At 46.0% G+C, this 57,671-nt stretch carries 47 protein-coding genes (2 of these 47 cut by a window edge); 26 read left to right on the top strand and 21 right to left on the bottom strand.

The window, feature by feature from the left end; all coding sequences use genetic code 11:
• From nirD to VF685_RS00575, 3 genes are all read right to left on the bottom strand, one after another.
• Positions 1-1,176 carry the 5' portion of a nitrite reductase small subunit NirD gene (gene nirD, locus VF685_RS00585; RefSeq protein ID WP_034597559.1) on the bottom strand. Its footprint begins 435 nt before the window's first position, so the window shows 1,176 of its 1,611 coding nt (coding positions 1-1,176); its start codon is at positions 1,174-1,176; the stop codon falls past the left edge of the window.
• A gap of 93 nt (positions 1,177-1,269) precedes the next feature.
• Entirely contained in the window at positions 1,270-3,816 is a 2,547-nt protein-coding gene (gene nirB, locus VF685_RS00580) for a nitrite reductase large subunit NirB (RefSeq protein ID WP_286384876.1), read from the bottom strand.
• Between the two features lie 31 nt (positions 3,817-3,847).
• A complete protein-coding gene (locus VF685_RS00575; RefSeq protein WP_407061112.1) occupies positions 3,848-5,188 on the bottom strand; it encodes an MFS transporter in 1,341 nt (446 codons plus the stop codon).
• Positions 5,189-5,632: 444 nt separating this feature from the next.
• Between VF685_RS00575 and VF685_RS00570 the strand changes: the two genes are divergently transcribed.
• Positions 5,633-6,220: an ANTAR domain-containing response regulator gene (locus tag VF685_RS00570; protein WP_286384878.1), complete on the top strand. Its 588-nt coding sequence runs from the start codon at positions 5,633-5,635 to the stop codon at positions 6,218-6,220.
• Between the two features lie 2 nt (positions 6,221-6,222).
• Positions 6,223-7,227, top strand: a complete 1,005-nt coding sequence (locus VF685_RS00565) for an ABC transporter substrate-binding protein (protein ID WP_286384879.1) — start codon at positions 6,223-6,225, stop codon at positions 7,225-7,227.
• A 55-nt stretch (positions 7,228-7,282) separates the two neighbouring features.
• On the opposite strand, the gene cysK is transcribed toward VF685_RS00565, so the two are convergent.
• Positions 7,283-8,281: a cysteine synthase A gene (gene cysK / locus VF685_RS00560; protein WP_016658093.1), complete on the bottom strand. Its 999-nt coding sequence runs from the start codon at positions 8,279-8,281 to the stop codon at positions 7,283-7,285.
• A gap of 298 nt (positions 8,282-8,579) precedes the next feature.
• On the opposite strand from cysK, the gene plsB reads away from it, so the two are divergent.
• From plsB to VF685_RS00495, 13 genes are all read left to right on the top strand, one after another.
• Positions 8,580-11,075: a glycerol-3-phosphate 1-O-acyltransferase PlsB gene (gene plsB, locus VF685_RS00555; protein WP_286384880.1), complete on the top strand. Its 2,496-nt coding sequence runs from the start codon at positions 8,580-8,582 to the stop codon at positions 11,073-11,075.
• 161 nt (positions 11,076-11,236) lie between these two features.
• Positions 11,237-11,554: an ArsR/SmtB family transcription factor gene (locus VF685_RS00550; RefSeq protein WP_005178157.1), complete on the top strand. Its 318-nt coding sequence runs from the start codon at positions 11,237-11,239 to the stop codon at positions 11,552-11,554.
• A 73-nt stretch (positions 11,555-11,627) separates the two neighbouring features.
• Positions 11,628-13,352 (top strand): SulP family inorganic anion transporter, encoded by a 1,725-nt coding sequence (locus VF685_RS00545; RefSeq protein WP_104471368.1) that lies wholly within the window; start codon positions 11,628-11,630, stop codon positions 13,350-13,352.
• A gap of 230 nt (positions 13,353-13,582) precedes the next feature.
• Positions 13,583-14,776 carry a serine/threonine transporter SstT gene (gene sstT, locus VF685_RS00540; protein ID WP_104470169.1) on the top strand — a complete coding sequence of 398 codons (1,194 nt, stop codon included), beginning with the start codon at positions 13,583-13,585 and terminating at the stop codon, positions 14,774-14,776.
• Positions 14,777-14,811: 35 nt separating this feature from the next.
• Complete coding sequence (locus tag VF685_RS00535; protein ID WP_440203514.1) at positions 14,812-15,486, top strand: YoaK family protein; 675 nt, start codon at positions 14,812-14,814, stop codon at positions 15,484-15,486.
• A gap of 15 nt (positions 15,487-15,501) precedes the next feature.
• Complete coding sequence (locus VF685_RS00530) at positions 15,502-16,035, top strand: DUF2058 domain-containing protein (RefSeq protein ID WP_016658090.1); 534 nt, start codon at positions 15,502-15,504, stop codon at positions 16,033-16,035.
• Between the two features lie 177 nt (positions 16,036-16,212).
• Positions 16,213-17,451 (top strand): mechanosensitive ion channel family protein, encoded by a 1,239-nt coding sequence (locus tag VF685_RS00525; RefSeq protein ID WP_286384881.1) that lies wholly within the window; start codon positions 16,213-16,215, stop codon positions 17,449-17,451.
• Between the two features lie 204 nt (positions 17,452-17,655).
• The gene (locus tag VF685_RS00520) at positions 17,656-18,018 is read left to right on the top strand and encodes a NirD/YgiW/YdeI family stress tolerance protein (protein ID WP_016658088.1); all 363 of its coding nucleotides are present in this window, start codon (positions 17,656-17,658) and stop codon (positions 18,016-18,018) included.
• A 289-nt stretch (positions 18,019-18,307) separates the two neighbouring features.
• On the top strand, positions 18,308-20,161 hold the full coding sequence (locus tag VF685_RS00515) for an ABC transporter ATP-binding protein (RefSeq protein ID WP_286384882.1): 1,854 nt from the start codon (positions 18,308-18,310) through the stop codon (positions 20,159-20,161).
• A gap of 1 nt (position 20,162) precedes the next feature.
• Positions 20,163-20,612, top strand: coding sequence for a MaoC family dehydratase (locus VF685_RS00510; RefSeq protein WP_016658087.1), 450 nt, complete (start codon positions 20,163-20,165; stop codon positions 20,610-20,612).
• A gap of 103 nt (positions 20,613-20,715) precedes the next feature.
• Positions 20,716-21,744 (top strand): helix-turn-helix transcriptional regulator, encoded by a 1,029-nt coding sequence (locus tag VF685_RS00505; protein WP_005178175.1) that lies wholly within the window; start codon positions 20,716-20,718, stop codon positions 21,742-21,744.
• A 68-nt stretch (positions 21,745-21,812) separates the two neighbouring features.
• A complete protein-coding gene (gene gcvH / locus VF685_RS00500; protein ID WP_440203513.1) occupies positions 21,813-22,187 on the top strand; it encodes a glycine cleavage system protein GcvH in 375 nt (124 codons plus the stop codon).
• A 255-nt stretch (positions 22,188-22,442) separates the two neighbouring features.
• Positions 22,443-23,624 carry an MFS transporter gene (locus VF685_RS00495; RefSeq protein WP_286384883.1) on the top strand — a complete coding sequence of 394 codons (1,182 nt, stop codon included), beginning with the start codon at positions 22,443-22,445 and terminating at the stop codon, positions 23,622-23,624.
• 59 nt (positions 23,625-23,683) lie between these two features.
• On the opposite strand, the gene VF685_RS00490 is transcribed toward VF685_RS00495, so the two are convergent.
• Both VF685_RS00490 and VF685_RS00485 read right to left on the bottom strand, forming a co-directional pair.
• On the bottom strand, positions 23,684-24,673 hold the full coding sequence (locus VF685_RS00490) for an ATPase, T2SS/T4P/T4SS family (protein ID WP_440203536.1): 990 nt from the start codon (positions 24,671-24,673) through the stop codon (positions 23,684-23,686).
• 273 nt (positions 24,674-24,946) lie between these two features.
• Positions 24,947-25,981, bottom strand: a complete 1,035-nt coding sequence (locus VF685_RS00485) for a 3-deoxy-7-phosphoheptulonate synthase (RefSeq protein ID WP_286384884.1) — start codon at positions 25,979-25,981, stop codon at positions 24,947-24,949.
• Positions 25,982-26,855: 874 nt separating this feature from the next.
• Here VF685_RS00485 and hppD point away from each other — a divergent pair.
• From hppD to VF685_RS00470, 3 genes are all read left to right on the top strand, one after another.
• On the top strand, positions 26,856-27,914 hold the full coding sequence (gene hppD, locus VF685_RS00480; protein ID WP_163170125.1) for a 4-hydroxyphenylpyruvate dioxygenase: 1,059 nt from the start codon (positions 26,856-26,858) through the stop codon (positions 27,912-27,914).
• Between the two features lie 151 nt (positions 27,915-28,065).
• On the top strand, positions 28,066-29,448 hold the full coding sequence (locus VF685_RS00475; RefSeq protein ID WP_005178192.1) for an amino acid permease: 1,383 nt from the start codon (positions 28,066-28,068) through the stop codon (positions 29,446-29,448).
• A gap of 14 nt (positions 29,449-29,462) precedes the next feature.
• Positions 29,463-30,683 carry an amino acid aminotransferase gene (locus tag VF685_RS00470; RefSeq protein WP_152342397.1) on the top strand — a complete coding sequence of 407 codons (1,221 nt, stop codon included), beginning with the start codon at positions 29,463-29,465 and terminating at the stop codon, positions 30,681-30,683.
• A gap of 65 nt (positions 30,684-30,748) precedes the next feature.
• Here the strand turns inward: VF685_RS00470 and VF685_RS00465 are convergent, their stop codons facing one another.
• Positions 30,749-32,857 carry a sensor domain-containing protein gene (locus tag VF685_RS00465; protein WP_152342398.1) on the bottom strand — a complete coding sequence of 703 codons (2,109 nt, stop codon included), beginning with the start codon at positions 32,855-32,857 and terminating at the stop codon, positions 30,749-30,751.
• A gap of 313 nt (positions 32,858-33,170) precedes the next feature.
• Positions 33,171-34,286 carry an S-(hydroxymethyl)glutathione dehydrogenase/class III alcohol dehydrogenase gene (locus VF685_RS00460; protein WP_016658079.1) on the bottom strand — a complete coding sequence of 372 codons (1,116 nt, stop codon included), beginning with the start codon at positions 34,284-34,286 and terminating at the stop codon, positions 33,171-33,173.
• Between the two features lie 123 nt (positions 34,287-34,409).
• Here VF685_RS00460 and VF685_RS00455 point away from each other — a divergent pair, with 123 nt between their 5' ends.
• The 3 genes from VF685_RS00455 to VF685_RS00445 all read left to right on the top strand — a co-directional run bounded on the left by VF685_RS00455 (position 34,410) and on the right by VF685_RS00445 (position 37,317).
• On the top strand, positions 34,410-35,978 hold the full coding sequence (locus VF685_RS00455; protein WP_163170128.1) for a phospholipase D family protein: 1,569 nt from the start codon (positions 34,410-34,412) through the stop codon (positions 35,976-35,978).
• Between the two features lie 195 nt (positions 35,979-36,173).
• Positions 36,174-36,611, top strand: coding sequence for a hypothetical protein (locus VF685_RS00450; protein WP_152342400.1), 438 nt, complete (start codon positions 36,174-36,176; stop codon positions 36,609-36,611).
• Positions 36,612-36,807: 196 nt separating this feature from the next.
• On the top strand, positions 36,808-37,317 hold the full coding sequence (locus VF685_RS00445) for a pyridoxamine 5'-phosphate oxidase family protein (protein WP_152342401.1): 510 nt from the start codon (positions 36,808-36,810) through the stop codon (positions 37,315-37,317).
• On the opposite strand, the gene VF685_RS00440 is transcribed toward VF685_RS00445, so the two are convergent.
• The 6 genes from VF685_RS00440 to VF685_RS00415 all read right to left on the bottom strand — a co-directional run bounded on the left by VF685_RS00440 (position 37,314) and on the right by VF685_RS00415 (position 42,724).
• Complete coding sequence (locus tag VF685_RS00440) at positions 37,314-37,904, bottom strand: uracil-DNA glycosylase family protein (RefSeq protein ID WP_171065083.1); 591 nt, start codon at positions 37,902-37,904, stop codon at positions 37,314-37,316. The genes VF685_RS00445 and VF685_RS00440 overlap by 4 nt on opposite strands.
• Before the next feature lie 15 nt (positions 37,905-37,919).
• Positions 37,920-38,648, bottom strand: a complete 729-nt coding sequence (locus VF685_RS00435) for an SGNH/GDSL hydrolase family protein (protein WP_440203512.1) — start codon at positions 38,646-38,648, stop codon at positions 37,920-37,922.
• 167 nt (positions 38,649-38,815) lie between these two features.
• Positions 38,816-39,559: an SDR family oxidoreductase gene (locus VF685_RS00430; RefSeq protein ID WP_016658074.1), complete on the bottom strand. Its 744-nt coding sequence runs from the start codon at positions 39,557-39,559 to the stop codon at positions 38,816-38,818.
• Between the two features lie 15 nt (positions 39,560-39,574).
• Positions 39,575-40,273 carry a histidine phosphatase family protein gene (locus VF685_RS00425; protein WP_016658073.1) on the bottom strand — a complete coding sequence of 233 codons (699 nt, stop codon included), beginning with the start codon at positions 40,271-40,273 and terminating at the stop codon, positions 39,575-39,577.
• Positions 40,270-41,391, bottom strand: coding sequence for a phosphotransferase family protein (locus tag VF685_RS00420; protein WP_005178215.1), 1,122 nt, complete (start codon positions 41,389-41,391; stop codon positions 40,270-40,272). Before VF685_RS00420 ends, VF685_RS00425 begins: the two co-directional genes overlap by 4 nt.
• A gap of 91 nt (positions 41,392-41,482) precedes the next feature.
• A complete protein-coding gene (locus VF685_RS00415) occupies positions 41,483-42,724 on the bottom strand; it encodes an acyl-CoA dehydrogenase family protein (protein ID WP_152342404.1) in 1,242 nt (413 codons plus the stop codon).
• A 94-nt stretch (positions 42,725-42,818) separates the two neighbouring features.
• Here VF685_RS00415 and VF685_RS00410 point away from each other — a divergent pair, with 94 nt between their 5' ends.
• Positions 42,819-43,736, top strand: a complete 918-nt coding sequence (locus VF685_RS00410) for a LysR family transcriptional regulator (protein ID WP_286384886.1) — start codon at positions 42,819-42,821, stop codon at positions 43,734-43,736.
• Positions 43,737-44,023: 287 nt separating this feature from the next.
• Positions 44,024-44,581: a thermonuclease family protein gene (locus tag VF685_RS00405; RefSeq protein WP_005178218.1), complete on the top strand. Its 558-nt coding sequence runs from the start codon at positions 44,024-44,026 to the stop codon at positions 44,579-44,581.
• Between the two features lie 40 nt (positions 44,582-44,621).
• Here the strand turns inward: VF685_RS00405 and VF685_RS00400 are convergent, their stop codons facing one another.
• The 3 genes from VF685_RS00400 to VF685_RS00390 form a co-directional block, all read right to left on the bottom strand.
• Positions 44,622-44,729 (bottom strand): hypothetical protein, encoded by a 108-nt coding sequence (locus tag VF685_RS00400; protein ID WP_005178219.1) that lies wholly within the window; start codon positions 44,727-44,729, stop codon positions 44,622-44,624.
• 63 nt (positions 44,730-44,792) lie between these two features.
• Positions 44,793-45,797 (bottom strand): cytochrome d ubiquinol oxidase subunit II, encoded by a 1,005-nt coding sequence (cydB, locus tag VF685_RS00395; RefSeq protein ID WP_127800237.1) that lies wholly within the window; start codon positions 45,795-45,797, stop codon positions 44,793-44,795.
• Complete coding sequence (locus VF685_RS00390) at positions 45,794-47,239, bottom strand: cytochrome ubiquinol oxidase subunit I (RefSeq protein ID WP_127800239.1); 1,446 nt, start codon at positions 47,237-47,239, stop codon at positions 45,794-45,796. The genes cydB and VF685_RS00390 overlap by 4 nt, the downstream gene beginning before the upstream one ends.
• Before the next feature lie 418 nt (positions 47,240-47,657).
• On the opposite strand from VF685_RS00390, the gene VF685_RS00385 reads away from it, so the two are divergent.
• Both VF685_RS00385 and VF685_RS00380 read left to right on the top strand, forming a co-directional pair.
• On the top strand, positions 47,658-48,101 hold the full coding sequence (locus VF685_RS00385) for a MarR family winged helix-turn-helix transcriptional regulator (RefSeq protein ID WP_163145774.1): 444 nt from the start codon (positions 47,658-47,660) through the stop codon (positions 48,099-48,101).
• On the top strand, positions 48,098-49,306 hold the full coding sequence (locus VF685_RS00380; RefSeq protein ID WP_016658065.1) for an MFS transporter: 1,209 nt from the start codon (positions 48,098-48,100) through the stop codon (positions 49,304-49,306). Before VF685_RS00385 ends, VF685_RS00380 begins: the two co-directional genes overlap by 4 nt.
• A 14-nt stretch (positions 49,307-49,320) precedes the next feature.
• Here VF685_RS00380 and VF685_RS00375 read toward each other — a convergent pair whose 3' ends face one another.
• Positions 49,321-50,301: a GlxA family transcriptional regulator gene (locus tag VF685_RS00375; protein WP_163145773.1), complete on the bottom strand. Its 981-nt coding sequence runs from the start codon at positions 50,299-50,301 to the stop codon at positions 49,321-49,323.
• Between the two features lie 114 nt (positions 50,302-50,415).
• On the opposite strand from VF685_RS00375, the gene VF685_RS00370 reads away from it, so the two are divergent.
• On the top strand, positions 50,416-52,203 hold the full coding sequence (locus tag VF685_RS00370; RefSeq protein WP_286384887.1) for an acyl-CoA dehydrogenase: 1,788 nt from the start codon (positions 50,416-50,418) through the stop codon (positions 52,201-52,203).
• A gap of 106 nt (positions 52,204-52,309) precedes the next feature.
• On the opposite strand, the gene VF685_RS00365 is transcribed toward VF685_RS00370, so the two are convergent.
• The 3 genes from VF685_RS00365 to VF685_RS00355 all read right to left on the bottom strand — a co-directional run.
• Positions 52,310-52,801: a hypothetical protein gene (locus tag VF685_RS00365; RefSeq protein WP_104471392.1), complete on the bottom strand. Its 492-nt coding sequence runs from the start codon at positions 52,799-52,801 to the stop codon at positions 52,310-52,312.
• A gap of 2,143 nt (positions 52,802-54,944) precedes the next feature.
• On the bottom strand, positions 54,945-57,305 hold the full coding sequence (locus VF685_RS00360) for a TonB-dependent receptor (RefSeq protein ID WP_286384888.1): 2,361 nt from the start codon (positions 57,303-57,305) through the stop codon (positions 54,945-54,947).
• Positions 57,306-57,527: 222 nt separating this feature from the next.
• Positions 57,528-57,671: the end of a DUF2147 domain-containing protein gene (locus VF685_RS00355; protein WP_168405644.1), read on the bottom strand. It continues 309 nt past the right edge of the window; 144 of the gene's 453 nt are visible here — the last part of the coding sequence; the start codon falls outside the window, past its right edge — the gene reads right to left on this strand; it ends in the stop codon at positions 57,528-57,530.

Here is a 57,671-nt window from a genome sequence, read left to right as displayed (position 1 = left end):
ATTGACCAGCACCCCACGCTGACAGCGCAGGCCGGCACTTTGCGCCAGTGCAATATTCGGACGGATTCCTACCGCAAACACCACCAGATCGGCATCGAGCAGCGTGCCATCTTTTAGCCGGACTTGTGTGACATGGCCATTTTCACCAAGCAGCATTTCGGTATTGGCTTCGGTCAGGATACGAATACCTTTTTCTTCAATACTGTTTTTCAACATTAAGCTGGCTTTGCTATCCAGCTGACGATCCATAATACGGTCCATTAGATGCAGTACGGTAACGTTCATGCCACGCTGTTTCAAACCATAGGCCGCTTCAAGTCCAAGTAAACCACCACCAATAACCACAGCATTTCGTTTCTGTTCGCAATATTCCAGCATCCGGTTCACATCATAGATATCGCGGAAGCTAAGCACACCGTCCAGCTCTGTGCCCGGAATTGGTGGAATAAAGGGCTGCGAGCCAGTGGCTAAAATCAGCCGGTCATAATTTACCACCTGCCCCGACTGGGTGAAGACTTGCTTGCGTGGACGATCAATTTTCACCGCAGCATCACCGGCAATCAGCTGAATACCTTTTTCGGCATACCAGGCATGCGGATGCAGCATGATATCGTCCACCGTTTTATCACCGGCCAAGACCGGGGACAGCATAATCCGGTTGTAGTTGCCCCACGGTTCTTCGCCAATCACGGTAATCTCGTAACGATCAGGTGCCATATCCAGCAAATCTTCCAGACAGCGCATGCCCGCCAGACCATTACCCACCAGCACCAGCTTCATTTTTTCCTGTTGCACGCCATTATTGGTGATATAGGTTTTTTGTGCGGTCGGACTGACAAAAACCCGGCCCTGTTCAATTTTGCTTGGAAACACCAGTAATTTCTGGTCTTTATCTTCCAGACAGCGGCCGGTGGCCAGACTGAAATGCTGTTTATAGATTGGTGATGCCACCACACGCTCACCTTGCAAATCACCCAGAATACCGCGCGACATCACATTGGCGCCGCTAAACGGGTCCTGATTACTCAGGGCATAAACACGCTGTTCCTGCCCCACACGGAAAATTGCAATCTGCTGGCCTTCCACCAAGGCTGCCACGCCGGTATGTGGGGTAATCTCCTCCAGATGACAGACCTCTACCCAATCCAATTCATTCATATCTTTTAAAATTGTCATCATCGTTATCCTATGCTTTGGCATCTTCTGCTGCATATCCCATTTGGTTTTTCTGGCGGATTTGCTTTAGAAGATGCGTCTTGATCTTGAAGGTTATGCCTGCATCACCGGAATCCGGCTTTCATCACGCTCGGCTGCCGTTTTCGGGCGAATCTGCCCACGCTCGGTGGCAAACTGGATGTGCGGATCGTGCTGCTGCTCGGCTTTGGCATTGATAAAGGTTTTAAAGCGTTTGCGTACTTCCGGATCTTCAATCGCGGTGCGCCATTCATCCTGATAAGTACCCACCACATGCTGCATGCGGCGTTCTAGTTCTTCGGCCAGACCTAAGGAATCGTGCACAATCACGTCTTTCAGATAATCCAGCCCGCCCTCCAGGTTGTCGCGCCAAACCGAAGTACGTTGTAAACGGTCTGCAGTTTGAATGTAGAACATAAAGAAGCGGTCGATGTATTTGATTAAGGTGCTGGTATCCAGATCGGAAGCCAGCAGCTCGGCATGACGCGGTTTCATGCCACCGTTACCGCAAACATACAGGTTCCAGCCTTTTTCAGTGGCAATCACGCCCACATCTTTACTTTGTGCTTCGGCACATTCACGGGTACAGCCCGATACGGCCATTTTCAGTTTGTGTGGAGAGCGCAGGCCTTTGTAACGGTTTTCCAGGAAAATCGCCAAGCCAACTGAATCATCCACGCCATAACGGCACCAGGTGCTACCCACGCAAGATTTTACGGTACGCAGTGACTTGCCGTAGGCATGACCCGATTCAAAACCGGCATCAATCAGTTTTTGCCAGATTTCCGGTAACTGATGTACCTGCGCCCCAAACATATCCACGCGCTGACCACCGGTCAGTTTGGTGTACAGGCCGTATTCCTTGGCAATCTGGCCAATGGCAATCAGGCCATCTGGAGTCACTTCACCACCGGCCATTCGTGGGACCACCGAATAAGAACCATCTTTCTGGATATTGCCCAGATAGTAGTCATTGCTATCTTGCAGGCCGGCATGACTTGGTTTTAGCACAAAGTCATTCCAGCAGGAGGCCAGAATATTGGCCACAGTTGGTTTACAGATATCACAGCCCAGACCGTGACCATGTTGCTGGATTAAATCTTCAAAAGTCTTGATCTCGTTCACACGCACCAGGTGATACAGTTCCTGACGCGAATAGGCAAAGTGTTCACAAAGATGGTTATTGACCGTCACCCCTTGACGCTGCAATTCGGCTTTTAATACCTGAGTCACTAAAGGTGCACAGCCCCCACAAGCAGTTGCGGCCTGGGTACATTTCTTCAGTGCACCGAGTGAAGTTGAACCGGCTTCAATCGCCTGGCAGATATCGGCTTTAGACACGTTATTATAGGAACAGATGGTGGCGCTGTCTGGCAGCAAATCGACACCGCTGCCACCGGCTTTGGCACCTGACTCGGCAAAGCCCGGCATGATCAGGCTTTCTGGCTGTTCTGGAACTGCCAGACCATTCAGCATCATTTGCAGTAGATCGTTATATTCTTTGGCACAGCCAACCAGCACCGCACCCAGCAATCGGTTTTTTTCCGCATTAACCACAATTTTCTTGTAGATCAGCGCATCTTCATCGGCATAAAAATAGCTGAGTGAATTTGGAGTCATGGCATGTGCATCACCAATAGATGCCACATCCACACCCATCAGCTTTAATTTAGTGCTCATGTCGGCGCCAGCAAAGCAGTTCGGGTTTTGCTGCATCACATGCTTGGCGGCAATTCGAGCCATGTCATAGCCCGGTGCGACCAGACCGTAAATCTTGTTTTGCCACAGCGCACATTCCCCAATCGCATAAATATCCGGATTGGAAGTCTGGCAGTAATCGTTAATCACAATCCCGCCGCGCTCGCCAATGCTGAGTCCGCTTTGGCGCGCCAGTTCATCACGTGGACGAATCCCGGCAGAAAACAGGATGATATCGGTTTCCAGTTCAGCGCCATCACCAAACTTCATCACATGCTTGGCCGACGCGCCATCTTCAATTGAGGAGGTGGCTTTCTGGGTATGGACTTTCACGCCCAGATCTTCAATTTTGCTGCGCAGCACCTTACCGCCCAGGTCATCAACCTGCACCGCCATCAGACGCGGCGCAAACTCGACTACATGGGTTTCCAGATTTAGGTCTTTTAAGGCTTTGGCTGCTTCCAGACCAAGTAAACCGCCACCAATCACGACACCAGATTTGGCATTCAGACTAGCGGCTTTAATTGCATCCAGATCTTCAATAGTGCGGTAAACAAAGCAGTTTTCACGGTCATTGCCCGGAATGGGTGGCACAAAGGCATAAGAGCCCGTCGCCAGTACCAGTTTGTCATAGGCAATCACATCACCCTGATTGGTGGTGACCAGTTTATGTACCGGGTCAATATCCGTGGCTTTGGTATTGAGGCGCAGATCAATGCCATAGGCATCGGCGAAGTCACTGCGGCATAGACTTAGGTCTTTGGCAGACTTGCCGGTGAAGTATTCGGTTAAATGTACGCGGTCATAAGCCAAACGCGGTTCTTCTGCCAAAATGGTGATTTCAACTTCATCGCCCGCAGTTTCCAAAACCGATTCGATAAATTTGTGGCCGACCATACCGTGGCCAATCATGACAAGTTTCATACAGTTCTCCTCAATAATATTCTGTGTTGGCTTAGGCTGCGTTATTGCGTTCAACAATGGCCTGTTCGAACAGGCGTTGTTCTTTTTCTTTATGCTCCACCGAGAAGCGAATCATCAGGACAAAACTTGCGGCAATCACCACCAGTCCGCCCAGAACCATCAGGTAGGTCTGAATATCCAGTACGCCTTTTAACAGGAAGCCTGCAGCGACTGCACCGACGTTCCCACCAGCCCCAATAATGCCGGCCACGCCGCCCAGTGCATCGCGGTCAATAAATGGCACCAGTGCATAGGTCGCGCCGCAGGCCATGTGGGTAAACAGGGCAAAAATGGTCATCACTAAAATGGCCAGCATGGCGCTGTTCATTTGCGAGAACAGAATCAGGAACAAGCCTTCCATTAAAATCATGGCAAACAGCACTTTGGTACGCCCATCCAGACCGCTTTTTAGTGCGACCTTGTCAGAGACAATGCCGCCCAGTGCACGGGCAAACAGGGCCAGCAAACCGAAAATGCCCGCCGCCATGCCAGCTTCTTTCAGGCCAAAGCTGAAGTGTTCGACGTAATACATCGCCACAATGTTGTGAATAAAGATTTCAATCCCGAAACAGGCAGCATAGGCACCAAATAAAATCCAGACGCGGTAGTTACGTGCAGCATGCAGTAGAATCGCCATACCGCCTTTTTTGTCGCTGCCGACCTGAATGCCCTGTTCGCGTAATTCTTTAAAGTTGCCTTGGGTACAGTCCTGGGTCAGTTTCCAGTACAGGATGCCGACAATAATCATCATGATGCCCGGTACCAGCAAGGCAATACGCCAGCCCATAGCCTGCTCGACCCCAAACATCACCAAGGCAGATAACAGCAAAGGCATCAGTGCCTGGGTAGCACCACCGCCGGCATTGCCCCAGCCTGCCGTAGTGGCATTGGCTGTTCCCACCACATTCGGTGCAAACATGATGCTGGTGTGATATTGGGTAATCACGAAGCTGGCACCAATGGCGCCAATCAGCAAACGGAAAAACAGGAAGGATTCATAACTGTTGGAAGCTGCCACCCCAAACACCGGAATACTGCCGATAATTAGCAAGGCGGTATAGGTTTTGCGCGGGCCGTATTTATCACACAGCGGCCCGACAATTAAGCGGACCAGAATGGTGATGGCCACCGCGGCAATATTGATATTGGCGATCTGATCTTTGGTTAGGTTGAACTCGCCGGCAATGACTGGCATTAACGGTGCGCAGGCAAACCAGGCAAAGAAACAGACAAAAAATGCGAGCCAACTCATATGGAAGGCTCTCATCGCTGAAGTTTTAAAGTTAAATAGACTTATTTTTGTCGCTTTATTCGCTTGCAAATTTGAAGACATGACCATCTCCTACCTGAACTGAACGTGTGGGTTAACCTGCTATACGGATAGCTGCATAACAGATTCGAACAGAGCGGACGTCGTTGGCCGTCTTTCAAATTTTGGGAGTCTTCTTTGACTCAGTTGAAATAATGCAGATAGCGTGCCAACTTTTTAGAAAAGCTCAGCAGCTTGCTGTTTTTTATTGGGTTTTGAGGGTTATTTATTCTGAGTGAAGGTATTCAGATGCTGTCTACCTCCCGATTTCACGGTTCTGGCAGCCTCCTGTTTTATTTTTTAAAGCTCGCTGCCTTATCTTGGTGCGTTTTGTTTCATGCAAGTGCATCTTCCCATCAAGTTCAGATTTAATTTTCGATTTTAAATGTTTTATTTTAATAAATTCAGTTTTGGCACCATCTTTGCATTATTAAAATAACTCGTTGTACAGACTCTATTGAGAGTTGCATGCCAAAACTGAAAATCGCGTTAATTGATGATGACCTCGAGCGCGCAGAGTTCATCAAAACCTCCTTGATTCAGCATGAATTTGAGGTGGTTGCCTGTTTGATTATTAATCATTCCAATATGTTCCATTTACAGCAACTGCATGCCGATGTGATTCTGCTGGATATGGACCATCCGCATCGGGACATTATTGAAAGCTGCGTCAGCCAGTTTGATTTACCGACCGTGCTGTTCACCAAAAACAGCCACAAAGACACCATCAAAAATGCCATTGATGCCGGTGTTACTGCTTATATTGTCGATGGGATTGATCCGGCCCAGCTGGACAGCATTCTGGAAATTTCTATCGAGCAGTTTAAAAAGCACAAAAAGCTGCTGCACGACTTGGAAGAAACCAAAGGCAAACTGGCCGACCGTAAAGATATCGAAAAAGCCAAGGTCTTGCTGATGCGAATGCATGCCTTAAGCGAAGAAGATGCCTTTGGCCTGCTACGCAAAAATGCCATGAGCCACCGGATGACCATTGGTGAAAGGGCACGGCGCCTGCTCGATGCCCAGCAACTCCTGCAAAAACAATTTAAGGATTAGCCATGCATAACTTAGAAAAAACCAAACTTCAGATTGGCTATATTCCTTTGCTCGACTGCGTCGCCATTTTATGGGCCAAACAGCGTGGCTTTTTTGCCGATGCCGGCCTCAATGTCGAACTGCTAAAAGAACCGTCCTGGGCCAGTTTAAGAGACCGGCTGGCCTTTGGTTTTATGGATGCCGCGCATTGCCTGTCGGCCATGTTACCGGCGGCGGCGCTCGGCACCGACCAGCTGGGGATTCCGCTGCAAACGCCGCTGGTGCTAAGTACCAATCAGGCTTACATCAGTCTGAGTCAATCATTGTGTTTTGAACTGGGCATCCAGCCGGAAGATGATGCCGTACACATCGCCAAAAAACTGATAAACGCGCATCATCAACGCCCGATACAGCTGGCGCATGTGTTTCATGCCTCAATTCATCATTACTGTTTAAGAGAATGGCTGGCCCTGGCCGACCCGATCCTGGCGAAAAATATTCAGCTCAGTACGCTGCCACCACCGTATATGGTCGAAGCGATTTCCCAGCAGCAGATTGATGGCTTTTGCGTCGGCGAACCCTGGAATACCCAGGCCGAATTACAAGGCTATTCTAAAATCCTGCTCTCGGGTCAGCAGGTTATTCCGCAAGTGGCCGATAAAGTACTGGCGGTAACCGCAGAATGGGCCGCCCAGCATCCGAATACCTTAAATGCCATGACCTCTGCCATTCAGCGCGCGCAAGCCGAATTGCAACAGCTGGAAGATGTACAAGCGGTCTGGCAAATGCTAAATGAGGCCGGCATCATCCAGTTCCCTTGCTCCGCACAGATCCATGTCGAGCGCTATTATTTTATTCAGAATATTATTCGCAGTTTGGTGGATGAATCGTCAGCCCAGCCGCAAGCGCAGGATTTTGTCTGGCTCACCGAACAAATGTTGAAATGGGATGCGCTGGATGTGCCCGAGGTGGAGAGTGCTGCGGTCAGTCAACGCTGTATTTATCCGCTACCATCAAGTCACGTCTAATCAAAAAGCCCGCAACGATGGCGGGCTTTTTTAGCTATTTTTACAGTCGACAGACTTAGTCGGCAGAAATATCTTCAAACAGCACTGAAGATAAATAGCGCTCGCCACCATCTGGCAAAATCACCACAATATTTTTACCGGCATTTTCCGGACGTGCAGCCAGCTGTGCCGCAGCCGCCATTGCGGCACCACTGGAAATTCCAACCAGAATGCCTTCCTGGGTTGCCGTCTTACGCGCAAAATCAATTGCTTCCTGGCTTGGAATGGCAATGACTTCATCAACCAGGTCTAAATCGAGGTTTTTAGGAATAAAGTTGGCGCCAATACCCTGAATTTTGTGTGGTGCCGGGCTAATCGCTTCACCACGTTTGGCCTGACCAATAATGGCCGATTCTGCCGGCTCAACCGCCACCGAATACAACGGCTGATTCTGCACTTTTTCGAAATAACGCGAAATACCGGTAAGCGTACCGCCCGTGCCCACGCCGGCAACCAGAATATCGACCTGACCGCCTGTGGCTTGCCAGATTTCTACCCCGGTGGTTTTTTCATGAATGTCCGGGTTGGCCGGGTTTTCAAACTGCTGCGGCATGAAGTAGACATCCGGTTGCTCCGCCACCAAACGCTCGGCTTCTTCAATCGCGCCTTTCATGCCTTTGGCTGGTTCGGTCAATACCAGATTGGCGCCCAGCGCTTTTAATACTTTACGGCGTTCAATACTCATGCTGGCCGGCATGGTTAAAGTAATCGGATAACCTTTGGCTGCTGCTACAAAAGCCAGCGCAATACCGGTGTTGCCGCTGGTTGGCTCAACAATATGCATGCCAGCTTTAAGCGCGCCACGCTGTTCTGCATCGGCCACCATTGCCGCACCAATCCGGCACTTGACAGAAAATGCCGGGTTACGGCTTTCCACTTTGGCAAATACATTGGCTCCCCCGCCAATGACACGATTAATGCGCACCAGTGGCGTATTGCCAATGGCTTCGGCATTGTTGGCATAAACCGCAATCCCCAAATTGTCCGGGGCGGTAAAAGCTGTATCTGTTGTCATCATGTTTTCCTTAAGTCTTTTTTCATTTACCTCGCCTTCTATCATACAGGCTTCTTTAAATTTTAAAATTCGATTTCTCTAAGATTGGTTACAATAAAAACTGAATAAGTTTCACACAAATACGGCCAGTTTTTCGTTAAATTAGGTGATCACCCCATGAAATCTATTCAGTCCAGCCTATAAATCGCTGTAAACTTAGTTCAATTTTGATCTTGACTGACGACCGTGTCAGCCCACCGGCCTCAGGTTCTACTGTAAAAACAGCCCATCCGGCCCATGAAAATATTTAGGGAATGCAATGTCTAACAAGAGTTACAGCCGAATTTATCGTAACCTGACGCAAAAAATTCTAGATAAGATTGTGACCCCGCAAGTCCTGGGCAGCACCAGCGAACTGGAACAGAATCTGGCGCAGAATCAGCTACATACCCGTATCTGCTATGTACTGCAAGATGCCTCTTTAAGTAATACCGTACTGATTGATAAAGAAGCGCAAGCACGTGGTCTGCCTTCGGTATTTTCACCGCTGATTTTAGGCCAGTACAATGAAGATAACTCGATGCTGGCACTGAATGAGCAGGATCAGCCACATGACAGCTATCATTATTCAGCCCGACTGATTCGTCTAATTGAGGCCTTGCAGCAGCATCCGGATCAGGATGTGCAGCTAGTACCGGTAACTGTGCTCTGGGGTCGTGCGCCGGAATATGAAGATTCCTGGTTTAAAGCCCTGTTTGCCGATGCCTGGGCCAAACCGAACAAGCTGAAACAAACCCTGAATATTTCCTTATATGGCCGTGAAAACTATATTGAATTTCACAAGCCGGTATCGTTAAGAGCTTTGCTGGAAACCGCGCAGACCGAGCGCCCGAACTTTTCTCCGGCGCATTTTGTGGTGCAAACCCTGGACCAGAACTTTAACCAATATAAAGAAGCCATTTTAGGCCCTGACCTGTCCGACCGCCGCAACCTGATCAATAAACTAATGAAAACCGAGGCGGTGCAACAGGCGATTCGTAAAGAAAGTATTGATAAAAAAGTCAGCATGTTTGAGGCAGAAAACCGTGCCAAAAGCTATCTGACCGAAATTGTATCGGACTTTTCCTATTCGACTTTACGCTTTGCCGAGCTGGCACTGACCAAACTCTGGACCCAGCTCTATGACGGGATTGAAGTGCATCATTTCGATACCGTGCGTGAACTGGCCAAAGACTATGAAATTGTCTACACGCCGTGTCATCGCAGTCATATTGACTATCTGCTACTGTCCTATGTGATTTTTAACCGTGGCCTGATGGTGCCGCATATTGCTGCCGGCATTAACCTGAATTTACCGGTGGTTGGGCAAATTTTACGTGGTGGCGGTGCCTATTTTATTCGCCGTACCTTTAGTGGTAATGCACTATATACATCGGTATTTAAGGAATATCTGCACAGCCTGCTGTCACGCAATACCCCGCTGGAATATTTTATTGAAGGTGGCCGTTCCCGTACCGGCTTATTGCTGCCACCGAAAAAAGGCATGCTGTCGATGACGGTGCAAAGCCATTTACGCGGTGCCACCAAACCGATTGCCTTTATTCCAACCTATTTCGGCTATGAAAAGCTGATGGAAGGCACCTCTTATTTAAATGAGCTGAATGGCAAGCCCAAAGAAGCTGAATCGTTATGGGGCATTTTGAACTCGGCGCGGAAAATTGAAAAAGTATTTGGCCAGGTCTATGTCAACTTCGGCGAACCGGTGTTCTTGGACAATATTCTGCAACAGAATCAGGCCGATCAGATCCAGCTTTCAATTCATGATGAATTGCCACGTCCAGTCATCAACACGGTTGATCAGGCAGCACGGGAAATTCTGGAAAATATCAATAAAGCGGTGGTGATTAACCCGATTTCGCTGATTTCCACCATCTTGCTGAATGCACCGCAACACGCCTTAAGCCAGGATGATTTACTGCGCCAGATTGAACAGTATCGTGAGCTGCTTAAAGCCACCCATTATGATGATCGGATGATTATCACCCAGCTGTCGGCACCAGAAATTATTGAATATGCGCTGAAGCTGAAACAGGTCGAGCATTATCAGCAGGATAACCAGACCTGGATTCGTGTGGCCGAAAGTCAGCGTATTTTACTCAGCTACTTTAGTAATAATATTCTGCACTGCTTAAGCTTACCGGCGCTGATTGCCCTGCTCGTGCAGGATATGCCGGCGATCACCACAGCGCAGCTTAAGCAGCATGTCAGCCGCTTATATCCATTCCTGAAATCGGAACTGTTTTTAAAATGGTCAGCCACAGAACTTCCTGCGCAGATTGACCGTATTCTTGGCAGCATGCAGCAACTGGGCTGGATTGAGGTGTCGGAGAACATTCATCTGCTTGAACTCCAATCAACACATCCAATGCACAGTCTGGCAACGCTGGCACGCAGCAGCCTGAACAACTTTGTGCTGATTAGCCAATTATTGCAGGAATATGCCGAGCCGTATCAGTTAGATTTAAAAGCACTGGAAAAAATGGCCAAAACCGTATTTAAACGGCTGGCAGAGTCAGGCAATTTAAACAGCGGTTATTACTTCGACAGTGCCACGTTAAAGAGCTTTATGGGCAGTTTACAACAGCTTGGACTGCTGGAGATGCAAGGTCAGCAGTTACAACTGAAACCACAATTTGATACAGAAATATCAGATTATCTGGGCTGGTATGCCCCTGAGCTGCAACAGCAGATTGCAGATAAGCTGCTGTTCTCTGAGAAAGAAATCAAACAGTTTAAAGAGTATAGTAAAAAATAAAGTATCAGATTCTCAGATATTATTGTGATACTAATCACACGATCTTATCAGTTAATTTGATATATTTATTCACAAAAAACAATGGGGTTTTGGCGCTTTTATTCAGCGCTTTGCCCCGACTCGCTCTATACTAGCAGCAACGTGTTTTAGAGAAATTAACTATGAGTGATGGTCTTGAAATAGACGTAATGCGTGATTCTGCTGAAACTGTCGTAACGATTTTAAAATCGCTTGCCAATACCGACCGTCTATTGATTCTTTGCCATCTTTCCCAACAAGAGTTGAATGTATCGCAAATTGAGGAAATTACTCAAATTCGCCAGCCGACCCTGTCGCAACAGCTGATGATGTTGCGTAAAAGTGATGTGGTGAACACCCGCCGAGACGGTAAACAGATTTATTACACCATTAAAGATCCGAAACTGGTTGAAGTTCTCAGCACGCTCTATCGACTGTATTGCCCGGCTACCCCACTTTAATAAATTTTGCATAGGCAGATTTCTTAGCATTTTTTATGCATAATATATCTAAATTTATGATTTAGATTTTTATATGTCAGATTTTAAGTCACGCCTGCTCGATCGTTTACCCGCCTGGCAATGGTTAAAACATTATAATACCGTGACCCTGAAATCTGACCTGCTGGCCTCGCTAATTGTCATTGCGATGCTGGTGCCGCAAGGTATGGCTTATGCCATGCTGGCTGGTCTTCCACCGGTGATGGGACTGTATGCCAGTGTACTGCCGATGATCATCTATGCCTTTTTCGGCAGCAGTCCTACGCTTTCGATTGGCCCGGTGGCCATCATCTCCATGATGACCTTTGCCACTTTAAATCCCTTATTTGAAGTCGGCTCTCCGGTGTATATTCAAGCCGCCTGTCTGCTGGCGCTGATGGTTGGGGTCATTTCCCTATTGCTCGGTATGCTGCGCTTTGGCTTCCTGATCCAGCTGATCAGCCATCCGGTTATTAAAAGCTTTATTATTGCTTCGGCACTGCTGATTGCACTGGGCCAGTTAAAGTTTCTGTTTAATGTGCCTTTACAAGCCAACAATATTCCAGAATTTGTGCTGAGTGTCTTTGAATATATCGGCCTGATGCATTGGGAAAGCCTGATCTTTGGTATCGCATCCATTCTGTTTTTGGTCTTCATGCCGAAGTTTTTTAATCTGGAAGCAGTCAAACAGCGCCTCGGGGCCAGCGGATTTATTATTAAATCTTTACCGCTGGTGCTGGTGGTGGTCTCCATTGCCCTGGTCTATTTCTTCAATCTGCAACAGGTCGGCATTAAAACTGTCGGTGAAATTCCTTCCGGTTTCCCGGCGCTGTCGATGCCGTTCTGGAATCTGGAGCTGGTACTGCAACTGTTACCCGGCGCCGCGATGATTGCCATGATCAGCTTTGTGGAGTCATTATCCATTGCCCAGGCCACCGCCTTGCAGCAACGTAGCCAGCTGAATAGCAATCAGGAACTCATTGCCTTGGGTGCAGCCAATATTGGGGCCGGCCTCAGTTCAGCCTTTCCGGTGACCGGTAGCCTATCACGTACCGTGGTCAATGCCGATGCTGGCGCCAAAACCTCTATGGCTGGCGTGCTGTCATCTTTGTTTATTGTGCTGGTCAGTCTGTATTTCACCGGTTTTTTCCGTGATCTGCCACTGACTGTACTGGCGGCAACCATTATTGTGTCAATCTGGAAACTGGTCGAGCTAAAACCGTTTATCGACACTTGGCGTTATTCCAAGGCTGATGGTCTGGCGATGTGGATTACCTTCTTCGGCGTGTTATTTATTGATATTTCTACCGGGCTGATTATCGGGATTGTTTCAACCTTTATTCTGCTGCTGTGGCGTATTAGCCGGCCGCATATTGCCGAAATTGGACTGGTCGAAGGCACCCAGCATTTCCGTAATATCCAGCGTCATCAGGTCATCACCTCGGCCAAAGTGCTGTCGATCCGGATTGATGAAGACCTGACCTTTTTAAACTCCAATACCTTAAAAGGTTTCCTGATTAATGCAGTCAGCCAGAAACCGGAACTGGAGCATGTGGTAATTAACGGTTCCAGTATTAGTGCCATTGATTTAAGTGCGCTGGAAATGCTGGAAGATCTGGACAATGAACTGAGAAAACTGAATATCCAGCTGCATTTTTCCGAAGTTAAAGGCCCGGTCATGGACAAACTGCAACGCTCTAAATTACTGAATCATTTAAGCGGTAAAATTTTCCTGACCCATTATCAGGCCATTCGCGAGCTGAGTCCGGACATCACCTAAAATGCCGGCACTGCCTGCTTTTCAGGCAATTATTCGCCCTAAAAAGCAGGCATAAGCATAAAAATATGAAAAAATCATGACTTTTGCATAGCTTAATTTTTCGAATATTCTATTTAAAAACAGCCATTTGATTTTTATATGAATTTTTTTTGTAAGCTATTTAAATTTTCGGTATAAAATACATCGCTAATTTTTCCCTATATTGTCCGTAATTCAGACAAGGCCTTCCTATGTTCTCAGCATTTCTGCGCTTGAGCTTAGTCACTCGAATTCTGATCGCTATCATTTTAGGTGTGATAGTTGCGGTGGCTTTTCCACAATTTGCGCCCTACTTAAGCCTGCTCGGCGATTTATTCATTAAAGCGCTTAAATCCGTGGCACCAATTCTGGTGTTTGTCCTGGTGTTATCCTCTATTGCCAATTTCAAAGTTGGTCATAGTGCGCATATCCGCCCGATTATGCTGATGTATGCCGCAGGTATGTTCCTGGCTGCCCTGGCCGCAGTAATTGCCAGCAGCCTGTTCCCAAGCACGCTGTTCCTGGATATTCCGGCCAATACCGACATGCAACCACCGGGCAGTCTGGCTGAGATTTTAAAGAATCTGCTCTTAAGTTTTGTGGCTAACCCGGTAACAGCAATTAGTGAAGCCAACTTTATTGGTATTCTGGCCTGGGCTGTGGCTTTAGGTGTGGCCTTCCGTCATGCAACAGACAATACCAAAGCCTTCCTGACCGATGCTGCAGATGCTGTGAATAAAGTAATCCGTCTGGTCATTAACTTTGCGCCGTTTGGTATTTTTGGTCTGGTGGCGGTGACTTTTGCCGAATCTGGTATGAGTACCTTGGTTAGCTATGCACAATTATTAACTGTGCTGATTGGCACCATGATTTTTGTGGCGCTGGTGATTAACCCGATGATGGTGGGCTTTGTCACCCGTTCCAATCCGTATCCACTGGTATTCAAATGTTTACGTGAAAGTGGCATTACCGCCTTCTTTACCCGCAGCTCTGCCGCTAACATTCCGGTGAACCTGGATTTGGCCAAGCGTTTAGGCGTACAGGAATCGACTGCCAGTGTCGCCATTCCATTGGGTGCTGCGATTAACATGGCTGGTGCTTCTGTAACCATTACTGTGCTGTCACTGGCGGCGGTAAATACTTTAGGCATTCAGGTTGACTTTAGCACCATGCTGATTTTATCCGTGGTCGCAACAGTTTCGGCTTGTGGTTCATCAGGTGTGGCCGGCGGTTCATTGCTGCTGATTCCGGTAGCATGTGGCCTGTTCGGAATTTCATCGGACATCGCTATGCAAGTGGTGGCCATTGGTATGGTGATTAGCGTGTTGCAGGATTCAACTGAAACTGCACTGAACTCATCTACCGATGTATTATTTACTGCCGCAGTTGATCGTAGTTTGCGTTAATATATGCACTACGTCTGTTGATTAATCAATGAATTATGCCATTTCAAAAATTACCGCTCTGGGTTCAGCTGGGTGCATTTTTTCTTTCTGTGAATGCAGGAATCATTAATGTTCTAGGACTGGTGACTGTGTTGCACCAGTCTGTTTCCCACATGACCGGTAATGTCAGCATGCTGGCAATGGCACTTTTAGACTGGCAATGGTCACAGGTAATTTATCTGTTTCTGGTCGTTGTCTGTTATGTGATTGGTTCATTTTATAGTGGACTTATCTTGGGAAATAGCCACTTTCTCCTCGGACGCCGTTATGGGCTGCCGCTGAGTTTAGTGGCTATTTTTATTCTGCTGTGCTGGATTTTACTGCCGTATTTCCCGCGTTATGCACTGCTCTGGGCCTGTGTAGCGATGGGCGTTCAAAATGCCATGATCAGCTATTACAAAGGCACCATCATCCGGACCACGCATTTATCCGGGGTATTGACCGATTTGGGTCTGGCTTTGGGCTATCGCGTGCGTGGCCTGCATGTTGGCAAACGCCGGGTGATTCTGCAACTGCTGATTTTAATTGGCTTCTTTATTGGCGGTCTGGTTGCGACAGCGGTTTATCCTTTATTACAATTAAACTCTTTCCTGGTGCCGGTGGCTTTAAGTTTTAGCTTAAGTCTGGTGTACTGGGTGATTTATTTTCGTTATCGACATTTTCAGAAATAGTTCGGACATTTTCTCATGGTCAAAAATGCATTACAGGCACAGTTACTCAAAGCAGGTTTAGTCGATAATAAAAAGGCTAAAAAACTGTCTAAACAGGCAGTACATGAGCAGCGCACAGGTGTGAGTAAAGATGCTGAAGTCAAAGCCAAAATCGAGCAGGACAAACAGCAGAAAATGGCCCGTGATCAGGCGCTAGAACAAGAGAAAAAAGCCGCCTTGCAGGAAAAAGAGCTGAAAGCTGCCATCATGCAAATGATCAACCAGCATAAAATCCGCGACACCGATGGCGACAGCGTGTACCAGTTTATTGATGGCACCATCAAAAAAGTCTACATCAACCAGCAGATTTATAATGCACTGGTGGCCGGCAGTCTGGTGATTGCCAAGGAAAATGAAGCTTATGCCTTCTTGCCAAAAGCGTTGGCAGAGCGTATTAACCAGAAAATGGAAGGCTTTATTCTGGTGAATAATTCACAAAGCAACGCAGATACCACCGATGAAGAAGATCCGTATGCTGCTTATGTCATTCCAGATGACCTGATGTGGTAAGCATTATAGAGGAAACCGGCTTAGGCCGGTTTTTTATGGGCCGTTTCATGTGATTCAGACACGATTGAACGTAAGCAGATGCACAGGATATGTATAAAAATTTTATTAGAGGTTATAAATTTAAATATAAACCTTTAAACTCTATCACATTTTTAAAATGAATTAAGCGAGGATCACTTGGAACAGTTTGACGTCATCCAGAATCTGCAAGACTGGATAGATCAATACCCATGGCTAGAAATGCTGTCATCTCTCAGTATTGTGATTTTATTGGCGATTATTGCCAATTTTATTGCCAAGCAGGTGGTGGTACGCGGCATTCGCAAGCTTATTTCCAAACTTCCTTTTGCCCACAACGAAATTATTGCCGAACACAGCGTTATCCGCCGTATTGCCAATATTGTGCCGGCGATTGTGATCATGAACGGGATTACCACCGTTCCGCATTTGTCCGATAAAGCCATCACCTTTGTGCAGATGGGCGCGCAGGCCTTTATCTTCCTGACCATTGCCCTAGCCATTGGCGAATTGCTGAATATCTTTAATCTGATTTACCAGCGTAATCCTAAGTCACGCAATAAACCAATCAAGGGCTATTTGCAGCTGGTCAAGCTGATTATCTTTATTGTCTGTGGTCTGATGATTCTGGGCACTTTCCTGAAAAAAGATGTATTCACCTTGCTGGCCGGTTTTGGTGCCATGGCTGCGGTGCTGATGCTGGTGTTCCAGAATACGATTTTATCGCTGGTGGCTTCGGTACAGATTGCCTCTTATGACATGGTGCGTTTAGGGGACTGGATTGAAATGCCATCTTTAAATGCCGATGGTGATGTCATTGATATGTCATTACATACCGTCACAGTACAGAACTTTGACAAGACCATTACCACCATTCCGACCAATAAATTAATTACCGACACCTTTAAAAACTGGCGCGGTATGCAGGAAGCCGGTGCACGCCGGATTAAACGCTCGATTCATATTGATCAGAGCAGCGTGCATTTCATGAGCGCTGAAGAACAGGCCAAGCTGAAAGAGTTTATTTTGCTGGATCAGTATTTAAATACCAAAGCGGAAGAACTGGAGAAATTTAACCAGCAACTGAACAACCATGCCCAGTACAATCATCGTCGTCTGACCAATCTGGGAACGTTCCGTGCCTATGTTGAGTTTTATCTTCAGCAGCATCCGGGCATTAGCAAAAACCAGTCCCTGATGGTGCGTCAGCTGCAAGCGACCAGCGAAGGCTTACCACTGGAGATTTATGCTTTTACCAATACCACGGTCTGGAAAGAGTATGAAAATATCCAGTCAGATATTATGGATCATTTACTGGCAATTATTCCGGAGTTTGGTTTACAGGTATATCAGGCGCCATCTGGAACCGATTTTAAAGAGTCGTTTAAAGCATCTTAAGTTTTTAGACTGAAACTAAACACATGAGAACCCACCGCTTGGTGGGTTTTCTTTTTCATCTTCCCTTTCGAATGTATCAGACTCATTTCCCTGTTCTTTCTTACCTAAACACTGCCCGCAGATGTTTACAATGACACAGCATTGCAGCACGCTGTTTTTACGTATACTGAAATTAAGCTTATAAAAGAAAGAGGTACATCCTGCATGAAAATTAAAATGCCGTTGATCTTCGCCAGTGTTCTGCTTGCACTTTCAGCTCCTGCCTTTGCGGATGATGACCAGAAAATTATTGCGCAAGCAGCAAAAAATATTATGACCACTGCGCAGGCACTGAAAGCCGCGGCTGAAACACCGGTTACGGTATATGGCACTATTCATAAACATATTAAAGATGATATGTACCAGCTTCAGGATCAGACCGGCATCATCCATGTCGAAATTGATCATGATCTGGCGACACCGGCGCAATTGCTGAATCCGGGTAAAAAAGTCCGGGTGGTCGGTGAAGTGGATACACACCGTTATAAACCAACCGATATTGATGTGGTCGAGATTGAAATTCTGTAAGTTTCAGGCCAATATTTTCTGATCGAAGCTCGCAAAAAATATGAGGTTTCTTTCAACTGCAAAGCCTTATTTATCTGCCTGATTTTAAAGCAGCACCGCCCTGAAAAGTTTTACTTTTCTTTTAAACTGGGTATTCTTGGCAATAAATCTGTTGTTTATCTCGCAAGCGTTAATCGTGATCAATAGTGCTTGGAACCGGCTTTGAATAGAACACACTCTTCGTCTGTTCAAGCCGCATGGCCGATACCAATGATGATCATCAATCTGCTTGCTCAAAAGGACATTGTGTATGTTTAAGTGGTTCGAGAGCCTGGTTAATCCATACCCCACCAAAGGTTTAAATAAACCACTACCTACCCGTTTTTTTCCTTTTGTCTGGCAGGCCGCGCGCGGTGTTCGTCCGTACTTATTGCTATTGGTGCTGTGTACCGCAGGTGCGGCAAGTTTTGAAGCCCTGCTCTATGCCAAAATTGGCGAGCTGGTGAACTGGCTCAGTCAAAGTCAGCCAGATACCTTTCTGGCCGAACATCAAACCAATCTGACTATTCTGACTTTTATCCTGCTGGCCAATATTTTCTTTGCTAGTTTGCAATCCATTATCAAACATCAGATTTTATATAGTAATTTCCCGATGCGCCTGCGCTGGCGTTTTCACAACTTACTGCTGCGTCAAAGTCTGGATTTTTTCCATAATGATTTTGCCGGGCGGCTATCGGCCAAAGTCATGCAAACAGCGCTGGCGGTACGAGAATTCTGGATTATTCTGGGCGATATGCTGGCCTATGTGGTGATTTACTTTATTACCATCAGCGTGGTGTTAGGCGCCATTTCACCTATGCTGATTATCCCGTTGCTGGTATGGCTGGGCCTGTTTATTGCCGCAGCCAGTTATTTTATTCCACGTTTAAGCAGAATCTCCAATAGCCAGGCTGATGCCCGCGCCGTCATGACCGGCCGCGTGACCGATGCCTATACCAACATCCAGACCGTGAAACTGTTTGCCCATGCCGGCCGCGAAAGCCAGTATGCCAAAGAATCCATGCAGGAATTTATGGTCACGGTCTATAAGCAGATGCGTTTGGGCGCACAGTATGAAATCAGCATTAACCTGCTGACGGTTGTGCTGTATGTCGGTGTGCTGGGTACGGCGCTGTGGTTATGGATGAATGGCCAGGCAGAACTCGGCATTATTGCCGCCACCACCGCCATGATTCTCAAGCTGAACAGCATTGCTGAATTTATGATGTGGCAAACCTCGGCGCTGTTTGAAAATGTCGGTACCATTCAAGACGGGATGAAAACCCTCGGCCGCCCGATCACAATTGAAGATAAACCGGATGCCAAAACCTTAAATGTCGCACAGGGCGAAATCAAATTTGAAAATGTCAGCTTTGCCTATAACGACAAAAACGTAATTGAGCAGTTTAACCTGACCATCCGCCCGGGTGAAAAAATCGGGATTGTCGGACGTTCCGGTGCCGGGAAATCGACCCTCATCCAGCTGTTACTGCATTTTTATCAGATTAATCAGGGCCGGATTCTGATTGATGGTCAGGATATTGTCGATGTCACCCAAGACAGCCTGCGTAAGAATATCGCGCTGGTAACACAGGACACGTCGCTGCTGCATCGTACCGTGGCTGAAAATATTAAATATGGCCGCCCTGATGCCAGCGATGAAGAGATGTATGCTGCAGTGGCCAAAGCCGAGGCTGAAGAATTTATTCCGCAGCTGACCGATTTACGTGGCAAACGCGGTTATGAAGCCTATGTGGGTGAACGCGGCGTGAAACTGTCGGGCGGACAACGTCAGCGGATTGCGATTGCCCGGGTATTCTTAAAAGATGCGCCCATTTTAATTCTGGATGAAGCCACCAGTGCGCTGGATTCTGAAGTTGAAGCCGCAATTCAGTCCAGTCTGGATGAACTGATGCAAGGTAAAACCGTTATTGCGATTGCTCACCGTTTATCGACCATTGCGCAGATGGATCGCCTGATTGTGCTGGATCAGGGTCAGATTGCCGAACAAGGCACGCATGATGAACTGGTGGCACTGAACGGAATTTACGCTCAGCTGTGGCAACGCCAAACTGGTGGCTTTCTGATTGAGCAACAACAATTAAAGCAAAAACAAGGAACCTGATATGTTGTATCTGGAAGATTTGAAGGTGGGTGATCACTTTGTCAGTCGTGACTACGAAATGACTTTAGAAGAAATTCAGCAGTTTGCCCACCTGTATGACCCACAAATTTTCCATACCGATGTGCAGCAAGCCGCGCAGCATCCGGTATTTCAAGGCATTGCCGCCAGTGGCTGGCATACTGCCGCGGTAACCATGCGTTTATGGACCGAATGTTTTCCGGTGGCACATGGCCTGATTGGTTCAGAATCCAGTCTGCGCTGGCCGCGTCCGACCCGTCCGGGTGACCTGATTCATGTTGATGTTGAAATTACCGCCATCAGTCCATCAAAAACCAAGCTGGACCGTGGTCTGGTCAGTTATGTGACACAGGCCTTAAACCAGCATGGTGAAGTTTTACTGATTTCGACCACCAAAATTGTGGTGTTCCGGCGGGATGCACAGGTGGCCTAAGCAGTCATTTTGTCAAACAATTTTTCTAGTTTTCCGGTTTTTTTCATGCCAATATAGGCAAGCAAATTTAAAAAATAATACTCATTAGTGCAATGGACCGTGCATGAAAACACTTTTACCGCGTCAGGATCAGGGTGTTCCTGGTGTTTATGGCTTACTTATTCTGGATGTTGTTTCCCGTTGGGGATATAACGCTGAAACCTTTTTTGCTCCCTTCCATCTGACCACTGAACAACTGGCCGATCCTGACTTTCGGATTCCGACCAGCATGGCCAATGACATGGTCAAACATGCGCTGTATCTCACCGGTGAATCGACGCTGGGCTATCATTTAGGCACGCAAATGCGCATCTCGATTCATGGCTTTATCGGCTATGCGATTATGACTGCCAATGATATTAGTGATGCTTTAATGCTGGCCAACCGCTTTATTCAGCTGCGGATGCCCTTTTTACAGCTGTTTTTCTCTACCTTTGGTGAAAAAGCCACCCTGCAGCTGCAAGGTGAAATTGATCTGGAACCGCTCAGAACCGAAATTGCGATTGCACTGATTATTGGCATGATCACCATGGCCAAAGCCATTACCGGCATGGAGCATCTTTCTGGTGAAGTCGATTTTGATTTCCCGGAACCGCTGGGCTTTGAAAAATATGCAGCCAAATTCCCGAATCACAGTTTCCGTTTTGACCAGCCCTATCTGATCTTGAGTTTTGACAAGCAGTATTTGGGGCTGAAAATGATTCATGCCGATCCTATTGCCAGCCAGATTGCCATTAACCAGTGCGAAGCCGAACTTTCTGCCTTGGGTGAACGGCGCCGCCTGTCGATGCGCGTGCGCGATATTCTGACCAATTCCGAACAGCATTATTTAAGTATCGAGCATGTCGCCGACCAGCTGCATATGTCAGATCGCACCCTGAAACGCCAGCTGGCAGCCGAAGGCACCTCTTTTTCTACCCTGGTTGATGAAGTCCGTTACCGGCATGCCACCTCGCTGCTGTCACGTACCGATTACACCCTGGAACAGATTGCCGATGAACTGGGTTATAGCGATGTCGCCAATTTTAGCCGCGCCTTTAAGCGCTGGAGTGGCCGCAGTCCAAGCAACTGGCGTAAAGATCCGTATTTATAAAACTTTTGTTTTTCTGCAAAAGCATGTATAAACATGCCAAAAATGATTTAAATAGTTAAGGAGTCATCATGAATCACCCTTCAGAACTGAAATATGCACGTACACACGAATGGGTACGCATTGAAGGTGATCTTGTTGTTACAGGTATTTCTGATCATGCTCAAGATGCACTGGGCGATCTGGTCTATGTCGAAGCAACTGAAGTGGGCCAGCAAGTAACCGCGGGTGAACAGGCCGGCGTGGTGGAATCCGTAAAAACTGCGTCTGACATTCACGCGCCAGTATCCGGCACAGTGGTTGAAATTAACCCGGCGCTGGAAGATGACCCGGATTTTGTGAATGATGAGCCGTATGGCAAAGGCTGGATTTATAAAATCAAGCCAGACAACCTGGCCGATGTCGAAAAACTGCTTTCAAGCAGCGAATATGAAGCCGGCTTATAAAAAATAATCTTACAAGAAGATCAGCCTACGGGCTGATTTTTTTAGCTTAAAAGCCAAATTAAGTGCAATAAATATCATATTGAGATAATTTAATTAATAAAATTTAATAAATACCATTAAAATAAACATAAATTATAGTAATACTATATTTTTACCATAAAGTAATTTAAGATAGGCCTTGTCTCTCCCATGTACCAATAGCGGCAGATCAGCACAACAACAAACGCCCTATTGATCCCAGCACAAAGGTTTAATATGTCAAACACCGCGTCACAGCCTTTATGGAACAAACCTTTTCTTCTGTGTTTTTCCAATAACCTGTTTCTGTTTATTTTCTATTTTGCCCAGACCACCATTCTGCCAATTTACATCCTGAATGAGCTGAACGGTTCACTGGCGCAGGCCGGTCTGGCCATGACCCTGTTTATGGTGTCCTCTATTCTGGTGCGGCCATTTAGCGGGTTGATTATTGAAAAGCTGGGCCGTAAAAAGACCTTGTTCCTGTCCGAAAGCATGTTCTGCCTGCTGTCTTTTGCCTATATTTTTGCTGACAACCTGACCCTGCTGCTGATCATCCGTTTTATTCATGGTATCTGGTTCAGTATTTTAACCACCGTTACTGTGCCAATTGCCAATGACTTTATTCCGGAGCAACGTAAAGGCGAAGGCATGGGCTATTTTGTCATGTCGGTGAATTTAGGGATTGTCCTCGGACCTTTGCTGGGTATTTCCTTAATCCAGACCTGGTCCTATAGCATTATTGCCACTGTATTAGCGGTGATTATCAGCCTGGGCTTTGCCTTCTGTTTTATGATCCCGCTGAGTGAGCCAGAAAAAGTTGCCACTGCTGAAACTGTTCGCCGTAAGCTATCGCTGCATGACTTTATGGAGAAAAAGGCTTTAACAGTTTCAGGGATGGCGATGTTGGTGGCCTTTTCCTATGCCAGCATCATGTCTTTTATTTCCACCTATGCCGAAGAAAAAGACCTGCTCAGTTATGCAAGCATGTTCTTTATTGTGTTTGCTATTTCCATGATGAGCCTGCGCCCAATTACCGGGAAAATTTATGACCGTTATGGTCCGCGCTATGTGATTTATCCTTCAATCTTAATGTTTGCCGCAGGTCTGGCATTGCTCAGCCAGATGCAGGGTGTGGTCAGTTTTATGGTCTCTGCGATCTTTATTGGGATGGGATTCGGCTCCTTGCAACCATGTTTACAAACCTTGGCGATTCAGCGCGCGCCTAAATCGCGGATTGGCCATGCCACCTCAACTTTCTTCACCTGCTACGATATTGGGATTGCCCTCGGTTCGCTACTGGTCGGCTTACTGATTAGCTGGCAAGGCTATAGCATCACCTATCTGGTCTGTGCCGGGGTGGTGTTGTCGAGTCTGCTCTTTTATAAGTTTGTGGTTAATCACCCAGCCACGGCCTAAATGAAAAAACGCCCGATTTGGGCGTTTTATTTTTTAAGTGATGCTAGATAAATTGCAGCTTAAGCACTCTGTTGAGGAGCAGATTCCGTATCTTCATCTTCCGGTTTTGGCTCTTCCAGCATGCTAAAACTCATAGCTGCCGAAGCTTCGCTTGGCCGGTTACTTTTCAGCTTGATCTGTAAACGCAATTCATTCATCGAGTCGGCATTACGAATTGCTTCTTCATAGGAAATCGCGCCTTCGCTATACAGATCAAATAAGGCCTGATCAAACGTCTGCATGCCCAGTTCACGCGATTTGCCCATAATCGACTTTAACTCATGGAACTGGCCTTTTAAAATCAGTTCAGAAATCAGCGGCGTATTCAGCATAATCTCGACTGCCGCACGGCGGCCTTTACCATCTTCAGTACGCACCAGACGCTGGGAAATAATGGCCTTCATATTGGACGACAGATCCATCAGCAACTGGTTACGGCGTTCTTCCGGGAAAAAGTTGATAATCCGGTCCAGCGTCTGGTTGGCGTTATTGGCATGCAAGGTGCCTAAACATAAATGCCCGGCTGAATTTTCATTACGATGATCAATCATCGCCGCCAAAGAGGTCGATTTACCTGAACCGGTTCCATCCACCACCAGCACCAGACCACGCTTTTCCATAATAATATGCTTCAGCGATTCTGGCAGTTTCAGCTGGCTAAAGTTCGGAATTTCCGCGCTAATGGTTCGAATCACCATCCCGACATGCAGCTGCTGTTGAAACACATTGACCCGAAAACGCGATACCTCGGGCACACTAATGGCAAAGTTGCATTCCAGATCAGCTTCAAACTCGCTACGCTGTTTTTCATTCATGAGGCTGTAGGCAAACAGCTTGGTTTTTTCTGCAGTCAGCGCCTGTTGTCCCAGCGCTTTCATCATGCCCTGATGTTTAATGCTCGGTGGAAAATCCGCGGTAATAAATAAATCTGATCCCCCAAACTCAACCACTTTGCTGAGCATATGAAACATAAATTTACGCGCATCTTCGAGTAATTCTGCACTGTACATCATCAATTATTCACTATCTGTTCTGTCATCATTTTTGACCCCAACGCGCCGGTATTCAACCGATTGGCAGCGCTGAGCATGTTGTCGATATTGCATCAATCATCCTGATTTCACAATCAATAAAAATTTCAACTTATTCAAAAAATTCAAGATAATCTGCCAATTTCATCAAACTTTTCTATTTTAATTTTAAGATGCTGATAAAAAATAAGCCCTGAGGTTCAGGGGCTATTCATTCAATACAATTGCAGTTTAAGCACTACGTTTTAACGGTCATAAGACCAGTTCTTGTGCGACCTGAAACAGTAACTGTTCAGTCTTGTTCCAGCCTAAACAGCCATCGGTCACGGACTGGCCATAGGTCATCTGATCCGAGATTTTCTGTTGTCCATCGACCAGATGACTTTCCAGCATGACACCGCGAACCTGAGTCTGTGCACGCTCTGCCACAATGGTTTTTAACACCTCTGGTTGTAATAACGGATTTTTACTGCTGTTGCCATGACTGCAATCAATCACCAGCGCTGGCATCTCGCCTTTGACTTTGGCTTTGATTTTTTCAATTTCAGCCAGCTGGTAGTTCGGGCCAGCATTGGCGCCACGTAAAATCAGATGTGCTTTCGGGTTTCCCTGTGATTCTAAAATACACGGTAAACCTTGCTGGCTCATGCCTAAGAACTGATGCGGATGTGAAGCCGATTGAATTGCGTCTAAAGCAATTTGTACCGAACCATCGGTACCATTTTTGAAGCCAATGCTGTACGGCATGTGGCTAGAAATTTCACGGTGAATCTGAGATTCACTGGTACGCGCGCCAATCGCACCCCAGGCCAGTAAATCGTCAAAGTAGGCCGTTGCCATCGGGCTTAGAATTTCCGAGGCAATAGGCAGCCCCATTTCAATAATTTGCAAGTACAGTTCACGTGACTTTTCCAGTCCCAATTGCATATTGGATGAACCGTTTAATTCTGGATCGTATAAGAAGCCTTTCCAGCCAACCGTGGTGCGCGGTTTTTCAATATAGGCACGCATTACCAGGAAAATCTGGTCTGCCACCTGGCTTTGCAGTTGTTGTAACTTTTGTGCGTATTCCAGTGCTGCCGCAGGATCATGGATGGAGCATGGGCCGGTAATCACCAGCAAACGTGAATCGGTACCGTTAAGAATATTCTGAATGGTTTGACGCTGCTCGGCAATTTGCTGTGCCAACGCGCCAGAAAGCGGCAATTGCGCCTTGAGCTGATAAGGTAAGCTTAAAATTGTTTCTTTGGCTGAGGATTGTTGTAATGCAGTATTTAAAGCGTTCATTGATTCTTCCTTTGGACTGTGGTTTGACAGTCCGAACTTTTATTTGAGCGATATGGGTCTAATACAGGTCAGGTTGGTCATAGCTTGACTAAAGTAAAACCAATAAAAGTTGCTAAAGTATGAATAGTTAAATGTACGCATGAGAATCTCCAAAAGATTGATTAAATTCAAGATATAAAAAAACCTGATCAGGGTTGCCGATCAGGTATCAACTGGTGGGCAACCTTATTTTGCCCGAACGCGTTCAGGCAATTATCTAAACTGCCAGAAGTAATAGTATGCGTTTGAGATTACAGGTTGCTTTAACATCTTTATTTCTTCAAAAAAGTATGTGTCTGAAAAATAAAATACGCGCTATTTCCAGCTTTGACAATAGTTTTCTGGATGTTTTTTAGCATTCTTCCGGATTTCCTTTCACATTTAGCAAAACACAGCTTTCCTCCAATTGATCTCCTATCTTCCGGGTTAAATCACGTCGAAAGACTCAAATTACTTTTGGATAAAAAATTATCCGCATTAAAATTACCTTCTATTGGATATTTACAGTCAAAACACCACCATTAAAAACCTTTTAAAATCATTAACTAATTCATTAAAAATCATAGCCCACCCATCATAATTTACAAAAAGTTACAATTATATTTCTTCCTATTCACCAATAAAACACAAAACAATATTTTATAAATATCATTACTTTAATTTATCATTAAGCCTGATTTGAGTTATAAGTTACGAAATGCGTAATCATATTACGTATTGAACAAAGATTAACTCTTGCTAAGATATTTTCATCTGGAACTCCCTGATTTCAGGAAATTCCTGCAAAAACAACAAGTGAAGCAATTGGATTGCTCACCATACATGAGGATGGAACATGCACAACTTAGCTAACCCTTTAGAGCTATGCGGATTTGAATTTATTGAGTTTGTCTCGGAAAATGGCGCTCTGGATTCAGTTTTTCAAACGCTCGGTTTTACCCAAGTGGCTAAGCACAAATCCAAAAATGTCTACTTATGGCGTCAGGGCGACATCAATATCATTCTGAACTATCAGCCAGAATCCTATGCATCGTATTTCTTTAATGAACATGGTCCATCGGCCTGTGCCATGGGCTTTAAGACCAAAAATGCAACCCGTGCCTATCAGAAAGCGCTCGAACTCGGTGCCGAACCAATCAAAAACGTGATTGGTCCTATGGAACTGAATATTCCAGCGATTAAAGGCATTGGTGGCTCACCAATCTTTCTGGTCGACTGCGATATTTATCAGCAGGATTTCGAGTTCTTTGAAGGTGTTGATCCGCGCCCGGTGGGTACTGGTTTAAAAGAAATTGACCATTTAACCCATAATGTCTACAAAGGCCGGATGCAGTACTGGGCCAATTTCTATGAAAAAATCTTTAATTTTCAGGAAATCCGCTACTTTGATATTAAAGGTGAATACACCGGCCTGACCTCAAAAGCGCTGACTGCACCAGATGGCAAAATCCGTATTCCACTGAATGAAGACTCGGACAAAGGTAACGGACAAATTGCCGAGTTCCTGTCGGAATTTAACGGCGAAGGCATTCAGCATATTGCCTTCTCAACCGATGACCTGCTAGCGACCTGGGACAAACTCAAAGCCTTGGGTACCAAGTTTATGACCCCACCGCCGGCAACCTATTATGAAATGCTGGCAGAACGTTTACCGGAACATGGCGAACCGACTGCAGAGCTGCAACAGCGTGGCATTTTGCTGGATGGCAATACCAAAGATGGTGAAAAACGCCTGCTGCTACAGATTTTCTCGGAAAATATGATTGGCCCGGTGTTCTTCGAATTTATTCAACGTAAAGCAGATGATGGCTTTGGCGAAGGAAACTTCAAAGCCCTGTTCGAATCGATTGAGCGCGACCAGATTAAACGTGGCGTGCTTGACGTCTCTGCCTGATTTTCAGGTGTTCTAAATCCCGACAACGCCGCTCTTGCACATGCGATTTGACATGTGTCAGGGGCGACGCATGTTTAAATTTCAGCAATCACATCACCTGCGCCAAAACAACAACAACACAGTGATGTCGATTTTACATGGATGATAAAAGATGCAACAACATGATGGCAAACTACATAAGGGTTTGAGCAACCGGCATATTCAGCTCATTGCCCTCGGTGGCTCAATTGGCACCGGATTATTCCTCGGCATCTCCCAGACCATTAAACTGGCTGGCCCGTCGGTCATTCTGGGTTATGCCATTGCCGGCCTGATTGCATTTTTAATGATGCGTCAACTGGGTGAAATGATTGTCGAAGAACCGGTCAGCGGTTCTTTTAGTCATTTTGCCTATAAATACTGGGGCAAGTTTGCCGGCTTTATGTCGGGCTGGAATTACTGGGTACTGAATGTGCTGGTGTGTATGGCCGAACTGAGTGCCATTGGCCTGTATATCCATTACTGGTGGCCGGAGATTCCGACCTGGGTCTCAGCACTGGGCTTCTTTATTTTTATTAATGTGATTAACCTGCTGCATGTCAAACTGTTTGGCGAAATGGAATTCTGGTTGGCGATTATTAAAGTGCTGGCGATTGTGGCCATGATTGCGTTTGGGAGCTATCTGCTGGCGTCCGGTAACGGCGGTCCGCAGGCGCATTTAAGCAATTTATGGGAACTTGGCGGCTTTTTCCCCAATGGTGTGATGGGCCTGGTGATGGCAATGGCCATGATCATGTTTGCCTTTGGCGGTATTGAGCTGGTCGGTATTGCCGCAGCAGAAACTGACAACCCGAAAAAGACCTTACCGAAAGCGGTCAATCAGATCGTATACCGGGTTTTATTATTCTACATTTTAACCCTGCTGATTATTCTGGCCTTATATCCATGGAACCAGATGGCACAAGGCGGCAGCCCGTTCGTGATGATGTTTGACTCCTTAGGCAGTCAAGGCGTTGCCACAGTATTGAATTTCGTGATCTTGACTGCGGCGGTGTCGGTCTATAACAGCACCAACTACTGTACCAGCCGTATGCTTTTAGGTCTGGCGGAACAAGGTAATGCACCGAAGTTTTTAAGCAAAATCAATTCACGCGGTATTCCGGTGAATGCGGTGATGGTTTCAGCCTTTTTCACCCTGCTCTGTGTGCTACTGAATTACCTGTTCCCCGAAACGGCATTCAGCCTGTTGATGATGCTGGTGGTGGCAGCCATTGTGATTAACTGGGTGGTGATTTCCTATACCCATCTGAAATTTAAACGTCAGATGCTGGCGCAGCAACAGCAAACCCTGTTCCCAAGTATTGCCTATCCGTTTACCAATTACCTGTGTATCGCCTTTATGCTCGGTATCTTGGTGATTATGAGCCAGACCCCATCGATGCGTATTGCAGTCGGTCTGCTGCCGGTATGGATTGGCCTATTATCGCTGGCCTATTACCTTAAACAGAAAAAACTGGCGCGCGACCCTGCGCTCATCAAAGCCAAAAGCTATTAATTCAGGAAGAGTTTATGTTTCAACATGTCGATACCTATGCCGGCGATCCGATTCTGTCCCTGATGGAAGAATTCCAGCATGATCCGCGTCCGCATAAAGTTAATCTCAGTATCGGGCTGTATTATAACGAGGCCCAGCAGGTTCCGCAGTTGCGTGCCATCCAGCAGGCTTATCAGGACCTAAATGCCGAGCAGCAGAAGGTCAAACTGTACCTGCCAATGCAAGGTATGCCGGCTTATAACAGCGCCGTCCAAGCGCTAATTTTTGGCGAAGATAGCCCGGCCTGTCAGGCCGGCCGTGTAGTGACCTTACAAACGCTGGGCGGTTCGGGCGCACTAAAAGTGGCGGCAGATTTCTTAAAACGCTATTTCCCGGCCTCTGAATTATGGGTCAGCCGCCCGACTTGGGATAACCATATTGCGATTTTCCAGGGCGCCGGCATTCGCTGTCATGAATATCCGTATTTTGATCCGCATAGCGGTCAGGTGAACTTTGCTGCCATGCTGGATTGCCTGCAACAGCTGCCGGCGCAAAGTATTGTTCTGCTGCATCCCTGCTGTCATAACCCGACCGGTGCCGACTTATTGCCAGCGCAGTGGGATCAGCTGATTGAGCTACTGGCGCAGAAGCAGCTAATTCCGCTCTTGGATATGGCCTATCAGGGCTTCGCCGAAGATTTTCACGCAGATGCTTATGCCATCCGGGCGATGGACAGGGCCGGCCTGAATTTTCTGGTCAGCCATTCATTTTCCAAAATTTTCTCTTTATATGGCGAACGGATTGGCAGCTTAAGTGCGGTCTGTAATGATGCCACCACCGCCCAAAGCGTGTTAGGCCAGCTGAAAGCCACCGTACGCCGGATTTATTCCAGCCCGCCGACTACCGGCGCGATGCTGATTCAGCATGTGTTACACACGCCGACGCTGTACCAAAGCTGGCAGGACGAACTGACCGAAATGCGTGAGCGCATTCAACAGATGCGTGAGCGTTTAAAACAGCAGCTCGAACTTGCCTTACCGGGGCAATCTTTTGACTATCTGACCCGGCAGCGCGGCATGTTCAGCTATACTGGCTTGAGTGCAGCCCAAGTCGATCAGCTCAAGCAGGAGTTTGGTATTTATCTGGTGCGTAGTGGCCGGATGTGTGTGGCAGGACTAAACCAGAACAATGTCGATGCAGTGGCACATGCCATGGCACAGGTATTACAGCATAGTGATACTGCTCTCACTGCTTAAACCTCTGTTCCCTCGCAAATAAAAACGGGCCATGTGCCCGTTTTTATATCGTAGAAATTTGAAGATTATGAAGCGGCTTTTAACATCTGCTTGGCTTCAAGCTGATTGACAGCATTGCTAAATAAATAGCCCTGACCAAAATGGCAGCCAAACTGTTTCAGGGTTTCAAACTGCTCCTTGGTTTCAATGCCTTCGGCAATAATATCCAAGGACAAAACCGGCCCTAACTTGATAATCGCTTCGACAATGGCCTGAATTGATTTATCACTATTGATGCGGTTGACGAAATCACAGTCAATTTTCAGGCTATCTACCGGATAATCACGTAAATGGGTTAAGGAGGAATGTCCGGTGCCAAAATCATCCAGCGAAATGCGAATACCGGCCTGTTTCAGTTTATGGAGGGTACGAATCACACATTCAGAGCCACGCTCGGCCAGCGATTGCTCAGTAATTTCAATTTCAATTAATTGCGCCGGAATCTGATAATGCTGCATCCGTTTTAACAGCACTTCTGCGTAGTTATCGCGCGTCAATTCCACCGGCGAAGCATTAATTGACACCGGCACCGTCTGTAGACCCTGTTTGATCCAGCTTTGTAAATCACTAAAAATCGCCTGCTGCATCAATTCACTGATTTTTGTGGTCAGCTCATAATCGCTAAAGGCTTCTAGCAGCTCTTTCGGATAACGGTAACGCTGCTGTGCATCCTGCCAGCGTAATAAAGCCTCAAAGCCAATCAGCTCACCGGTTTCAATACACACTTTCGGCTGATAAAACGGTACAATCCGCTGTTCACGAATAATCATGCGTGCAGTCTGCAACTGCTCTGCCTTGCTCTGGACCGCCGCCAGCATAGAATGATCAAACATGCGGATGCCACCTCGGCCACCGGCTTTCAGGTCATTCAGCGCGGTATCGGCACATTTCATCAGTTCGGGAATTTCTCTGGCATCTTTGGGATACATCGAACAGCCAATGCTCATGCCGCAGTTAATGACCCGGCCGCTATAGGTAATGGGTGCATCCAGCAGTTTGGCAAACTTCTTGGCCAGTTCAATCAGCTGCTGTTCATTTTCAACCGAATGCACCACCACGGCAAACTCATCACCACCCAGGCGCGCAATACTGACCTGTTCTGAAATATATTTTTGAAAGCGTTTGGACAATACTCTTAATAAATGATCGCCGGCCTGATGGCCCAGGGTATCGTTAATATTTTTAAAATGATCCAGGTCAATCAGCATGACCCCGACCAATGTGCGGGTTTCTTTGGCGACCTGAATTGCCTGTTTGGTTTTTTTCCGGAAAGTTCGGCGGTTAATCAGCTTGGTCAGATCATCGACTTCACTGCTGAGTCTTAATTTATCTTCGGCAATTTTTTGCAAGGTCACATCACGCGATACACATAAAATACTGGTGGTTTCGCCGTGTTCGTTTAGCACTGGGGTCAGCATATTGTCCCAGTATTTCACTTCATCTTGGTTAATACTCATACCCGGGAAACGGGAATTTTTGCCTTTAATGGCCTCACGAATGGCTTGCTGACCTTTTTCACGAGCTTCGGGTGGTAATAGATCAAGCCATTTCATGCCGAAATTCTTTTCCCGCTCTTTGCCTAGCAAAGCCTGGCAACCTGAACGGTTCATATGCGACAGTGAGCCATCCGGTTTGACAATCTTGATACAGTCAACACTGACATCCAGCATATGGGTGTGGGCACGTAAGGTATCTTTGGTTTCCCGATATTTCACCGCACTGTCATGAATATTGGTACAGCTGATCATCCACTGGTCACAACCCTCGAGCTGCTGCGAATTTCGGGCAATTAACAAAAACCAGTGATAGCGCTGCTGGCGATCCCGAATCCGACATTCTTTTTCAAAACTCTGGCCGCTTTTTTGCGCACTTTCCCATAAAAAACGCAGATGCTCGGCATCTTCCGGGTGAATGGCATTCAGCCAGCTTTGAGCAGTCAGGCTTTGCTCATCTGAAGCAAGATACTGTTTAAAATTAGAATTATATAGATGATGTCCGGCTGAACTAACCCAAATCAGTTGTGGCATCATTTCAATGGCGCGAATAAAGTCTTTCTGAAAAGGAGATTTCTCAAGTTTAGGCGTGACCTGTTTGGACTTGTCTTTTAATACCTCAAGCAGATTAATATGACTCATATCGCATTTTCCGAGTTATAGTGCCAATAAGATCACACTTCTATACAAATATGTATTATAAGAGCTATAAAAATTATTTTTAACCCACGGTAAATAAAAATACCCAGTTTTTGTATATTCTTTTTGTAATTAAAATGGCTTAAAAATATACAATTTTCTGTGCATATTCCTGACTTTAAGCATGCAGCCTAGTTCTACTTTGTAGCGAGACTGGGCAGTTTTGATAGAAAAAAGATATCAGTTGTGATGGTTTCTGTGAGTGCAGATACAAAAAAACACCGGGTCTAAGCCCGGTGTTTTTTAGATAAGGTCATTACGACTCGAAATGAATTACACTACGAATTGATTTACCTTCATGCATTAAGTCAAATGCTTCATTAATCTGTTCTAACGGCATGGTATGGGTAACAAAAGGCTCCAGCTGAATATCACCTTTCATGGCCTGCTCGACCATGCCTGGTAATTGTGAACGGCCTTTAACGCCACCAAATGCAGTGCCCATCCATTTACGGCCCGTCACCAATTGGAATGGGCGGGTCGAGATTTCTTTACCGGCACCAGCCACACCAATAATCACCGATTGGCCCCAGCCACGATGGGCACATTCCAGCGCGGAACGCATGACGTTGACATTGCCGATACATTCAAAGGAATGATCAACACCCCAACCGGTCATTTCAACAATCACTTCCTGAATTGGGCGCTCATAATCATTCGGGTTAATGCAGTCAGTCGCACCAAACTGTTTGGCCAGTTCAAATTTTTCCGGGTTGGTATCAATTGCAATAATACGGCCGGCTTTGGCCTGACGCGCACCTTGCACCACGGCCAGACCAATCCCGCCTAAACCAAACACGGCAACGCTGTCACCTTCCTGCACTTTGGCAGTGTTATGCACCGCGCCAATACCGGTGGTTACACCACAGCCCAACAAGCACACCTGTTCATGGTTGGCTTCCGGGTTAATTTTGGCCAGTGACACTTCGGCCACCACAGTATATTCACTGAAAGTTGAACAGCCCATGTAATGATAAATGGGCTGACCATTATATGAAAAACGGGTGGTACCATCTGGCATCAAACCTTTACCTTGGGTAGCACGCACCGCCACGCACAGGTTGGTTTTGCCCGATTGACAGAACAGACATTCACCACATTCCGCGGTATACAGTGGAATCACATGATCACCCGGCTTGAGACTGGTCACGCCTTCACCGACTTCCACCACCACACCCGCGCCTTCATGACCCAACACGGCTGGAAACACCCCTTCAGGATCATCACCTGACAAGGTAAAGGCATCCGTATGACATACACCGGTATGACTAATTTTAACCAAGACCTCTCCAGCTTTTGGCGGAGCCACGTCTATTTCTACAATTTCAAGGGGTTGACCCGGACCAAATGCGACCGCAGCTCTTGATTTCATGAAATTGATCATCCTTTTGATACGTCTTTAACAGATGTCTTACAGTAACCGCTTTTTATCAACAGATTCAACCTATAACATCATGATAATCTATATGAATCAGTAAAAATTTACTTCATAAAAATGATGCGATTAAAATATTACAACATGATCTGGTTGTGCTGTCTGATTCTGGCATGTACCGGTTGTAATTCGCTTGAACAGAACTATGCTGCGCAGGATGCGCCAATTGAACCAGATTTTGAACACTGGATGACGCGACCAGAGGCACAGGCACAACTACAACGCGGACAAACCGCCTATTTACCGCTGTATGACGGATTTATCAGTATTGCTTCACGTTTACATTTAATTCATAACGCCAAACATCATTTAGACCTGCAATATTACATCTGGACCGATGACGAAATTGGTCATTTAGTGCTGGCCGAATTACTCAAAGCCGCCGACCGCGGGGTACAGGTCCGGTTACTGATTGATGACCAGAATGGCACCCAACTGGATGATACCTTGCTGGCACTCAGCCATCATCCGAATTTTAAAATTCGCCTGTTTAATCCTTATAAATTCCGTCATTTTCGGGCGCTGGATTATGCCTTCCGGATGCAGGCTGTGAATCACCGCATGCACAACAAACTGATTATTGCCGATGGCGCGATTGCCGTGACCGGTGGCCGCAATATCAGCCGGGAATATTTTGATGCCAGTGATGACTTTCAGTTTACCGATGTAGATATTCTCTTTGCCGGTAATGCGGTCAAAAAAGCCAACGATAATTTCCGTGCTTTCTGGAACCATGAACTGAGTTTTAATCTGGTCCAGCTGATGGACCAGAACAGCAATAAATACCATCGTAATAGCTTGACCTTGCTGCGGGAAAAATATGCCAGCCAGCAGCTGGATGAACAGGAGGTGCAACGCCGGATCAGTTTTGCCGAGCAACAGGTGGCGCAGTATTTAAAACAGCGTTCCTATCATTGGGCCAAAGCGCATTTTGTGGCTGACCCGCCAGAAAAAATCCAGGGCAAAGCCAAAGATGAAGAGATGATTTACCATCAGATGATCCAGATTATGGGCACGCCCGATCAGCATCTGGAACTGGTGTCTGCCTATTTTATTCCGACTCAACGTGGTACGGATTATATGAGCCGTCTGGCAGAAAACGGCATTGATATCCGGGTTTTGACCAACTCGTATATGGCCAATGATGTACCGATTGTGCATGCCTTCTATCAGCAATACCGGCCGCAGCTGTTGGCCAGTGGTATTCGACTGTATGAATTCAAGCGTTATATTCAGCGCGAAGAACGCACCTGGTATGAAATTATTACCGGTAACGTGATTCCAGCCAAAGGCCGCAGTGCTTCCAGCCTGCATGCCAAATTCTTTGATATTGATGGCAAGGTATTTATTGGCTCTTTTAATTTTGATCCGCGCTCGGCTTTTTTAAATACCGAAGTCGGGCTGGTCTTGGAATCTGATGAGCTTCAAGATGAAATTTCAGATTCATTGAATCAGTACCTGCCGCAAATTGCCTATGAACTAAGGTTGGATGAGAAAGGACATATTATCTGGCTGGATTATCAAAAAGATGGTTCAGTGATTCAGCACAAGGTTGATCCGGAAACCACCAGTTTCCAGCGTTTTGTGATGAATTTAATGACCCATGTCCCAATCGAGTGGATGATGTAATGACATCCACATTACAGTAAATATACATTGACCAAGATAATTGAATACGAGTTGCTCTATGGGTTTGCAGCAAACCCGATACCCGGAGAGATTGTGTGATCTCTCACTTCGTATTTATCGCCAGAAGGTTTTACTCTTCTGCTACATTACTTTAAAATTCACGCTTTATTTTTCTTCTTTTTTAGATCTCTCCTCATGCAATTTTTTGATTTAAGCCGTCAATTTAAATTAAGTGATATTCTCAGCCCGACTAAAACCCTGAATGAATTGGGCCAGCAAGAGTGGTTTCTGGCCAAAGTGCGGGTCGAACATGATTGCCTGTCCGACTCGGAGCAGCTTGAAGGTCAGGTAGTGTTGCAATCGAATGAGAATATTCAGCTGGAACTGGAATGGCTGATTCAGGACACCGGTTTTGAATTGCAGGTGTTGTTTAAGGGTGTAGAAACTGCGGCTGAACACGAAACCTTGGTGATGGTCAAAGGTGCACAACTGGTGGATGATGCACAGCAACCGCTCTCAGCCCAAGCCCTCAGCTTATGGATTGATGGCACTTTATTACCGATGTTGCCGCAAATCCGCAAGGAAATTAAAGCCCGCCTGAATTTATGGGATTATGTGGAATACGGAGCTTAAGTCCTTTTATTCTGCTTTTACTGCTGAAACATGAAAAAAGAGCGAAGTTTTTCGCTCTTTTCTGAGCTGTGCTCGTCAGATTTCCTCTCGTTCTATTTTTAAATCCAATTTATGATGAATATGCAGTTGCGCTTTCACGCATAACAATAGTTCTGGTCTTTATTATGCTGGTTTTAACTATAAAATGAGTATAAAAATGAACAAGAATATGGATGCTCAAACCTGGGGGCAAATACGACAAGTGGTTGCGCAGGCGCAGCGCGCCAGTATGCACTCCTCCATCGCCAGTGTGAGTCCGGAAGGTATCCCGAATATCACCCCGATTGGCACCTTATTTTTAAACGACAGCTCTCCCACCGGTTTCTTTTTTGATACCTACTCTGCCACGCTGCAACAGCATCTCAAACATAATGCGCAGGCCTGTATTCAGGCCGTAAACAGTAGCCGCGGGTTCTGGCTAAAATCAATGATGTCAGGTCAATTTTGCACTTATCCGGGTGTGCGTTTATATGCCAAGATTGGTGAGTTACGCCCAGCCACTGCCGAGGAAATGCATCAGGTGCGCCGTAGAATTGCGCCGTTAAAATGGACACGCGGCAGCAAGCTGATCTGGTCGGATTTCACCCAGGTTCGGGAGGTGCATATTCATGCGTTTAGATGGGTAGAATATCCATCAATGATGCCAAAGACATCCTCTCTTTTTTAAAGCAGGCCGACATCCTTAAACAGACCGCAATAAAGTTCAGCCTTTTTCTCCACCGCTAAGGGATAGGCGCGAGATGAAGATGGCATACGGTATAAATGCAGCTCTCGACCAGCAAAGATCGCCTGTGAAGATTGGCCAATTACCGGTTTCGGCGTGCCTTCCGGCATTGATTCCATCAAGGTATCAGTGGCTTTATCACCCGTGGTCATAATGTACTGACACAGCGGCATTTGCTGGAGCAGCCGATTTAAATCGGTCGGGGTGTGAATATGCAGAAATTTATCTGAAGCATTGCCCTTTAAACGGCTGATCCGGTAGGCGGTATCAAACAGCGCAATACCGGTATCTTTTAAAAAGTTTTGAATCAGTTCGAGCTGAAAGTTTTTATTCGGCAGGTCTAAAAAATAGTTTTTATCCTGAAAAAAGCAGATACCAAAAATCCGCCACATATCATTCTGATAATTCGGATAATAAAATTCCATTTTCCAGCGATTTTTGGGCGGTGGAAAACTGCCCATCATCAGCAGTTTGGCATTGGAGGGTAAAAAAGGCTCAAAGGGATGGGTTTCAATTTCAAGATCATCAATCATAAGGCAGCAAACTCAATTCACTTTATTCATCTTAAGCCGTTGTTTAATTTTGAGTGTTACTTCTTTGCCCCATATTTGATAAATTTCTTTACTCGGATGAAAGCCATCTTCGGCCATTTCCAGTTGCATCTGCTGATATTGTGCAATGTCATATTCAATCCAGTCCATGTTTGGCTGCTTTTGAATAAATTTATGCAGTTCACGGTTCATCTGCTTGGCATATTGGCCAAACAGCCACGCCAGCGGATTCGGTAAAGCCGGGAAAAGTTGCATCGGTGGTACACCTGCTGCAAGGATGAGCTGTGGCTGGAATTTAGCTGCAATCAGCTGATACAACTGCGCCTGCTTTTGAATCCAGATATCGGCTGGTATCAATTTGGTGACATCATTCACCCCGACCGAGGTGACCACTACATCAAACTTTTCAGTGTCCAGCTGCTGAACGCTTTGAATGACCTGCCCTGTAGTATTGCCTGTTATGGCATGCAGTTTCCAGCTGACCTGAAATTCGGAAGTGAGTCCGGCCAGAATCGCGCCGAGCAAGGCATCTTCCTGATGGCTAACGCCAACGCCGGCAGCGGCTGAATCCCCCAGAATCAAAATGGATAAGGCCTGTCCCTGACCGCTCGTGCCTTCACGTTCCCCTTCTGGCTCTGCCAATCTTAAAGTATTTTTCTTGACCCGGCGGCCTTGAATAATCAGGGCTGGAATTAAACCCAAGGTTGCAAGCTTCAGAAACATCGCGTTGTCGATCATCTTCAAAAAAATCGGGCCTATTTTAACCAAAATAAGCCCCGTATTTTTGTCTTTCTCTTAAATATTTTTAAATTTTCAAATATTTAAAACAAACATTTAAAATAAAAAGTGAAAAGCGCCAAATGGAACTTTTCACTTTTTATTAATATGAATTAACCGAGTTTATTGACCAGTTTTAATGGTAAGACTTTCATGGCCAAGCCCAGTGGTAACCATGGCCATTTTGGCACATAAGCTTTTACCGGTGCTTTTTCAATTTCTGCGGCCAGTAAACGTGAACCGGTTTGTTCATCTACTTCAAATGGTAATTTTTTCGCGCCTTCGTTAATTTCGGTACGGATATACCCCGGGAAAATGGTGGTAACTTTAATTGGCGTATCAATCAGTTCGGCGCGAATGCCTTCAGCCAGATGCGCAACGCCGGCTTTACTGGCGCCATACGCAGTCAGATGTTTTGGCATACCACGCATTGCGCTCATGGAAGAAATCATCACCAGATGGCCAGAGTTTTGGGCACGGAAAATTTCTACCGCAGCTTCACATTGCGCCAGCGCTGAAATAAAGTTGGTTTCAACCGTGGCGCGGTTAATCGCAAAATTGCCTTTGCCGATCCGGCGGCCTTCACCAACCCCGGCATTGACAATAATCCGGTCAATTGTGCCGAGCTCTTCTTTAAAGGCACGAAACACCTCAAATACCTGATCATAATTGGTCACATCTAAGGTTTTTGCAGCCACGCTCACGCCGTACTTGCTTTCCAGTTCCTGTTTTAAGCTTTCCAGACGTTCCATACGACGCGCACAAATGGCCAGGTTATAGCCTTTTTGTGCAAATTCGCGGGCCATACCGGCACCAATGCCGGAACTTGCGCCGGTAATTAAAATTGTTTTGGTCATCTGTCTATTCCTTGATTAAATCCAGGTTAATAATTCTGGATGTTGTGCTTTTATAAAATGATGTTCATTCAGACTTAACAGTTGCGGCTCATTGCCGACCAGACGCAAAGTGGTCATGCTGGTATTGGCGATGGCCCAGTTCAGTGCAAAAGTCCGGTTAGGATTCAGTTCCAGAATTTTTCCAGCAACAACCGAAATGACTCCGCCCGAAGTAAACACAATCGCGTAACGCGGTTTGGTTTGGGCCAGTTCATCACACAGGTTTTGCAAGGCGGTTTCGACCCGAGCCTTGAAATGCGGCCAGGATTCTTCATATTCATGGTGATATTCACCGCCAGTCCAGCGCTCAATGGCACCTTCAAAAATTTTTGCCAGATACGCCCGCGGATTAAGCTCTTTGGCTACATCGGCCTTTAATAAATGCGGTTCATTAAAACGCGGTTCGTATTGGGCAAACACCTGCTGATGGTTAAACTCGTTCCAGTCCGGATTGGTGACCAGATGAGCTTCAGGGAAACATTCGGCCAGAGCGATCTGTGCAGTCTGCTGATGGCGCTGCATGGAACCAGCCACCACATAGGGTTCTTCTTTTAAGATATTGTCAAAATACTGACCCAGCAGTTTGGCCTGCAATTCCCCATTCGGCGAAAGCTGGTCATAGCTTTCTGCACCAAACGAAGCCTGACCATGACGGATTAAATAAATAGTCGTCATTTCGGCAGCAGCTCCTTAAATTTGGCCATATATTTTTGTGCCAGCTCATTGGCTTCAATTTTTTGCAGCCCAATCAGTTTTAAGGCGCGGATGTGCAAGGCATGAATCACAATCCAGAAATCTTTAAAAGCCGGATTATTGGTCTGTTTGTGATAATAACGGTAGTAAATCTGCTGGGCGATCACCGCCAGACGGAAAATCCCGAACACTTCATAGAAGGTCCAGTTTTCCGGTTGCAGGCCGGTTTTTTCCAGATAGTAATCGACCACCTGTTTACGGGTGAACATGCCTTTTAAATGGGTCGGCTGACGGCGGGTGGCTTTAAAAATCTGGTTATCGGTTTCTTCTACCCAGTAGGCCAAAGCGGAACCAAGATCCATCAGCGGATCGCCCAGAGTTGCCATTTCCCAGTCCAGCACGCCAATCACTTCGGTTGGATGCTGCGGATTTAAAATCACATTATCAAAACGCCAGTCATTGTGAATAATGCAGGTGGTGGAATCTGCCGGAATATTCTCGTGCAGCCATTTACGTACATATTTAAATGACGGCACATTCAGGGTTTTGGCTTTTTCATAACGGCTGTCCCAGCCTTCCACCTGACGACGGCAATAGCCCTCACCTTTACCGAGTTTTTCCAGTTCAGTGCCCTGATACGGCACCTGATGCAGCTCGATTAATTTATCAATCACATTAATGCACAGTTCCTGAACCTGGTTTTCATCAAAGTTCAGTTCTGGCGGCAGTTTGGCCCGCGGGATAATGCCTTCCACGCGCTGCATGATATAAAAATCACAGCCAATCACAGATTCATCCTGACACAGCGCCACCATCTGCGGTAATACCGGATAATACGGTGCCAGATTTTTTTGTACATGATATTCACGCGCCATGTCATGCGCAGATTTGGCTTTGGTGCCTTTAGGTGGGCGACGTAAAATTAAATCGGCATTGCGATAGTTCAAACGATAGGTCCAGTTAGAGGCACCGCCTGAATATTGGGTCACTTCAACGGGTTCCTGAACATCAACCCCTTGTGCCTTTAACCACTGGCTTACCGCCTGAATATCCAGTTCCTCGCCTTCACGAACCTGACCGCCAACATCAATCACTGACATGTTATTTTCCTGATTTTTCACTTTTTTAGGTCTTGCCCTATTAGAGCATTTTCAGCTGTAAAGACCCACACTGTTTCTGGTGTTTTGCCACTTATTTTTTACGACGGGTACTGTAGCCACGTTTGGCCAGTTCCAGTTTGGCAATCATGCCTTTATGCACTTCATCGGGACCATCGGCCAAACGTAAGGCACGTGCCTGAGCAAAGAAACCGGTCAATGGCGTATCGCGGGACAGCCCGGCACCGCCGTGGATTTGCATGGCCATATCTACCACTTTTTCCAGCACGCTTGGCGCCACCACTTTTATGGCAGAAATTTCTGTTAAGGCGGCCATATTGCCTACAGTATCCATTTTATAGGCGGCATAGAGTGTTAACAGGCGGGCCTGATCAATTGCCACACGCGCTTCGGCCACACGCTCCAGGTTGCCACCCAGTTTCAGGATTTCCTTGCCAAAGGCAGTCCGGTTCATGCCGCGGTCAATCATCAGTTCCAGTGATTTTTCTGCCGCACCGATACAACGCATACAGTGATGAATCCGGCCGGGTCCTAAACGGCCCTGGGCAATTTCAAAACCTTGGCCGGCACCACCAATAAAATTGGCCACTGGCACACGGACATTGTCAAAGCTGACTTCACCATGCCCATGCGGCGCATCGTAATCGCCAAACACCGGTAACATACGTTCAATTTTCACCCCTGCGGTATCAACCGGGACCAGCACCATTGAATGTTGATGATGACGGTCTTTGCTTTCGTCCGGGGTATGCGCCATAAAAATAATGATTTTGGCATTCGGATCGCCCAGACCCGATGACCACCATTTACGCCCGTTCAGGACAATCTCATCACCATCTACCACCGCCGTGGCCTGCATATTGGTCGCATCAGAAGAGGCGACTGCCGGTTCAGTCATACAAAACACCGAGCGGATTTTGCCTTCAAGCAGCGGCATCAGCCATTGCTGTTTTTGCTGTTCTGAACCATAACGCCATAACACTTCCATGTTGCCGCTATCTGGCGCGTTACAGTTAAATACGGTCGGGGCAATCAGGCTACGGCCAGACAATTCGGCAATATGTGCATATTCCTGCACTGACAGGCCCTGGCCCAAATTAGGACAAGGCAAAAACATATTCCACAGTCCCGCGGCTTTGGCTTTGGCTTTTAAACTTTCTAATTGCGCCGGCCACTGCCATTGCGTCCAGTCACCGCCCTGATTCAGTTCATGCACCTGCTGCCAAAAGTCGGCCTCAATTGGTTCAATTTCTGTTTGAATAAACTGTTGGGTTCTTTCGAGATAATCCTGTGCGCGTGCTGACAATTCAAACATGACTGTAGCTTCCTCAATCTGTTGTTATATTGGCTTTACAACACCTTAACCTAAAAATTATTATGCATGAAATGATTTTATTGAATTAAGCACTATGCACAATATTCATAATAATAGCCCAATGGATCTGGGTACTTTTCATCGTATTGATATTAATTTATACCCGCTGTTTATTGCGATTTTTGAACAAAAAAATATTTCCAAAGCGGCGCAGCTCTTATGTATCAGCCAGTCGGCGACCAGTCACGCTTTACAAAGGCTTAGGTTACAGTTACAGGATGACCTATTCATTCGCACCGGCCATCAGATGTTACCAACGCCGTTTGCCGAGCAGATTTATCCGACTATTAAAACTGCGCTGCTGTCTATTCAGCATATTGCCCGGCAAAAACAGCAGTTTGAACCGGCGATGGTACATACCCTGAAAATTGCCATACATGATGAAATTGAACCGATTATTTTTCCCAAACTGGTGCAGCACTTTCAGCAGCTGAACTTGGAGATTCAGTTTTTAAGCAGCAAGCTGGACCGTAAAACCATGATTAATGATCTGGCCACCCAGCAAATTGATTTTGTGATTGATCTGGAACACAAGCTGGGCGATAAAATCCAGTTTCAGGCGCTGGTCCAAGACCGTTTCGTGGTTTGTAGCCAGCGTTCATCCATAGATAAAGAATTATATTTGTCTGCGCCGCATATTGGTGTTTCTTCACGCCGTAGTGGTCTGCTGCTGGAAGATATTTATTTAAAGCGCAATCAGCTGTCTCGAACCCTATTATTACGCTGTCAGCATTATTCCACTGCCCTGCAAATTCTGGCGCAGCATGACACCGCGATACTGACTATTCCGGAAAGTATTTTGCGACATTTACATATTGACCCGAAGCTGCATATTTTTGAATCGCCTGTCGACCTGCCGCAAATTGATTTGGGGATGTTCTGGTATAAGGAGATGCAGGAGAATGCACGTCATGTATTTTTAAGAGCGGAGATTTCTAAAATTTTTGCTTAGGCTATTTCAGTAGATTAATCTTAATTATGCTTAGGCTATTTTAAATGAGGTCAGAAAATTTACTTAGGCTATTTAGATCACTCAAATTCAAGGCGCTTTATCTTCATTAAATTTCAAACATCGCTCAAGCCCTTGCCAGATCAGGCGTTGCAGCGTAGCTGATTTGTTAAAAACTAGCTAATTGGCGATTTAATCGACCGGCGAATTGCGCCATTTCTTTTACACTAGCACTTTTATTTTTCACGGTTTACAGCTGGCTGGTCTGTTCAGCTGAATTGAAAGCGTCTATGTTGACTGAACTCTCCCCTTTCTGGCTGCTGGCATTGGCCGCTGGATGCTGTCTTGTTGCGTTTATGCTGTTGGGTAAGATTTCCCGCTTTGTGCAGCAACTGTTTCGACCTTTTAAAAAAGGCAAAACCTATTGGGCGCGGGTCACTGCAGTCAGCGATGGCGATACCCTCACCCTATACCGTTTTAATTTAAGACGTTCAGAAACCCGTATCCGCTTTGCCTATATTGATGCGCCAGAATCGAGCCAAAGTTATGGTCCGGAAACCCGGCGTCTGGTCAAAACTATGCTGCACCAGAAGGTGGTGCGAGTCAAAATTACCGATATTGATCGCTATGGCCGCCATGTCGGGGTGATTTATCGCTACCGTAAAAATGTCAATGAAGAACTGGTCAAACGTGGCGCCGCCTGGGTCTATGAAGATTATATTCGTGATCGCAAGCAGCTGGCGCATATGCGTGCCTTACAGACTCAGGCCAGAGCACGGAAAAAAGGCCTCTGGAAAAGTAGCCGCCCGGTGCGGCCAAGTGTCTATCGCAAACAGAACCGTAAATAAAATGCTCAGGTGGATTTTTAAAGTCCGAAGATGATTCAGCTTAATAAGCCCATTGCACCAGCAAACGAAAAGCCCCGGCAATCAGCGCCAAAGCCACAAAGCCGGCCAGCCAGAGACCAATAAACCACAGCAGCTGTGTACGTTTCATTGCGGCTCCTTGATGACTAAGAGAATAACTGACCTATAATGATGTGCTTCATGTCGATTTTCTTTAATGATAGCCATCCTCTCCCACCCGGACTTTATGGCGAAAAATCCAATAGGACATCGCGCTATAACCTAGAATAATCGGAATTAAAACTAGCGCGCCAATGAGAGTAAAACGCTGACTGCTTTCCGGTGCAGCAGCCTGCCAGAAGCTGACCGAGGGCGGAATAATATAAGGCCATAAGCTGATTAAAAAACCGCTATAGGCCAGAAATACCAAGGCCAGCGTATACAAAAATGGGCGAAACTGTTGCTGTTGCCGGCAGGCTTTTAAAGCCAGATAAGTAAAGATCAGCACCAGTATCGGCACCGGAGAGAAATACAGCAGCTGCGGCAGACTAAACCAGCGCTCGGCAATGTGCGGCTGGGTTATCGGGGTATAAATACTGACGGCTGCTAAAACAATCAATAGGCCGGTCAACATCTTCGGCATTAAACGGTACATGCGCTGCTGTAGTGCCTGATCGGTTTTAAAAATGAGCCAGCCACAACCTAAAGTGGCGTACAACATTACCACGCCAGCACCAGTAAACAGGCTAAACGGCGTTAACCAGTCCAAGCCATGGCCCGCATATACCCCCTGCTCGGTACGAATACCCTGAATATAAGCGCCCAAAATTACGCCTTGTAAAAAGCTGCTAAAAACAGAGCCACCAATAAAAGCTTTGTCCCACCAGTGTTTGCTGCTGTTGGCCTTAAAACGAAACTCAAAGGCAACACCGCGAAAAATTAAGGCAATCACCATTAAAATGACCGGTAAATACAGGGCTGAAAGCACCGTGGCATAGGCCAAGGGAAAAGCAGCAAACAGGCTGGCGCCTCCCAGCACCATCCAGGTTTCATTGCCATCCCAAATTGGCGCGACGGTATTCATCATCACATCCCGCTCTGCCTGTTCGGGAAAAAATGGAAATAAAATCCCGATACCCAAATCAAAGCCATCTAACACCACATACATCAGCACCGCGAAGGCAATAATCCCGATCCACAGCAAAGATAAATCCATCATGGCTCATGCTCCTGTTTGGGGCGCTCGGCGGGCGGGTTAAGCCGCTCGGTGACACTGCTTAACGGCCGTCTGGAGGCTTGAGTAAGCTCAGCATCAGAGGCTGATGATGGCGCTGAATGAATCAGTTCCGGCCCTTTGTGCATCAGTCTGAGCATGTAATAAATGCCCATCCCAAACACCACAAAATACACCAGTACAAAAATCATCAAACTCAGGCCAACCTGCTCTGCAGACACCGGCGATAAGGCATCTTCGGTACGTAACACCCCATAGACCACCCACGGCTGGCGGCCGACTTCTGTGGTAAACCAGCCGGCCAATAAGGCAATAAAACCAGAGGGCCCCATCCACAGGGCAAAACGCTGAAAACGACGATGTTCATATAAACGCTGTCGTTTACGTAGCCACAATCCCCATAGCGCCAGAATCAGCATCAGCACGCCTAAGCCGACCATAATCCGGAAACTCCAGAACACAATGGTCGAATTGGGCCGATCTTCCGGGGCAAATTCTTTTAAACCGGTCACGGTGCCATCTAGCGAATGGGTCAGAATTACGCTGCCTAAATTGGGAATCGCCAGTGCATATTTGGTTTCTTCGGCCTGCATATCGGGAATACCAAACAGATACAGCGGCATGCCTTTCTCATGATTGGTATTCCAATGCCCTTCCATCGCTGCCAGTTTGGCTGGTTGATGTTGCAGGGTATTCAAGCCATGTAAATCGCCCACCAGCACCTGTAAGGGAGTTAAGATCAGCATCAGCCACAAGGCCATTGAAAACGAGGTTTTTACCAATGCATCCCGACGGCCTTTAAGTAAATGCCAAGCGGCCGTGGCAGCCACCAGCAAAGCAGAGACCAAAAAGGCAGCAATGGCCATATGCGCCAGCCGATACAGGAATGACGGATTAAAGACAATGGCCCACCAGTCCTGTGGCACCAGAATGCCATTTTCGATGCTGAAACCTTGCGGAGTTTGCATCCAGCTATTGGCTGATAAAATCCAGAACATGGAAATACAGGTGCCAATTGCGACCATTAAAGTCGAGAAAAAATGTGCTTTAGGTCCCACCCGTCCCCAACCAAACAGCATGATGCCGAGAAAACCCGCTTCCAAAAAGAAAGCGGTGAGCACTTCATAGGCCAATAATGGTCCGGTGACACTGCCGGCGATACGGGAAAATTCACTCCAGTTGGTGCCAAACTGATAGCTCATGACAATGCCAGAAACCACCCCCATGGCAAAGGCGACCGCAAAAATCTTGACCCAGAATTTAAACAGGTCCTGATAAATCGGATTACGACTGCGTAACCAGCGCCATTCCAGAATCGCCAGAAAACTGGCCAGACCAATGGAAATGGCCGGAAAAATGATATGAAACGAAACTGTAAAGGCAAACTGAATCCGGGCCAGTTCCAGCGCGGTAAAACCGAGGGTCATCATGCCACCTTTCAAAAGGTCGAGCTGCGCTCAGGGTGTAGAGTTTTAAATATAGCGTTTTGAATTTTTCTCATCGCGCTTCAGCATAGGACGAAGTTGTATAGGCCTTGTGTAGGCTTTTGATCAAGAATCTTTAAGCGAGTAATTTCTGCAACTGATGAGTTTTTTTGGAAGATAGAAGCGCTGATTTTTTATTCTTGCGGTTTATCAGCTGGATAGACAGGACTGGATGAGAGGAATTTTTGTAGTTCAGTTGATTGACCTTAACGCTGCTTAACAAATCTATAGCAATACACGTTGCCCCCTCATCTTTTATCATCTGTTTTTTTGAATCCTTCGCTGGCTTCCCTACTTGAAAAAAATTCCGAACAGGCGTACATTGACTTTGTTTTAGTTACCCTGGTTAACTATTTTTTTTATGCCAAGCTCTCCCTTAAAATTTCGTACCGCCTTATTACGCTGCGCACGTCTGTTCAGCGATGAAGTTAATACTCTGTTATTGCCGCATCAGCTTAATTATTCCTTGTGGCAGGTGTTATATGTCATTCATTTAAAACAGCAATGTACCCAGGTAGATATTGCCGCCTATTTAAAGGTGTCCAAACCGAGCATCACCAAACGTATTCGGGTGTTGCTGGACTTGGGTTTAATCCATCAGCTTGAAAGTAGTGATAAACGGCAGAAATGCCTGACTTTTAGCTCTCACGGGCAGGAACTTTTCAAGCATTGTTCCACCCAGATTGATCAGTTTGAACAACAGCTGCTGCAGTCTTTTACAGTTACGGACATCGCCCATACCCGCGAGATCCTTAATCAGCTGAGTGAACAGTTACAACCGACCCTACAAGGTGAAGACAAATGAGTTCAGCACAAGCACCGCTATGGACCAGAAACTTTATCCTGGTCGGCCTGATCAATTTTCAACTGGTACTGATTTTTTATCTATTGGTGATTGTGATTGTCGGTTATGCCGTGGCGGAATTAAATGCCAGCATTGCCGAAGCCGGTTTAATTTCAGGACTGTTTATTGTCGGCACCTTATTTGGCCGTCTGCTGATTGGCAAATGCCTACAGCGTTTCGGTTATCGTAGCACCCTGCTTTTTGGGCTGGCCGGTTTCTTGCTGCTTTCCTTAGGCTATTTTATAGAGATGGGGGTGACTGCCCTGCTCGGCATCCGTTTTATTCATGGCTTTATGATGGGAGTCGCCTCTACCGTACTCGGCACAGTCATCGCACAAACTCTGCCGCCCACCCGCCGTGGTGAAGGTATTGGCTATTACAGCATGAGCAGCACCCTGGGTACGGCGATTGGTCCTTTTGTCGCGATCTGGATGATGCTGCACACCAGTTATCAGACGATTTTTAGCTTATCCAGTGTCTTGGCGCTGGGCTGTCTGGTAGTGGCCTGTTTTATCCGGATGCCGAACCTGGCGCAGCCTAAACCTGCAGCCACCGCGACAGCAGGCAAAGGTTTTGGCTTCTGGACCCAGTATCTGGAAAAGAATGCGCTGCCCATTTCCCTGATTATGCTGTTTGCTTCCATCTGTTATTCCGGCGTGCTGTCATTTATTAACTTTTACGCCAAGGAAATTGATCTGGTCGAAGCCGCGTCCTTATTCTTTTTAATGTATGCAATCGCCATTTTGTTTTCGCGTCCGTTTACCGGGCGGCTTATGGATCGTAAAGGTGAAAATATCATTATGTATCCCGCCTTTATTGTGATGGCGATTGCCCTGTTTTTACTAAGTCAGGCGCATAACTCCAGTATGCTGCTGCTTTGTGCCGGCTTGCTCGGTCTGGGCTATGGCAATATTCAATCGGTCTGTCAGACTATTGCGGTCAAAAGTACCTCACTGGAACGTATGGGACTGGCGACCTCGACCTATTTTATCTGTCTGGATGCAGGGCTGGGCTTCGGGCCGTATTTGATCGGAATCGCGCTGAAATCGGTTAGTTATGCGCAGATGTATTTCTATAGTGCCATCGCCGCGCTGTTGTGTTTAGGCCTGTATTATCTGCTACATGGTCGTCATGCTCAGCAGGTGCAGCCACAGTTATCACGCTAACGAAAGCAACACGCTTAAAACCGCCGGCCAAAGCGCTGGCGGTATTCCATTGGGGTTAGGCCGGTTTTCTTGCGAAATAAACGCCGGAATGAACTCGGATCTTCATAGCCCACCATTTGCATAATCCGGTCAATCGGCTGCTCGGTTTCTTCCAGCCGTTTTTGCGCAGCTTCAATACGAATAGCCTGCACATACTGATTCGGCGCCACATCTAACACTGCTTTAAAACGGCGAATGAGCGTGCGCGGGCTGATATTAAAGCGCGCCGCCACATCTTCCATATTCAAGTTTTCACTAAAATGCTGCTCCAGCCAATGCTGGATTTCTTTTACCAAACCATCCTGATGTGGCTTGCTCATACGCATCAAGGAATAGGACAACTGGTTGTCACGGCGAAAATCCAGCACAAAGGATTTGGCCGTCTGAATGGCAATTTCAAAGCCATAAAAACGTTCAATTAAATGTAGCCCCAAATCGAACCAGGCCAACCCGCCACCGGCACAATAGACATGATCGGACTGGGTAATCAGGCGATCTGCCTGCAAATGGACCTCCGGATAGCGCTGCTGGAACTGATCTTTAAAACCCCAATGCGTGGTGGCACTGCGGCCCTGTAAAATTCCGGCTTCGGCCAGAAAAAAATTCCCGGTACAGTTTCCGGCAATCAGGCATTGGGCTTGATCGGCCTGTTGCAGAACATTCATGAGGGACTGATTTTTTTCCAGAATCTGCTCAATGGAACCGGCCAAAGTCGGAATCACCAGCAAATCTGCCTGCTGGATTTCGCTATAGGCCAGATGTGCCCCAATGCGTAAACCATTGCTGCATTGCACCGTTTTTCCCTGTGGCGAGGCAATCTGTACTTGAAACAGGCGCTGAATATCCTGTTTCTGAATCCGGTTCCAGCTGATGCCGGCCAGACTGAATAAGTCCGCCACACCGGTTATGGCCGAGGCCAGTGCACCATCATAGGCCAGAATAAAAACCCGCTTCATGCTTTCTTCCCAAATGTCGTTTTTAGCTCCTTGAGTGTCATTATTGACAATTTATCTGCCAATACAAGTCTTGTTAAGCTAAGAGCAATCAATAAAAACAGGTAACGGCATCCCATGACCGCACTCATCAATCAAAAAGATCTGGATTTTTTACTCTATCAGGTATTTTCAGCCGAACAGCTGACCCAGCTGGAACGTTATCAGGAACATGACAAAGCCACCTTCGACAGTATTTTAGATACGGCGCGCGGCATTGCAGCAGACTATTTTGCCCCGCACAATGCCAAAGGCGATGCGCAAGAACCGCATTTTGATGGTACACAGGTACATACCATTGCCGAAGTGAAACAGGCCTGGCAACAGTTTGCCCAGGCCGGTCTGTTATGTGCCCAGCATGATTATGATCAGGGCGGTATGCAGCTTCCCACACTGATTAATATGGCTGCCAATGCCTATTTTATGTCGGCCAATCCTGCCACCGTGGCTTATTCATTTTTAACCGCCGCCGCAGCGAATCTGATTCAGGCCTTCGGTACCGAGCAGCAGAAACAGACCTTTGTCCCGTCGATGTTCAATGGCCGCTTTTCCGGCACCATGGCCATGACCGAGCCGAATGTCGGTTCCTCTCTGGGTGATCTGACCACCAAAGCCATTCCACAAGCTGATGGCAGCTACAAAATTAAAGGCCAGAAAATGTTTATTTCTGGGGGTGATCAGGACATTACTGAAAATATTGTGCATCTGGTGCTGGCGCGGATTCAGGATGCGCCACAAGGTGTCAAAGGCATTTCCCTGTTTATTGTGCCGAAATTCCTGACCAATGAAGATGGCACGCTGGGTGAACGCAATGATGTCAAACTGGCTGGCCTGTTACATAAAATGGGCTATCGCGGGACAACATCGACTGTGCTGAATTTTGGTGAAAATAACCAATGCTTAGGCTATTTGATTGGTGAAGCTGGTCAGGGCCTGAAATATATGTTCAAAATGATGAACGAGGCGCGTGTCGGTGTTGGGCTGGGCGCCGCGATGATCGGTTATCGCGGTTATTTGGAATCGCTGGAATATGCCAGAAACCGTCCGCAAGGCCGACTGGCCAGTGAAAAAAATAGCGACAGCAAACCGGTCAATATTATTGAACATAGCGATGTGAAACGGATGTTGTTAGCGCAAAAGGCCTATGTAGAAGGAGCTTTGGCATTGTGCCTGTTTGCCGCGCGACTGATTGATGAACATCAGGCGGGTGGCTCGGAAGATAGCGCCATTCTGCTCGACCTGATCACGCCTGTGGTCAAATCCTTCCCGTCTGCCTATGGTCCGAAAGCCAATGATCTAGCAATTCAGGTACTTGGCGGTGCCGGCTATACCCGTGATTATCCGGTAGAACAGTATTATCGGGATAATCGCTTAAATCCGATTCATGAAGGCACTTTTGGTATTCAGTCACTGGATTTACTCGGGCGTAAATTATGGCAGCACAATGGCAAAGGCTTAAATCTGCTGATGCAACGCATCAACACCACGCTGGAACAGATTCAGCATCCGGCCATTCTGGATCTGTCTAGCAAATTCTGCAAACATCTGGCTACGGAACAAAGCACCACACAAAAACTGGGACAGGCGCTTATGCAAGGTCAAACCAATGAGGCTTTGGCCAATTCTGCCCTGTATTTAGATATGATGGCTAAAGTGATTATTTCCTGGTTATGGCTGGATATGGCCAACAAGGCGCAACAGCAGTTTGGCCAGTCTGAGTTGGCAGAAGATCAGCAATTTTTAGCAGGCAAGTTGCAAGCGGCACGCTATTTCATTCGCTGGGAATTACCGGAAATTGAACATCAGGCCAAATTACTGAGTGAATTTGATGATACCTGCCTGTCGATGCACAGTGACTGGTTTTAAAACCGGATGATGGAAAGCAGGTTTTAAATATCTACCTTCTAAAGAAAATCCCCATGTAGTTTATTACATGGGGATTTTTTATATACTTCTAGAATGCAGATGCCGTTTAGAATTGTGCATTCAAGACATTGGCCGCCACTTTACCCTGCCACAATTCACGTAGGGTCGGTAAATAGAATTTTTCACCCAGCTCGACCAGTTCTGCATCAATTTGCGCATGAACTTCATGCATAAACAGATAGTCCAGCTCTACCGTCGCCAATTGGCTTTGTGATTTTTTATAGTCCTGACGTTTTTGCTGTGCTTGCTTCACCAAACGGTCTGCAAAAGCGCGATCTTTATATTTCGCAATAGCATTTAAACGCAGCTCAATCAGGCCCCAACCACTGAGCAGCAATTTAAACAATTCCAGATCTGCCGTGGTTGATTCCCAGGTCATGTCTTCCAGGTTTTCATTTTCAGGCAGCACCGGCAGCAGCAACTCCATCACACTTGGGAAAATTTTCTTAAAATTTAAAATAAATTTAACAGGATGCTCACCCGGATAATCGGTAAATTGCACCTTTTTCTGAACATCCGTTAAATAGATATCAAGCATTGAAAATTTTCCTAGATAGATTGCTGTTTTACAAAGCTTTATTTCTTAGCTTGTAAAACTGTAATAAAAAACGAATCGCATTTTAGCAATTATGACATCTTATTCAATGTTATTTAAGCCATGCGTCTACATGAGGACGGCTTTAGCTCTAAAATTCTTCAATCTGAAAAGATGGCTTTAAACGGTTCGACGGCTTGTAATTCTTTTTAAGAACATTGATTCAAGGTTAATGGATGGTTCTTTTCTTTATTGGGTTCTTGAGTTTGAATCTTATATTAATCAACATCTAGTTAGTAGTTCAATAAGCACGAACGCTCCAAATTAAAATGACACGCTGTTTTGCCTTCAATGCACTCTCCTCTATTATGCTGAGATATCTCATACTTAAAGAATAACGATGCTTTTTCTTATTGCGATCCTATTTTTAGTTTTTATTCTCTATTACTACAGACTTGATCAGGCCAGCGCGACGAGCAGCGAGTTTGTGTTCTACCTTTGCCTTTCCTTAATCATCCTCTGCATCGTGAACGCTTGGCGTGTGTTGACTTAAGCATCGAGTAAGCATCAAAAAAACCTTCTCATCTCCCAGCGATCACAACACTGCGTATAGCGTGACCCTCTAGTTATACCTATATTTTTTCCTTTCACAAGTGGTTCATAGTACAGGTATATCATCACGGGATTAAAAAAATTAATGTGAGATGTATCGTGAAATACGGAATTTTAATTGTTCTACTGTTAAGCTGTGTAGTCAGCAGTGGCCTGAGTTTCTGGGTTGGATTCAAGGCAAATGATTCATTATTATTGATCATTGGCGGACTGCTCATTTTTGCCTCAATCTTGATTGCCCTTGAAATTAAAAAAGTCAAAAAAGATCCGTTCTAAGCCAAGCCGGCAATTTTTCTATGCTCTATGGATGCGGGTATAGCGCCTATTCACGCTCTTTTAGACAATCCTGACAACGCCGAATTTCTTCATCATCACCCGTGTATTCGACTTCAGTTGCGCCATGAAAGCTAAACAGACAAAGAAGGAACTGGATCATAATATTCTGCTCTTAATAATCTGCCTCCTGTTCTGGAGGACGGCGTTGGGAGAAAATCAGAAGTTAGCCCTGATACAAATTTTATATAAATAGAAATTTTACAAGTTGTCATAATATGACATTCATAAAAATTAACATTCATTTAAATTATCTCATTTCGATAATCTAAATAAAAATTACCCACTAAACCCAGAAGTCCTGAATAACGACTTTGTGGATGCTTTCATCGAAATCCAGATTAGACAGACTTAAGTTTTTGTTCTTCATATTGATAAACAATAACTTGCTGCAAGTCCTACGCCAATCAAAGCTAATAGTTTCATTGCTCACCTCACCTATTGGAAGATCTGGATTTAAACTATCATTCAAATTTGTAGCTTTCACATTCAATTTTGATCATTTTTTGTACAGATTGTAATTTCCGGAGCAATGTATAAAGCCATAAAAAAGCCCACCAGTGGGTTGAGCTTTTTAGGTCTTGACCAAGAGAAAGAAGCAATAGGGATGAGCGCTGTTAATACTCTTGATCTAAACCATTGCTACACGTTTCATTCCTTTCTTCATCGAGCAGGTAGTCGATTTCAGTCACCTCATGCAGGCCAAATAAAGTGAATAGAAGATGGAGCATAATTTTCTCCTCAAAAAAAATGCCTCCCTAGAGGAGGAGGCAGTAAAAAAAGAAAGAAACTACAGCGATAGATTCTGCTGGAAATTATATATAAATTTATAATTTATATATTTGCATAATATTACATATTTTATGCCAAAAATTAGCCAACCCAGTCTACTTTGAATGAATTATTAATAGAAAATTATTATAATTTTAAGTTGAATTTCAAAGTTAAGAGGACTTCTTATTCGGTGATCAGCAGAATATCTAGAATCCCTTAATTAACGTAAGTAAATGACTGCCTTTTTGCCTAGATTCACTATTGGAGCCGGTTTTATACCAGCCATAAAAAGGCTCACCTGTTTCCAGATGAGCCTACCGATGTCGAACCGCGAATGCTCAACCTGAATATCTAATGTCTCCATCTCAATACATCAAGCAGTCCACCTACCAATGTATTCAAGGAAAATATTCAGATCATCCCACCCTTAAAGATGCATGGTCACACCCAGCTGAAAAGCGCGGCCCGGTAACGGCGCAATATATTTCAGGGGCGAATTATGTGGACGTGCCTCTTCATCCAGCAGGTTTGATCCATTCATAAACACATCAAAACTGGCATTTTTTAAAGTTACTTTTTTACGAATATCCAGATCCATCAGGTTATATGCCGGCAGTGGCACTTCCTCTGACACATTTTTCCCCAAATATCGCGGTTGATCATAATAAATACTTGCCAGACGCGCTGACCAATCGGCGCGTGTCCATTCAATGTGGGCACCATAACGATTGGTCGGCATATTCGGCAAATACACGCCATCATTACTTAAACGCAAACTTTCCGGATTAGTGGCCTTATTTTTAACCAGATCAGCAAAACCACCGACCTGTACCTCACCAAAATGGTCTAAATCAAAAGTGTAGTTCATATCCACCTCAAAACCATTCACTTTAGTATCGGTTTGCTTCCAGTACTTCAGCGGTAAACGGTTTCTCATGGATGAACCGGAATGCGACAAATAAAAATAATCTTCAAAATCCATTTGATATAAAGCTACAGCGATATTCGCAGCATCCCAGTTCACATGCGTGATTAATTCCAGCCCCTGCATTTTTTCTTTATTCAATGCCTGATTGCCTTCCTCCTGCGTCATAACCGAATAATGCGGATTGCTGGCATACAGTTCATTAATTTCAGGAGCCCGTTCTGACTTAGAATATTGCAGCCTAAAGTCCAGATAATCAGTCGCTTTAAAATTCGAACCGACATAAAAACTATTTAGAGCAAAAGATTTATTTTTTAGGGTGCTATTGGCCGCATTACGCGCCAGTTTAAAACTCTGATCCTGAATCTCATGCTGAACGTTCTCATGACGATAACCGGCATCCACTGAAAACCGCTCCCAATCCAATTTTTCCTGGATAAATACCGCCTGGGTCGTGGTTTTGACATTAGGGAGATAGCGCTGTGTTCCTGAACCCTTAACATCACGTACATTCAAAGCAGTGCCAATTTCACCGCTCAAATTTTTATAAGGCATCTGCTTTAGTACCAGTTCGGCAGCATGGCTATCAAACTGATATTCATTGGCTTTGCTTGCACCAATATATTCACCCGAGCGATTGGATAATTTTGATGCCTGAATTTGGAGATGATCAAGTACAGGCAGTGGGTCCCTGAGTAACGCATCAACCGCAAAACGGTTCTGTTTAATCTGCACCGTAACCGGCAAACTATCATCATAAGCGCTCTGGAAAGATTTATTTTCCATTGAGAAACCCGGCACACCATAATCACTGGTTTTATAATCGGCACTAATTCCGATATAGCCATTGTCTAAAAAGTAGGTACTCCCGATTGCCATATTTTCATTTCTGGCATAGCTATTGCCCAGTTTTTTCTGATAATTGGGCGTAACATCCTGATTGGTTCGGCTTTCCACATATTTTGGCGTATTGGGCACATAATCCGGGTTGGGATCATTGACAAATTCCCGGTAGGCACCATTCACATAGCGGGTTAAAACCGCTTGATCCGTATATTTGGCCGACTCCAAGCCATCATAATAATCATAAAAATGCTGAGGATTCTGCGCGATATCTTCTAAAACATGCTTATTTAAATATTGATGATGTGCCTTATTAAAGATCTGTTCAATTCTGGCATCGCGCTGGCAGGCGCTTGCCAAAGCAGAATCAATCCCGCCTCGCTCCGAGAAAATCGCTGTATCACAGACGGCTGCTTTGCTCTTTCCGGGAATTTTATAAGATGAAATCTGTTGGGTAGAAAACTGGATATTGGTGCTCAGATTTTCCTGATTATTGACATTAATGCGAATACCATGCCCGCTAAAATCGTTAAAGCCCTTTTTATATACCACATCGACATTGGCACTTTTCTCTTCCAGCATTTTTGAAATGATGCCCGAATCTATATCCACATAACCACCAATCGCCTGTCCGCCATAACGCACAGTATTGGTCCCTTTATGTACGGTCACGCTTTTAGTAAATAGTGGATCAAATGGAATATTAATATCACCGCTGATAGCATTCATTCCATTGATCGCCTGACCATTCTCCAGAATCCCGACCCGATGACCGCTCAAACTGCGTATCACTGGTGTCCCCGAATTGGGACCGAATGCGCTACTTTGCACGCCAGACATATGTTTAACAGCATCGCCCAAGGTATTGGCTGTTTCAATGCGTTCTTTAGGCGCAATGTTCAGGTTCTTGTCAGTATCATCCCCCTGAAAAATAAGTGGTTCCAGAATTGTAATCGGCTCTTCAGCCTGTGCCTGTTGCATCGCCAATAAAATTAAAGTCATGAGTGTGCTGTATTTCATGCGAGCCCCCTTTTAAAAAGTGTTATGTTATAACATAACTTTATGTCTATTTAAAAAATTATTCTGGTTTTTCTGGCAGATCGAGAAAATGCAGCAACTCAATTGAGAGGAAGAAAAATGGGGGAATTGAAATATTTTGAATTCTTAGATTCTTAAAAAAAGAAAAAACCATCTAACACGAAGTTAAATGGTTTTTAGAACCCGCTCAACAGCCAAAGCTCATTAGAGCTTTTTCCAGGTCATGGCACTGGTTGTATTGCTCTGTTGCGCTTTACCAAATACTTTCATCTGGTCTTTAGCATCATTCAATTGCGCTTCAATGGTATAGGTACGGCCATCCTGGGTATTCAGCCATTGACCTTGCTT

Source organism: Acinetobacter sp. Brlt_5 (genome assembly GCF_051949055.1).
Lineage (GTDB): Bacteria > Pseudomonadota > Gammaproteobacteria > Pseudomonadales > Moraxellaceae > Acinetobacter > Acinetobacter indicus.
This window is presented reverse-complemented; position numbering and strand designations above follow the sequence as displayed.

Coding starts and splice junctions, on each gene's coding strand:
- VF685_RS00370 (WP_286384887.1), top strand. CDS start 50,416: ATGACCGCACTCATCAATCAAAAAGATCTGGATTTTTTACTCTATCAG.
- VF685_RS00385 (WP_163145774.1), top strand. CDS start 47,658: ATGCCAAGCTCTCCCTTAAAATTTCGTACCGCCTTATTACGCTGCGCA.
- VF685_RS00510 (WP_016658087.1), top strand. CDS start 20,163: ATGTTGTATCTGGAAGATTTGAAGGTGGGTGATCACTTTGTCAGTCGT.
- VF685_RS00375 (WP_163145773.1), bottom strand. CDS start 50,301: ATGAAGCGGGTTTTTATTCTGGCCTATGATGGTGCACTGGCCTCGGCC.
- VF685_RS00535 (WP_440203514.1), top strand. CDS start 14,812: ATGCCATTTCAAAAATTACCGCTCTGGGTTCAGCTGGGTGCATTTTTT.
- VF685_RS00520 (WP_016658088.1), top strand. CDS start 17,656: ATGAAAATTAAAATGCCGTTGATCTTCGCCAGTGTTCTGCTTGCACTT.
- VF685_RS00450 (WP_152342400.1), top strand. CDS start 36,174: ATGCAATTTTTTGATTTAAGCCGTCAATTTAAATTAAGTGATATTCTC.
- VF685_RS00550 (WP_005178157.1), top strand. CDS start 11,237: ATGAGTGATGGTCTTGAAATAGACGTAATGCGTGATTCTGCTGAAACT.
- VF685_RS00545 (WP_104471368.1), top strand. CDS start 11,628: ATGTCAGATTTTAAGTCACGCCTGCTCGATCGTTTACCCGCCTGGCAA.
- cydB (WP_127800237.1), bottom strand. CDS start 45,797: ATGATGGATTTATCTTTGCTGTGGATCGGGATTATTGCCTTCGCGGTG.
- VF685_RS00435 (WP_440203512.1), bottom strand. CDS start 38,648: ATGTTTCTGAAGCTTGCAACCTTGGGTTTAATTCCAGCCCTGATTATT.
- VF685_RS00430 (WP_016658074.1), bottom strand. CDS start 39,559: ATGACCAAAACAATTTTAATTACCGGCGCAAGTTCCGGCATTGGTGCC.
- VF685_RS00490 (WP_440203536.1), bottom strand. CDS start 24,673: ATGTACAGTGCAGAATTACTCGAAGATGCGCGTAAATTTATGTTTCAT.
- VF685_RS00445 (WP_152342401.1), top strand. CDS start 36,808: ATGAACAAGAATATGGATGCTCAAACCTGGGGGCAAATACGACAAGTG.
- VF685_RS00455 (WP_163170128.1), top strand. CDS start 34,410: ATGATGCGATTAAAATATTACAACATGATCTGGTTGTGCTGTCTGATT.
- VF685_RS00380 (WP_016658065.1), top strand. CDS start 48,098: ATGAGTTCAGCACAAGCACCGCTATGGACCAGAAACTTTATCCTGGTC.
- VF685_RS00390 (WP_127800239.1), bottom strand. CDS start 47,239: ATGACCCTCGGTTTTACCGCGCTGGAACTGGCCCGGATTCAGTTTGCC.
- hppD (WP_163170125.1), top strand. CDS start 26,856: ATGCACAACTTAGCTAACCCTTTAGAGCTATGCGGATTTGAATTTATT.
- VF685_RS00575 (WP_407061112.1), bottom strand. CDS start 5,188: ATGTCTTCAAATTTGCAAGCGAATAAAGCGACAAAAATAAGTCTATTT.
- VF685_RS00515 (WP_286384882.1), top strand. CDS start 18,308: ATGTTTAAGTGGTTCGAGAGCCTGGTTAATCCATACCCCACCAAAGGT.
- VF685_RS00470 (WP_152342397.1), top strand. CDS start 29,463: ATGTTTCAACATGTCGATACCTATGCCGGCGATCCGATTCTGTCCCTG.
- VF685_RS00465 (WP_152342398.1), bottom strand. CDS start 32,857: ATGAGTCATATTAATCTGCTTGAGGTATTAAAAGACAAGTCCAAACAG.
- VF685_RS00485 (WP_286384884.1), bottom strand. CDS start 25,981: ATGAACGCTTTAAATACTGCATTACAACAATCCTCAGCCAAAGAAACA.
- cysK (WP_016658093.1), bottom strand. CDS start 8,281: ATGACAACAGATACAGCTTTTACCGCCCCGGACAATTTGGGGATTGCG.
- VF685_RS00420 (WP_005178215.1), bottom strand. CDS start 41,391: ATGTCAGTGATTGATGTTGGCGGTCAGGTTCGTGAAGGCGAGGAACTG.
- VF685_RS00530 (WP_016658090.1), top strand. CDS start 15,502: ATGGTCAAAAATGCATTACAGGCACAGTTACTCAAAGCAGGTTTAGTC.
- VF685_RS00365 (WP_104471392.1), bottom strand. CDS start 52,801: ATGCTTGATATCTATTTAACGGATGTTCAGAAAAAGGTGCAATTTACC.
- VF685_RS00360 (WP_286384888.1), bottom strand. CDS start 57,305: ATGAAATACAGCACACTCATGACTTTAATTTTATTGGCGATGCAACAG.
- VF685_RS00415 (WP_152342404.1), bottom strand. CDS start 42,724: ATGTTTGAATTGTCAGCACGCGCACAGGATTATCTCGAAAGAACCCAA.
- VF685_RS00505 (WP_005178175.1), top strand. CDS start 20,716: ATGAAAACACTTTTACCGCGTCAGGATCAGGGTGTTCCTGGTGTTTAT.
- VF685_RS00400 (WP_005178219.1), bottom strand. CDS start 44,729: ATGAAACGTACACAGCTGCTGTGGTTTATTGGTCTCTGGCTGGCCGGC.
- VF685_RS00475 (WP_005178192.1), top strand. CDS start 28,066: ATGCAACAACATGATGGCAAACTACATAAGGGTTTGAGCAACCGGCAT.
- VF685_RS00460 (WP_016658079.1), bottom strand. CDS start 34,286: ATGAAATCAAGAGCTGCGGTCGCATTTGGTCCGGGTCAACCCCTTGAA.
- VF685_RS00495 (WP_286384883.1), top strand. CDS start 22,443: ATGTCAAACACCGCGTCACAGCCTTTATGGAACAAACCTTTTCTTCTG.
- nirB (WP_286384876.1), bottom strand. CDS start 3,816: ATGAAACTTGTCATGATTGGCCACGGTATGGTCGGCCACAAATTTATC.
- VF685_RS00425 (WP_016658073.1), bottom strand. CDS start 40,273: ATGACGACTATTTATTTAATCCGTCATGGTCAGGCTTCGTTTGGTGCA.
- VF685_RS00405 (WP_005178218.1), top strand. CDS start 44,024: ATGTTGACTGAACTCTCCCCTTTCTGGCTGCTGGCATTGGCCGCTGGA.
- VF685_RS00410 (WP_286384886.1), top strand. CDS start 42,819: ATGCACAATATTCATAATAATAGCCCAATGGATCTGGGTACTTTTCAT.
- VF685_RS00565 (WP_286384879.1), top strand. CDS start 6,223: ATGCATAACTTAGAAAAAACCAAACTTCAGATTGGCTATATTCCTTTG.
- sstT (WP_104470169.1), top strand. CDS start 13,583: ATGTTCTCAGCATTTCTGCGCTTGAGCTTAGTCACTCGAATTCTGATC.
- VF685_RS00570 (WP_286384878.1), top strand. CDS start 5,633: ATGCCAAAACTGAAAATCGCGTTAATTGATGATGACCTCGAGCGCGCA.
- plsB (WP_286384880.1), top strand. CDS start 8,580: ATGTCTAACAAGAGTTACAGCCGAATTTATCGTAACCTGACGCAAAAA.
- gcvH (WP_440203513.1), top strand. CDS start 21,813: ATGAATCACCCTTCAGAACTGAAATATGCACGTACACACGAATGGGTA.